We start from the raw sequence: 41,873 nt of genomic DNA, 5'->3' as shown, positions 1-41,873 counted from the left end.
GCGTGCGGGGGTGGGTGTCCGCGCCCCCTTTTTGTCTCGCGTCCGCGCCGTCGAGACTCGCGCCTGCGGCGCATGCGCTTCGACGACTCGGACGCGAGACGGGCCGCGGACGGTCGCTCGTAAGACTCGCTCCGTGGGGGTCGGCTCGAGCGGGAAGGTTCGGCATCGGATGTATGTCCGTCCAACTGCTGCGGCTTGTGCTTGCGGTGCATGCCCTTTCTATGGCGCGGACGCGAGACAGGGCGCGGACGGTCGCTCGTAAGACTCGCTCCGTGGGGGTCGGGGTGCGGCAGCGGTCCGATTCAAGCGGCGTGTGCCGACAACCAGTTTCGCCAGTCGGCGACCAGATCGGTGCGGCTGGTGCCGAGGACATCGCGCATGATGCGGTCCTCGCTGGCCGGGTCCTGTTTGCTTGCGGCGATGCGGCGGTAGAGCTCGACCAGGCGTGATCGGTCGAACTTGTCGGCGATGAATGCGCAGACCGACCAGCCCTGCTCATAGGCCGCGACGGCGCTGGTTCCGGCGAAATCGACGTCGGCCGGGAGATCGCGCGGGATATCCCCGGCGCGGACCCGGGTGGCCACCGTCGGCGCGATATCGGCGAAGCGGTGTCCGGTGCCGAGGTGGGCCACGAATTCGGCGAAGCCCTCGAGCATCCACTGCGGTGCGCCGTCGACGGTCTGGGCGCGGGCCGCGATGTGGGTGAGTTCGTGACGCAGCAGCGTGCGCATGCCGTCGCGGTCGAGGCGGCGTCCGGCGTCGGCGCTGAAGACGACGCGCTGCCCGGTCGGCTGGGTGCCCGGCACGAACGGGTCGGCGACCGAGGCCGCGGCGACATCGGCGGGCATATTGGTCGAACGCACCAGCGCGGCGAACTCCGACGGATTCGATGCGACCACCACCAGCGCGGACTGGGCCCACCCCGCACCCCAGACGTCGGTGACGGCCGTGGTCGCGGTGGCGAGTTCGCCGGCGAGGATATCGATTTCGGCCCGTTGCGCGGGATGACCGACGACCAGTGACTCCTGGTCGTTCCCGGTCGGCACCTGTTCGGTGACGAGCTGTCCGAACGGTTCGAGAGTCCGGCGGACTGCGGTCAGGCGCGCATCGTCATCGGCCGCGGCGCGCACACTGCCGATCGAAGTCGGCTGGGCCGCATGCAATTTCGGCAGTACCCAATTCGGCACCACCAGCAGTGCGCCACAGGTGCCGGTCAGCACGATCACCATCGCGACCGTGGCCACGAATTGGAAGCGTCGCCGCATGAACAACCACGTGCGGGCGCGCCGCAAGCTACTCATAGCCGATCAGTATCGCCGAGCCGAGTGATAAGGCGTCGACCCCAGGGGTGCGACGGCGACCGGAACGCCGAACGTCGACGCGTGCAGCATGAGTCCATTGCCCGCGTAGATGCCGACATGGGAGATATCGGAGTAGAAGAACACGACATCGCCGGGTTGCAGATCGTTCTTGTCCACCGGGGTGCCGTAGGAGGCCTGCTGGGAACTGGTCCGCGGCACATCCTTGCCGACCTGTTTGAAGGCCCATTGCACGAGGCCGGAGCAGTCGAACTGGTGCGGTCCGGTCGCGCCCCAGACGTACGGATCGCCGATGCGGGTGAGTCCGGCGGCCAGCGCGCTGGTGCCACTGCCGGGAACCAGGCCGTGCAACAGGGTGTCGGTATCGAATCCGGGCGGGAAGGGCGATCCGGCCAATGCCGATTTGTCCTTGGTGGACAACTGGCCCCAGGCCTCGACCACCTGCGCGATGGACCCCGACAGGACGGACCGCTTGCGCTCGAGATCGGCGCGCACCTGATCGGCCTTGTCGGAGGCGGCGCGGGCGGTGTCGGCGGCGGTGCGCGCGGACTTCTCCGCTTCGGTCGCGGCGGCGGTGGCCCGCTTATAGAGGTTGAGCTGCTCGGAGTTCTTCGCCGAGATCACGTCGATGGTGGACATCTGGTCGAGCAGCCGCTGCGGTGAATCGCTGAGCAGGACGGCGGAGAGCCGGTTGGTGCGTGCGCCCTGATAGGCGGCGATCACGGTGCGATCGATGATCGGCTGGAACTTGCGGACTTCGTCGCGCGCCGCATCGGCGGTCTGCGTGGCATCGGCGAGTTTGGCGTCGGCCTCGTGCAGGACGGCGAGTTTGGTGTCGAGATCGGCCTGTGCGCCGAGCGCCTGTTGATTGAGCTGTTCGGATTCGCGCGACAGGTCGATCATGCGCTGCACGGCCTCGCTGGCCGTGGTCGGTAGGGCGGCCGGATCGGCCCCGGCCGGACTGCCGCTGTAGAGCGCCGCGGCCAGGACTCCCGCCGCTAATGTCCCTCCCACCAGACGTTTCGTGCGATGTCTCCGGTGATGTGTCACAGCGCGCCAGGCCCGTTTCTCTCGTGAAGCGACTTCTCGCCTCCGTGAGCTGCGGCAACGTTTTCTGCGGACGCCGCAACCCGGGAAGGTCTCGATTAGGTTACGGAATGGCGTAGGTCCGTGTCCAGTAGGCCACAAAACGATCACCTATGCCATCCGGACGCCCGGCCGTCGGGACGGCCGGGCGCGGAGATCGGAAGGGTCGCTCAGAAGCGGCGAGCACCCGCGACCGGCATCGAGGAGATCGGCGCGAGCTTCACCGGGGTACCGGAGGTGGAGGCGTGGACGACATTGCCGTCCCCGGCGTACAGGCCGGAGTGGCTGCCGCCGTAGAACGACACCAAGTCGCCGGGCTGCAGATTGTCGAGGGAGACCGGGGTACCAGCGGCGAGCTGCTCACCGCTGGTGCGCGGCAGCTCCAGGCCGGCCTGCTCGTAGGACCACTTGACCAGGCCGGAGCAATCGAAGGCGTTCGGGCCCGCGGCGCCGTAGACGTACGGGGCGCCGAGCTTGCTCATCGCGGCGTCGAGGGCGACATCGCCGAGGGACTTCTTGGGAGCCAGGAAGGGCAGCGGCGCCGGGGCGCCGGGCACCTCGATGCCGGGGATACCCTGCGGGATCGGGATCTCGTTCGGAATGTCGAACGTGCCGACGCCGGGGATGGTGACCGGCTGGGCCGATGCGGGCGCGGCGGGCAGCAGGAGGGCGCCGAGCGTGGCAGCTCCGACGGCTCCGGCCGCGACGGCACGCTGTGCATGTCGCTTGACGGTGTTGGTCGCCATGGTGCGGTCCTCCCAATCTGCCCCACGACGCCGCACCCGGTGGTGCAGCGGACTTCTGTTCGGACACCGTCGGGTGGTGCGCCGGACTCCGTGAGGTCTCGAAAAGGTTACGAACGCATCACGGTGGTTTGTAAAGTCGAAGAGATCCGAAATGGCGATGCTCAACAAATTTGCCGCGGATTATGTGCGAGATATGTCACAGCAATCACGAAACAATAACGACCGGCAATTATCCGAGGGCGTTGTCGTTGCCGCCGAGCGTGGGGCCAAGTGACGGCAGTGCGTCCCAGACGCGGTGTTTCTCGGGATTTGCCCAGGTCGGAATGGTATATCGAACTGCTATCGATCGGGTGGGTCGAACCGATCGGTCTTTGCCGGCGCGTCGGTGGCAGCGCGCCGAGGGGTCGACTCCGGACCTCCGGGCGTGTCCGGCAGATTGATGCAATTTTTAAAATGATGTGACCTGCATCACTTTTTGGTGTTCTAGATCATTTTGTGGGAATCGGAGCGAAATCCTCGTCGCGCAATTCGGTATTTCCGTCGCGAAATCCGAGGTGGCGTTCCCGGGCGTTCCTGTCGTACCGAGGCCCTACGCTGCACGCCGTGCCAGATCCGACGCCGCGCCAGGCCACCGCACGGCAGCTGGCCTTCGACGAGCTCGAGACACCGCTCTACGACACCACCTTCGTGATCGTCGACCTGGAAACCACGGGCACCAGCCCGGACGGCGATGCCATCACCGAGATCGGCGCGGTGAAGGTGCGCGGCGGCGAGGTGCTCGGGGAGTTCGCGACGCTGGTGAATCCGGGGCGGGCCATCCCGCCCGCGATCGTCCAGATCACCGGGATAACCACCGCGATGGTCTACGAGGCGCCCCGGATCGAGGCGGTGCTGCCGGGTTTTCTCGAGTTCGCCAAGGGCGCGGTGCTCGTCGCGCACAACGCTCGCTTCGATATGGCATTCCTGCGCGCCGCCGCGGCTCGCATGGATACGCCATGGCCGAGCGGACCCGTGGTGTGCACGGTGAAGCTGGCACGACGCGTGCTCGCTCGCGACGAGGCACCCTCGGTCCGGCTCGGCGTGCTCGCGCCGCTGCTGGGTGCGACCACGCAGCCGAACCACCGTGCCCTCGACGATGCGCGGGCCACCGTGGACGTGCTGCACGCCCTCATCGGCCGGGTCGGCAATCTGGGCGTGCACAGCTTGACCGAACTGCTCGACTATCTGCCGAATGTCACACCGCGCCAACGTGCCAAACGGGTCCTCGCCAATGATCTGCCATCGAGTCCCGGCGTATATCTCTTCCGCGGGCCCTCGGATGAAGTCCTATATATAGGGACAGCGGTGAATCTGCGTCGCCGGGTGCGCAACTACTTCACCGGATCCGAGACCAGGGGCCGGATGAAAGAGATGGTGTCGCTTGCCATTCGGGTCGACCATGTGGTGTGCGCGCACGGCCTGGAGGCCGGGGTGCGCGAACTGCGACTCATCGTCGCGCATACCCCGCCCTATAACCGGCGCTCGAAATTTCCCAAACGCGGTTGGTGGATCACGCTGACCGAGGAACCGTTCCCCAGATTCGCGATCGCGCGCACACCGACCGCGGATGCGTTGGGACCCTTCCCTTCTCGGGCCGATGCCAACGATGTCGCACTCACCATCGCCGAGCACAGCGGCCTGCGCACCTGCACGACGCGACTGCCACGCGACGGTCGCCACGAGTGCCCGCCCGCCGTGGTCGGCGGGTGTCCGGCGGCCGTCGATGGCAGCCCTATATATAGAGAGGAATACGAACCCACTGCGGCGGCCGTTCGGGCGCTGTTCGCCGGGCATGCGGATGCGCCGCTGCGCGCCATGTTCGACCGCATCGAAACCCACTCGCACGCCGAACATTTCGAGGCCGCCGCCCGATTGCGCGACCGGACCGTCGCGGTAGTTCGCGCCCTGCAGCGCACGCAACGACTGTCCGCGGTAGCGCGGATCGCCGAATTGATCGCGGCGCATCCGGACGGTGTGGGCGGCTGGGAGTACGCGGTGATCCGGTACGGGCGGCTGGCGGGGGCGGGGACCTCGGTGCGGGGTGTGCCGCCGATGCCGGTGATCGAACGCATTGTCGCGGCGGCGGAGACCGTGCTGCCAGAGCTTGCGCCGCCGCTGCGCGGCGCGTCGCCGGAGGAGGTCGGACTGGTCATGCGGTGGCTGGGGCGGCCGGGCGTCCGGATCGTGCGCACCAGTGACGGATACGGCGAACCGATCTGCGGGGCCGGGCGCTGGGCGGGGTGGGCGGAGCTCGCCGATGCGGCTCGCGCCCAACTCCCGGAGCAGGACGCCGAACTCGCGGAGTACCGGCGCGGCGACCGCCTAGGCTGACAGCCATGATTACCGCGATCGTGATGATCCAGGCCGAGAACGCCCGCATTCCCGAGACCGCGCAGGCGGTCGCCGACACCGAGGGCGTTACCGAGGTCTATTCGTGCGCGGGCGATGTCGACCTGATCGCGATCGTGCGGGTGCGCGACCACGAGCAGATCGCCGAGGTGGTGACCGGCCGCATCGACAAAACCCCCGGCGTCGCACGGACCACCACCCACATCGCCTTCAAGTCCTACTCCAGTGCCGACATCGAAGCGGGCTTCTCACTGGGCGAATGAGCACAGCGGCCGAGGTCGGGGACCGCACTTCTCATGGGCTGGTCGCAGGGGACGGATCCGAGGAGTCCGCGCATGAGCAGGCGCGGGGCTCAGGGGACCAGGATGGAGGAGCCGGAGAAGGTCCCGGAAGCGCCGGAGAGGAGTACGGCGCTCGCTTCGCCCTTGCATCCGACCAAGGGGTAAACGGTGACGGCGGCGTCGGTGTGGTTCTCGATGGCCAAGGGGGCGGCGCTGCCGCCGATCTGCATACACCCGGACGGCGTGTGGTACACGGTGCCGTTGACGACCAGGCTGCCCTGCGCCGCGTGCGCAACGGGTCCGGTGGCAACCGCCGCCGCGATCGCCAGCACGCCTAGTGCCGCGTAAACGCCCCGCTTCATGTCTGTGCTCCTAGCCGCTAGAGACCGGCGGTGTAGGCCCGACGTCGAGCACGGGGCAACGCCGGATGCCGTCGTCACTGTAACCGCTTCGGCCGGGCGGTGCTGACCTGCGGCGCACGATATGCGTCGGGCGCGGTGCAGGTCAGTTGTCGGCGAGGGTATTGGTGAGTTTGGCCCAGCGGTCGAGGAGGGCGGCGGATTTGCCCGCGTCGATGGCCTCGGCGGCGCGTTCGATGCCCGCCGCCAGTACGTCGTGCACATCGGCGTCGGGATCGCCGATGCCACGTGACAGCTCGTAGGCGACGATGGCGGCGGCGGAGTTGAGCAGTACCGCATCGCGCACCGGGCCCGCGGTACCCGCGAATACGCTGCGCGCGACGCCCGCATTGACCTCGGCATCGCCGCCGCGCAGCGCGTCCAGATCCACCCGGGCGATGCCGATGCGGGTCGGGTCGATGGTCGTCTGCCGCAGTTTTCCACCCGATACCACCCATGCGTCGGTGGTATCGGAGGTGGTGATCTCGTCGAGGCCGTCGTTACCGCGCACCACGATGGCACTGGCGCCACGTTCGGCGAAGACCCCGGCGATCACCGGAAGCAGATCGGGAAACGCGCAGCCGACCAGCCCGGCCCGTGGTTGCGCGGGGTTGGTGAGCGGGCCGAGCACATTGAAAACGGTGGGGATGCCGATTTCCTTGCGGGCGGGACCGGCGAAGCGCAGTGCGGGGTGGAACAGCGGCGCGAAACAGAAGCCGATGCCGACCTCGCGCACGCAGCGAGCCACGGACTCGGGTCCGAGCGCCAGCTTCACGCCCAACGCCTCGAGCACATCGGCGCCGCCGCTCTTCGAGGAGGCCGCGCGGTTGCCGTGCTTGACCACCGGAACCCCGGTCGAGGCCACCACGATCGAGGACATGGTCGAGATGTTCACCGAACCGGATCGGTCGCCCCCGGTCCCAACGATGTCCACCGCATCACCGTCGACATGGACCAGACGGGCGTGGCCGAGCATGCCAGCGGCCATTCCGGACAGTTCCGTGGGAGTCGGGCCCTTGATCTTCATCGCGACACCGAATGCGGCGATCTGAGCCTGCGTGGCATTGTCGGTGAAGATCTCATTGATCACCCATGCCGTATCGTCCGCCGCCAGATCGCCACCTTCGGCAATGGTCCCGAGCACCTGGGGCCAGCTGCGCGCGCTCATGCCTGCGCCTCGCCAGCGCTCGGCTCCGGCATGACCGTGCCGGGCACGGCTGTGCCGATCGTTCGGTCGCTGCGCTCCCTCATATCCGCTTCTCCCGTCACCACCGGTTCGCGCACCAGTTTGTCGCGCTAGAGCCTAGTTGGCGAGACGTTATTACCGCTGCGAGGTCGCCGAACCGGGCTGCAGCGCATCCCAGCCATCCGCGACGCCGTCGTGGCGCTGTGCGAGACCGGCCATCCTGGAACGTTCCTGCGAACAATGCAGCGCATCGAGCAACTGGACCCGTTGCAGGATCAGCGATTCCAGTTCGTGCGGACTCGGATCCGCGGTGCGCGGGGCCGCGGCGTACCCCTCCTGGGCTGCGATGCCGCACACCTGAGCCACCTCTTCGGGCGGCAGCCGCAGGTGATGGCGCAGCAGTGCGGGTGCGTCGGGATCGAGAGCCGAGGCGCGCGCGAGTGTCGTCGAACACGCCTCGGCATCATCGAAGCATTCCGCGACGACTACCAGATCGGAACGGGTCGGATCGAGCGATTCGGGTTCGTTCCCGCCGAATAGTCGTCGCAACCACCGCGTCACATCTGCCTCCTGATCTCAGCTTTTACTTACCAACGTCTGTCATGCTCGCGCACGGCGCAATGCAGTTCGGCCGACTCTCACCACGCAGCGCGCCCCTACCGCTCGGACGTGGACCTTCGGGGCCGCCGACACGCTGTGTCGCGGGCCCGGCAAATCGAACACGAGACCCCCTCTGTCCGTGCGTTTTCCGACACGGGAGGACAAGTTTCGCACCCGGGTACTTGTGTCGTACTACGACGAGTCATACTTACCCCCGTGACGACCGCAGTAGGGACCCCAGGATCGGCCATTACTCAGCGTGTGCATTCGCTGAACCGGCCCAACATGGTGAGCGTCGGTACCATCATCTGGCTGTCCAGCGAGCTGATGTTCTTTGCCGGGCTCTTCGCGATGTACTTCGTCGCGCGCGCCCAGGCCCACGGCAACTGGCCGCCGGAACCGACCGAGCTGAACCTGAAGCTTGCCGTGCCGGTCACCACCGTGCTGGTCGCCTCCTCGTTCACCTGCCAGATGGGTGTGTTCGCGGCGGAGAAGGGTGACGTGTTCGGCCTGCGCCGCTGGTACGTCGTCACCCTGATCATGGGCGCGTTGTTCGTCGCCGGTCAGGGCTACGAGTACACCAACCTGGTCAAGGAAGGCACCTCGATCTCGAGCAGCGCCTACGGCTCGGTGTTCTACATCACCACCGGCTTCCACGGTATGCACGTCATCGGCGGTCTGATCGCCTTCGTGTTCCTGCTGATCCGCACCAAGGTCAGTAAGTTCACCCCCGCACAGGCCACCGCCGCGATCGTCGTCTCGTACTACTGGCACTTCGTCGACATCGTCTGGATCGGGCTGTTCGCCACGATCTACTTCGTCCGCTGAGCGGGCCAGTACCCCCAAATCTTTTGCACAAGTCGGTTCCGTCTACTCCAAAGGGACACAGATGAGTTCATCTCCCCCGTCAGCGCCAGAGCCCGCCAGCCCCCGCGCGGCGATCAGCCGCCAAGACGTCGCGGCCGGCCAGGCCAGCAGGACGCGTAAGCAGCGCCGCATGCGGCGTCGCATTGCGGGCGGGCTTGCACTGCTGGTGGGCCTCGTCGGAGCCGGATTCCTTGCCACCGCGATCACGCCGGACCCGCAGGTCGCGACCGCACACGAGGACCAGTCCGCGCTGATCCGCGACGGCAAGCAGCTCTACGAGACCTCCTGCATCACCTGCCACGGCGCCAACCTGCAGGGTGTGCCCGATCGCGGTCCGAGCCTGATCGGCGTCGGCGAGGCCGCCGTCTACTTCCAGGTCTCCTCCGGTCGCATGCCGATGGCGCGCAACGAGGCCCAGGCCCAGCGCAAGCCACCGAAGTTCGACGCCCACCAGATCGACGCGCTCAGCGCGTACGTCGCCTCCAACGGCGGCGGCCCGAGCGTGGTGCGCGACGCCAACGGCGAGATCGCCCAGGAATCGCTGCGCGGTCCCGATATCGCCCGCGGTTCGGAGCTGTTCCGGATGAACTGCGCGTCCTGCCACAACTTCACCGGCCGCGGCGGTGCGCTGTCCTCCGGTAAGTTCGCCCCGCCGCTGGAACCGGCGAGCGAGCAGCAGATCTACGACGCGATGCTCACCGGCCCGCAGAACATGCCGAAGTTCTCCGACCGGCAGCTGAGCCCGGAAGAGAAGCGCGACATCGTCGCCTACGTCAAGAACGCGACCGAGGAGAAGAGCCCCGGTGGCTGGGACCTCGGCGGGTTCGGTCCCGCGACCGAGGGTCTGGCCATGTGGGTGGTCGGCATCACGCTCGTCGTGGGTGCCGCGATGTGGATCGGATCCCGTTCATGAGCGAAAACAAGGAGCCAAACGACATGGGTCGGCCGGATGAGGGCCACGACGGCGCGGAGCCGTCGAACGAGCAGGTGAATTCCACACCGGCTGAGCCCACCGAGGAAGAACTCGACGCGATGTCTCGCGACGAGCTGGTCAAGCTCGGCACCGAGCGCGATGGTGTCGATGTCGCCTACCGGCGGGAGCGGTTCCCGGTGCCGGGCACCCGCGCCGAGAAGCGCGCCGAGCGCCAGGTCTCGTTCTGGTTCGCGGTCTCCGGTATCGCCGCCGCGGTCCTGGTCGGGGTGTTCCTGTTCTGGCCCTGGGAGTTCAAGGGCACGAACGAGGAGGGCCACGCCGCCTACTCGCTGTTCACCCCGCTGGTCGGCCTCAGCTTCGGTATCTCGGTGCTGGTCATCGGCGTCGCGGTGGTACTGATCCGCAAGAAGTTCATCCCCGCCGAGCTGTCCATTCAGGTGCGCCACGACGGGCCATCGCCCGAGGTCGAGCGCCGCACCCTGGTCGCCGAGTTGCAGGATGCGCTCGACACGTCCACGCTGGGTCGCCGCAAGATGATCACCCGGACCGCGGGCGCCGGTGTCGGCGTGCTCGGTATCGGTGCGCTGCTGGTCTTCGTCGGCGGCATGATCAAGAACCCGTGGGCCAAGGGCGACAAGTCGCCGCTGTGGGTCTCGGGCTGGACCCCGGACTTCCCGGGCGAGACGGTCTACATCCGTCGCGATACCGGTCGTCCGGAGGACGTGATGCTGGTGCGTCCGGAGGATCTGGACGCGGGCGCCATGGAGACGGTGTTCCCGTGGAAGGAGAAGTGGCGCGGCGATGAGCATGCGACGCTGCAGTCCCTGCGCGGTATCCGCAACGCTGTCATGCTGATTCGGCTGCGCACCCAAGACGCGCAGTCGGCCATCAAGCGCAAGGGCCAGGAGAGCTTCAACTACGGCGACTACTTCGCCTACTCGAAGATCTGCACCCACCTCGGTTGTCCGACGTCGCTGTTCGAGTCGCAGACCAATAAGATCCTGTGCCCCTGCCACCAGTCGCAGTTCCTGGCGACCGAATGGGCTAAGCCGGTCTTCGGTCCCGCCGCTCGCGCACTGCCGCAGCTGCCGATCACCGTCAACTCCGAGGGCTACCTGGTCGCCGCCGGCGACTTCATCGAGCCGCTCGGACCGGCCTACTGGGAGCGTCGTTCATGAGTCGGGTTGCAGCCCAAGCCCACGCCGCGGACGAGCGGTACCGCGCCGCCGCGTTCATGAAGCGGTCGATCAACAAGGTCTTCCCGACCCACTGGTCGTTCCTGCTCGGCGAGATCGCGCTCTACAGCTTCATCATTCTGCTGCTGTCGGGTGTGTATCTGACCCTGTTCTTCGATCCGTCGATGAGCGAGGTCGTCTACAACGGCGCCTACCAGCCGCTGCGTGGTGTGACCATGTCGCGGGCCTACGAGACGGCGCTGAACATCACCTTCGAGGTGCGCGGCGGTCTGTTCGTGCGCCAGGTGCACCACTGGGCCGCACTGCTGTTCGCGGCGTCGATCATCGTGCACCTGTTCCGCATCTTCTTCACCGGTGCGTTCCGCAAGCCGCGTGAGGCGAACTGGGTCATCGGCTGCCTGCTGCTGATCCTGGCGATGTTCGAGGGCTTCTTCGGTTACTCGCTGCCCGACGACCTGCTCTCGGGTACCGGTCTGCGGGCCGCGTTCGGCGGTATCACGATGAGTATCCCGATCATCGGCACCTGGATGCACTGGCTGATCTTCGGCGGTGACTTCCCGGGCGACATCATCATTCCGCGCCTGTACATCGCGCACGTGCTGCTGTTCCCCGGCATCATCCTGGCGCTGATCGCCGCGCACGTCGCGCTGGTCTGGTACCAGAAGCACACGCAGTTCCCCGGTCCCGGCCGCACCGAGAACAATGTCGTCGGCGCGCGCATCGTGCCGGTGTTCGCCTCCGACCAGGGCGCGTTCTTCGCCTTCACCCTCGGCATCGTGGCGATGCTGGCCGGTGTGCTGCAGATCAACCCGATCTGGAACCTGGGTCCGTACAACCCCTCGCAGGTGTCGGCGGGTTCGCAGCCCGACTTCTACATGATGTGGACCGACGGTCTGGCCCGTCTGATGCCGCCATGGGAGCTGTACCTGGGCCGCTACACGGTGCCCGCCGTGTTCTGGGTCGCGCTGATCATGGGCCTGGTGTTCACGGTGCTGATCCTGTACCCGTGGATCGAGCAGCGCCTCACCGGCGACAAAGTGCACCACAACCTCCTGCAGCGTCCGCGCGACGTGCCGGTGCGCACGGCGATCGGTGCGATGTCGATCGGTTTCTACGTGGTGCTGACGCTGTCGTGCGTCAACGACATCCTGGCGCTGAAGTTCGACATCTCGTTGAACGCCACCACCTGGATGGGCCGCATCGGCCTGCTGGTCGTGCCGCCGGTCGCGTACTTCATCGCCTACCGGTTCTGCATCGGTCTGCAGCGCAGTGACCGCGCGGTGCTCGAGCACGGCATCGAGACCGGTGTGATCAAGCGACTGCCGCACGGTGAGTACATCGAGGTGCACCAGCCGCTCGGCCCGGTCGACGACCACGGCCACCCGATCCCGCTGGAGTACCAGGGTGCGACGGTGCCCAAGAAGATGAACAAGCTGGGTTCGGCCGGTCAGCCGGGCACCGGTAGCTTCCTGCGCGCCGACCCTGCCCACGAGATCGAGCAGGCCTTCGAGACCGAGCACGCGGAAGAGCACAAGCAGCTCGCCGTGCTGCAGCGGGTGCAGGAGCAGGCGAACGGTCGGAACGGCAACCACGGCCACTGATCGGTAGCTCGAAAGCAGCAGGCCCCGAGTCGAATGTATCGGCTCGGGGCCTTTTGCTTTCCCGTTCGTCAGCGGCGGCGGGCGGCCTCGATGGCCTCGAATTTCGCGAGGTTGTGGCGGGCGTCGGCGAGGGCGTCGTGGGCGTCCGGAGGAACCGGGGGGAGTTCGGGACGGCCGTGCGCCTCCCAGTGCTGGCGCAACTCGTTGGTGTAACGGGGCAGGGCGTTGGGGAGTTCGACCATGGAACCCCAGAGTTGGCACAGGGCGACGTGATCGTAGGCGGCGACCCAGGCCCACAGTTCCGGGGTGACGCTGGGGCGCGGAACCAGGAATTCGTAGAGATCTTTGCGGATCTGCTCGCGGGTGCGCCACAGCGGCGAGGACGGTGACGGAAGCTGCGGCAGCACGTAGCGGCGCACCCAGGGGCCCGCCCGCTCGGGATCGAATTCGGTTGAGACGGCATAGTATTCGCGGCCGTCCTCGCAGACGACACCGATCGATATCAGGTCGATCGTCGAACCGTCCTCGATGAATTCGCAGTCATAAAAATATCGAAGCGAGATCGGTCTCTCCTCCAAAGATCGGTACGGTGCGGCGCTAGTGCCCGGCTATTCACCCTAGGTGGGCAGAATCCACCCCTGAGACCGGGTACCTGCGCAGGCCCGAGGGTCCGTATTCTGTACGGGTGAACTGGACCGTCGACGTACCGATCGATCGCCTGCCGGAGCTGCCGCCGCTGCCCGCAGAGCTGCGTAGGCGGCTGGACGATGCGCTGGCGCGTCCGGCGCTGCAGCAGCCATCGTGGGATTCGGAGCAGGCGGCGATTATGCGCACCGTACTCGAGAGCGTGCCGCCGATCTGCGTGCCCGCCGAGGTGGAGGAGTTGCGCGGGCAGCTCGCGGAGGTTGCCCGCGGCGAGGCTTTCCTGATGCAGGGCGGTGACTGCGCGGAGACGTTCGCCGACAACACCGAACCGCATATCCGTGGCAATATCCGGACCCTGCTGCAGATGGCGGTTGTACTCACCTACGGCGCCAGCCTGCCGGTGGTCAAGGTCGCGCGCATCGCCGGACAGTACGCGAAGCCGCGTTCCTCCGATACCGATGCGCTCGGCCTCAAGTCCTATCGCGGCGACATGGTGAACTCGCTGGTCGCCGATGCCAAGGTGCGTGAGCACGATCCGTCGCGGCTGGTGCGTGCCTACGCCAACGCCAGTGCGGCGATGAATTTGGTGCGCGCGCTGACCGGTGCGGGCATGGCCGATCTGCATCGGGTACACGACTGGAACCGCGATTTCGTGGCCAAATCGCCCGCGGGCGCACGCTATGAGGCGCTGGCCGAGGAGATCGACCGCGGCCTGGCCTTCATGACCGCCTGCCGGGTGAACGACCCCAGCCTGCAATCGGCCCGCATCTACGCCAGCCACGAGGCGCTGGTGCTCGACTACGAGCGCGCCATGTTGCGCCTCGGCGAGAACCCGGCGGGCGAGCCGGTGCTCTACGACCTGTCCGCGCACTTCCTGTGGATCGGCGAGCGCACCCGGCAACTCGACGGCGCGCATATCGCCTTCGCGGAACTGCTCGCCAATCCGATCGGCCTGAAGATCGGCCCGACCACCACACCGGATCAGGCCGTGGAGTACGTCGAGCGTCTCGATCCCAATAATGAGCCGGGCCGGTTGACCATCGTCTCCCGCATGGGCAACACCAAGGTCCGCGATGTGCTGCCGCCCATTATCGAGAAGGTGCAGGCGACCGGGCACCAGGTGATCTGGCAGTGCGACCCCATGCACGGCAACACCCACGAGGCCTCCACCGGCTACAAGACCCGGCACTTCGACCGGATCATCGATGAGGTGCAGGGCTTCTTCGAGGTGCACCATGCGCTGGGCACCCACCCCGGCGGTCTGCACATCGAGCTGACCGGCGAGGACGTCACCGAATGCCTCGGCGGCGCGCAGGACATCTCCGATCTGGATCTGTCCGGTCGCTACGAGACGGCGTGTGATCCGCGGCTGAATACTCAGCAGTCGCTGGAGCTGGCCTTCCTTGTCGCCGAAATGCTGCGCTGAACAAGGTCTTTCGATCGAGGGGCAGGAGCGCCGCACCGGGTGTGCGGCGCTCCTGTCGTCTTCGGGGTATCGGCTGGCCGGATCAGGGTAGTGCGGTGAGGGCGACCGTTGTGCCCGCCTCGACATTGCTGCCCCCGCCGGGGTTCTGGCCGATCACGACGGAGCTGTCGGACGGGGTGAGCTGGCGCACCGTCACCTGCAGGCCGAGGGCCTGCAGCTTCGAGCGGGCATCGCCGACGCTCTCGCCGATCAGCAGGGGCACCTTGACGGCACTGGAGACGATCAGCGTGACGCCGTCACCGGACTGGAGCGTGGTGCCCGCGGCGGGATCGGTGCCGATCACCTTATCCGCCTCGATGGTGCGATCGAACTGAGTTCTGGTCTCGCGCACCGTGATTCCGGCCGCGGTGAGCACCTTATTGGCTTCCTCGGTGGTCTTGCCGCGCACATCGGGCATCTTGACCGGCTGAGATCCCTTGCTGCGGTACACCTTCACCTGCGCGGACAGCGGAAGTACCGTTCCCGGAGCGGGGTCCACCTTGGCCAAGGTGCCCTTGGGCGCCGAACTGCCGGTTTCGCCCGAATCCACCGGTTGCAGTCCGGCATCGCGGATGAGCTGGTTGACCTTGGAAATCTCGTCGCCCGCTTTGATATCGGGCACCCGCGGTTTGCCACTCGAGATCAGCACGGCCACCGTCGACCCCTTGGTGACCTTGGAGCCCGCCGAGGGATCGGTGCCGACCACGCCGCCGACCGGAATGGTGTCGGAGGTCTTCTGTCGGAGTTCGGTGGAGAAGCCCGCGTTCTCCAGTGCCGTGACCGCGCTGGCCTGATCCTTCCCGGCCACCGACGGAACCGCCGAATAGCGACCGAAGCCCAGGTACCAGCCACCGATCCCGACCAGCAGGGTCAGGGCCGCGACGATGGCGACCCACAGCAGTACCGTGCGGCGCGATTTCATGCGGTCGTCCGCGAACGGCGACGGCTGCGGCGATTGCGACGGCGGGTACTGATCGCGCGGGCCGTAGGTGTTCGGCGGCCCATAATTGTCGGGCGGGCCGTAATCGGGGACCCGGGGCCGTGGCGCGGTGACCACCTTGGTGTGCTGCATCGACTGCGGTACGGGCGGCGCCGCGGCCCTGGCCTGCTGCTGATTCGGCGCCGCGACCTGGTAGCTGGCGCTGAGATGTTCGGCCGAATCCTGCGGTGCTGGGACCCGATACGGCGGCAGACTCAGTGCGACGCCGATCGAATGCAGTTCGGCCGCCATCTCGCTCGCGTCGGCGAAGCGGTGTCCGGGTTCGCGGTTGGTGGCGCGCGCGATCAGTTCGTCGAACTCCGGCGGCACCCCGGAGATGAATTCGCTCGGGCTCGGCACATCGTTCTCGATCCGCTGATATGCCACCGACAGCGAGGTGTCGCCGGTGAACGGGACCTGCCCGGTGAGCAGTTCGAAGATCAGGATGCCGAAGGAGTAGACGTCACTGCGGGAGTCCGCGGTGCCCGTCGTCACCTGCTCGGGGGCCAGGTAGGCCGCGGTACCGAGTATCACGCTCGCCGAGGTCGTCTTCGCGGCCGCGACGGCGCGCACCAGGCCGAAGTCGGCGATTTTGACCTCACCGGAATCGGAGATCAGCACATTCTCCGGTTTGATATCGCGATGGATCAGTCCCGCCGAATGCGCGACACCGATCGCGGCCAGCAACGGCTCGGCGACCGCGCGCACCGCGTGCGGGGGCATCGGACCGCGCTCGCGCAAGAGTTCACGCAGCGTGCCGCCCTCGACCAATTCCATGATCAGGAATGGGTGTTCGCCGTCCACGCCCTGGTCGTAGACGGCAACCAGGGATGGGTGCTTGAGCTTGGCGACCGCGCGCGCCTCGAATTCGAACCGGGACAGGAACTGCGGATCGGCGGCGAACTTCGGATCCATCACCTTGATGGCGACCGGGCGGTCCAGCCGGGTATCCACGCCTCGGAAGACCATCGACATCCCGCCCCGCGCGATCGGCGCGTCGATGCGGTAGCGCCCCTCCAGGATTTGCCCGATCAAGTGATGTCCTCCGGCTTTCACAAAGTTCGCACCCCTCGCTCAGTGCGAGACGGGCGATCGACCGCTTCGTGCGGCTCGCCCACGATGGTATCGGCGATCGCCGCCCGGGTGTCTGACGCCGTGCGGCGCGGGACCGTCTACCGTTATCCGCGTGAGTGCATTTCCTTGCAGTGATGATGTTCTTCCTGAGTCGGTGGCGGTGATCCCGCTGCCCGAGGTGGCCGACAAACTCGGGCTCGTGGTGACCCGGGTGCATCAGATGCTGCGCGACCATCAGCTGCTCGCGGTGCGCCGCGACGGCGTAGCGGGCGTGCCCGAGCGATTCTTCGACGATACCGGTGCGATCGTGAAGTCGCTGCCGGGCCTGATCACCGTCATGAAAGACGCCAAGTACACCGACGAGGAGATCCTGGAGTGGATCTTCACCGACGATGCCAGCCTGCCGGGTAAGCCCGTCGACGCCTTGCACGGCCCGCTGGCGCGCGAGGTAGTGCGCCGCGCCGCGGCGGAGCCCTTCTGATTTTTCGGCCGCGCGGGCGCGGTCGCTGCTAAGGCTCGCCCCGTGGCGGTTGCAAGGACGGTAATGCTGCGGGGTCAGAGCCGAGCGCGGTGCAGCGTTGCGGTGGCGAACTCGGCTGCGGCAATCCGCAGCCTGCGGTGGCGGGGGACCACCGCACGCCCCGCGAAAACCGCGTAGTCGGCGTCCTCGATGCGTTCGAGGATGCCAGCGTAGAGAGTGCTGGCGGTGCGGATGGCGGGGCGGACTCGGAGGTCGAGCAGGTCGATGCCCGGGTTGGCGATGCGGTAGAGGTCGCGGTTTATCGCGATCAGATGTGCCAGCGCGCGGCGGACCCGTTGATCGGTGTGTCCGGTGCGGCGGCAGTGGGCCAGTAGGTCCGCGTGCACGCCGAAGGCGGCCAGTTCGTCGGCGGGGAGGTAGATACGGCCGCGGTCCAGGTCTTCGGCGATATCGCGCAGGAAGTTGGTGAGCTGGAATGCCTCGCCGAGCGCCGCAGCGGCGGGTTCGGCCTCGGCCACCGGTACCACCGTGCCGAGTACCGGCAGCAGCTGCAATCCGATTGCGGCCGCGGAACCGCGCATGTATTCGCGCAGGTCGGTCATGGTGGCATAGCTGGCGTGGAAGTGTGCGGTGCCGGGCACATCCATCCGCATGGAGTCCAGGAAGGTCCAGAAGTGCTGGGGCGCAATATCATAGCGTCGAATGGTGTCGGCCAGCGCGATCAGTACATTGGTGCGTTCGGCGGGTCCGTGCACCGCTCGCACGCCTTGCTCGAGTGCCACGCGCAACTGTTTCTCGACCAGATCCAGTTCACCCGCCGGGCCGTGCTCGGCGTCGAGCGTCGGGTGATCGACGATATCGTCGACGATCCGCGCGAACGCGTACAGCGCGTGCACGGCGGGTCTTCGTGGCGCGGCGAGCAGTCGGGTGGCCAGGAAGTATGTGCGGCCGTGCGCGGCGGCGATTTCGCGGCAGACGCGGTACGCCGCGGCCAGTTCGGCATCGCGCGCGATACCGGCGGATAGCTCGACCTCGGTCATGACCGGGTGACGGCGACCGGATCGCTCTCCGGTGGGGTGGCGCGCAATCGCAGTGGGTCCACGGTCCGCAGCGACAGCGCCGCCACCACGGCAGCGAAGGTGGCCGCGGTGACATGCCAGAAGCTGTAGAGCCCGATCGAGCCGTCCGGCTGGAAGACCAGCATCAACCAGGTGCACAGTCCGACCAGCACCATCAGCGTTGTGGTCGACAGCGCGAATCCCGCCGCCAGCGCCAGCGGCCAGGAGTAATACCAGGGCAGTGCGGCGGGCGAGAGGATGACGATGGCGACGAAGGCGATCAGGATGCCGAAGACCGCTTCGCGCTCGCTGTGCCGGAATCGCCACCAGGTCCAGGCCAGCACGGCGACGAGGGCCACCGCACATAGCGCACGGGTCACCACCAGCACCGGATCCATTGCGAACGGCGTCACCCAGCGCACCATATGCGCCATGATCGTGGGCAGCGAGAGCCAGTTGATGATCTTCTTCGAGCCCGAGAGCGCGGTCAGCCAGCCGATGCCGACACCGGCGATGGCCGAGGCGGCCACGAACACCGCCGCGAAGACGCTCAATCCGAGTCCGGCGATCTTGGCGAACATCAGCGCCGGATGCGGCACTTCCACGCTCGGTCGCGCGGGTTCGGCGGCGTCCTCGACGTGCTGGGTCGCACCCGGTGATTGCGCGGCGCGTTGCAGCGCGCGGCGTTCGCGTTCGTGCAGCATCCAGATCCACACCAGGAACGGCAGCGCGACGCCAGCGGTCGCCTTGATGGCGACGCCGATCGCGACGACCACGATGCCTGCCACATGATGGCGCTCGAGCACCAGCGCGATACCGGCGCACATCAGCCCGACCATGAGCATTTCGTTGTGCACGCCGCCGATGAGGTGGATCAGCACCAGCGGATTGAGCACCGCCAGCCACAGCGCGACGGTCGGTTTACCACCGAGATGTTTGGTCAGATATGGCACCGCCCACATCATCAGCGCCAGACCGGGCAGCATGACCAACCGCAGCGCGATGGTGCCCGCGACCACGTTATCGCCGGTGATCGCGGTGATGGCGCGGCCGAGCAGCAGGAAGATCGGGCCGTAGGGTGCGGTCGTCGCGGTCCAGACCGGGCTCACATTGTCCAGCAGCACACCGGGATTGGCGACCGGCGGGGCTACATAGGGATCGAAGCCGTCGCGCAGCAGCGCGCCCTGTGCCAGATACGAATACGCGTCGCGGCTGAACATCGGCACCGCGAACAACAGCGGGAAGATCCAGATGCCGACGATCGCGCGCAGTTCGTTCAGCGTGACTCCGGCATCGGGCCGGTCGCCGAATCCGATCGTGGTGCGGCCCAACCGCACCCATGCGGTGATCATCAGCAGCACCCCGACCCAGATGACCATGGTCGACAGCACATAGCCGTGCCCGAAGCGCAGCCAGGACAGATGCATCGACTCGAGCAGCGGATCGCGTTTGCGGACGCTGCCGGCCCCGAATCCACCGAAGGTGATCATCAGCGCGCCGAAGAAGCCGAGCAGCGCCGAATGGCCCTCGGGGCTGCGGGCGAAATCCGCGGAGGTCCGCATCCAGGTGCGGAATCCGGGCTCGGCTACGGGCGGGGTGGCACGGCGCGCCGGAGTGCTCGATGGGCGCGCCTCGGCTTCGGTCGCGGTGCTCGCGTTGTCGGTGGGCACGGGAGCCGTCGTCTCAGGGGGATGCATGTGGTGTCGGTCCCCCCGGGGTGTGGTCGGCGGTCGCAACCGCTGGTGATCAGGTCGGCCGTTAGTTTATCGGCTTGCCGGGAACACTATCCCGCTGGTGCTCGGGGATTCATCCCGAGCGGGCCGCGCGGCACCGGTGATCCGGTTTGCCGCCAGTTTTCCGGATAGCAGCGTGGTCGGCACGCCGACACCCGGAGTGGTGCCACAACCAGCGATAACCACATTGTCGCTGTCGCCGGAGAAATTGCGCGGCCGAAACGGTCCGGTCTGCCGGAACAGATGTGCGGCGGAGAAGGGTGTGCCCGCCAGCATGCCTTGGTCGCGCCAGGTGCCGGGTGTGTCGAGATGGTCGACGGTGAAATGTTCGGCGATACCGTGATAGCCACGCGCTTCCAGGACGCCGAGGAGTTCGCGCAGGTAGGAGGGGCCGAGCCGGTTCCAGTCCAGCGGTGCGGCATCGAGGTTCGGGCAGGGGGCGAGCAGGGAGAACGGTTCGTATCTGCCGTCTGCGCGGTCGATGTAGAGGGTCGGATCGGTGAGTGCGGGCCGGGTGAGCAGCAGCGATGGGTCGCTCATCAGACGGCCCCGACCCGGCCGCGCCGCAATCTCGTCGAAGGTGCGAGCCCAGGCGTCGCCGAAATCGATGGTGTGGTGGGCCTGGATCGGCCAGGTCTGCGCGATTGCCACCGGGATGGTGCCGTGTGCGACGACGGCCGACGGGGCGGCGCGCAGTCGGCGGCGACGGCGCACGCCGAATTGTTCGAATGAGCCGAGGTCGGCGGTGAGAACCACGGCGTCGCAGTCGAAACCGCGGCCGTCGGCGGCATGGACCTTGCTGGCCCGGTGGTTCACGTACTCGATACCGGTGACCTCGGTGTTCAGCTCCAATGTGCCGCCTGCCGCGGTAAAGGCGTCGGCGAGCGCGGCGGTGACGGCGCGCATACCGCCTTCGGGGAAGTAGACACCGAGCGAGGTGTCCATATGTGGGATCGCGCCGTAGACGGCGAGCGCCTTCGCGGGGGCCATGCCCGCGTACAGGGCCTGGAAGGTGAACAGCCGGGCCAGCCGTGGATCGCGCAGGAACCGGCCGACGCGCGGGCCGAGTCTGCCGAATCCGCCCAGGCGAACGAGTGTCGCGAGTGCTCGGCGTTTGGCCGGGTAGCGGACCATATCGAGCGGCGAATCGAAGTTCGTATCCATGAACTCGCCGAATTCGGCCTGGTAGATCCGCGCCAGCCAGGCCCGCAGCCGTCGGTAGCGCAGCGCCTCGGCATCGCCGCACCCGCGGGCCACCTCGATGGCCATCGCCTCGGGGTCGGCGAAGACCCGCAGCGTGGAGTCGTCGGCGAAGCGGGCGTGATAGCTCGGGGTGAGTTGGTGGATGCGCAGCGGCGGGGTGCAGCTTTCGCGGGTCTTGCCCACGGCCGCGAGTGCGTCGTCGATCAGCTCCGGCAAAGTGAGTACCGTTGCGCCGGAGTCGATTTCGTAGTCGGGGCCGCGATACAGCCCGACTCGGCCGCCCGGATGGTCGGCGCGCTCGAGCAGGGTGACGGTGCGACCCGCGCCGGTCAGATACAGCGCCGCGGCGAGCCCGGAGAGGCCGGCGCCCACCACCACGACGCGATCGGTCGGTCCCACAACGGTTTTCATGAAGATCTCCTCGCGATTCGTCGCTAGTGCGTGCGACTCGTCGCGGCCAGGGCCATGGCGCGCAACCGCTCCTTGGCGGCAGGCGTCGCGGTACTGGATGCCAGTGCGGCCAGACCCTGTTCGGTGAGTTCGGTGATGCGGCGCTCCACCTCATCGACCGCGCCGAGGTCGGTGATCACCCTGCGTAGGTGTTCGACCTGGTCCGCGGTCAGATCGGTACCGATGCTGGTGCGCAGCAGGGCGGCGGCGGCCGGGTCGGTGACGTCCGCCCGCTGTAGCGCCTCGGCGACCAGCACGGTGCGCTTGCCCTCGCGCAGGTCGTCGCCGGACGGTTTGCCGGTGACCGCGGGATCGCCGAAGACGCCGAGCAGATCGTCGCGCAACTGGAAGGCGATACCGATATCGGTGCCGAAGGTGCGGTATGCCTCGATCAGCCGCGGATCGGCGTCCGCGAGTGCGGCACCCAAGTGCAGGGGGCGTTCCACGGTGTAGGCGGCCGTCTTGTACCGGTTGATGCGCAGTGCTGCCGTGACCGATTCGTCGCCCGCCGATTCGCCGTGGATATCGAGCAGTTGCCCGCCCAACACCTCGGTGCGCATCAGCGCCCAGACCGGTGCGAACCGGGCGATGGCTGCGGCGTCGAGTCCGGCGGCGTGCACCAGGTCATCGGCCCAGGCCAGCGCCAGATCGCCGATCAGGATGGCGACGCTGGTGCCGAAGTGTTCGGAATCACCGGCCCAGCCGCGGTCGCGATGGCGCTGTTCGAAGTCGACGTGCACGGTGGGGAAGCGGCGGCGGGTTCGCGATGAGTCGATGATGTCGTCGTGGATCAGCGCGCAGGCCTGTACCAATTCGAGTGCGGCACAGGCGTTCAGGACCGCGGCGGCGGCCGGGCCGGTGGGGTCGCCGCCCGCGCCGAGCCAGCCGGTCCACGCGAAGGCGGGTCTGGTCCGTTTGCCGCCGCGCAGTACGAATTGCTCCAGCGCGTCGGCGGCCTGGACGAAGACCGGACCGAGCGGTTCGACCGCGGGGCGCCGGGTGCGGAAGAAGGCTTTGAGGGCGTCCTCGACCGCCGCGACGAATCCGGGGGTGCCCGGCGTCGGCAGTAGGTTTGCGGGCGGGGTGCTCCGAGGCGTCTGGATACCGGTTCCGGCGGACAGGGGAGCCTCCAAGGTCGTGCGGGTGTGGGGCGCGGTGGATCATGGCGCCATAGGTGCTTCGGTGCCGGGCGCGGACGGTCGCGCGTGTCTCCCGGCGATGGCGAACGTGTCGCCTGGTCGCAGAATACGCGTCCGGTCACGACGACCCGAAAGGGCCGTGACCGGCCACCACTACACTGGACCGGTGACTTTCGATAACGTGCGGGGACGTTCGACCCCTGGCCGACCGTCCCCGACGCCACCGATCGTCTCTGGAACACCCTCGGTCGTACAGAGTCTGCGGACCCATTCAGGGGGTTCCGTGCCCTTCTCGGTGGAGTTCAATCCGCCGCGTGACGCCGCGGGCGAGGCGCGGCTGTGGCGGGCCGCGCGCACCTTCGAGCGCATGCATCCGGCCTTCGTCTCGATGACCTACGGTGCGGGCGGCAGCACCCGCGACCGCACCGTGCGGATCACCGGCGCACTGGCCCAGGAGACCACCCTGCTGCCGGTGGCGCATCTGACCGCCGTCGAGCACAGCGTCGCCGAACTGCGCTCGCTGGTCGGCGCGTATGCCGATTCGGGTATCCGCAATATCCTGGTGCTGCGCGGCGACCCGCCCGGCGATCCGCTCGGCGAATGGCGCAAACATCCCGAGGGTGTCGCCTATGCCGAGGAACTGGTCCGCATCGTCCGTGATCTCGGCGACTTCCATGTCGGCGTCGCCTCGTTCCCGCAGGGGCACCACCGCTCGCCGGATCTGGAACACGACACCGCGTATCTGGCCGCGAAACTGCGTGCGGGCGCGGAGTATTCGATCACCCAGATGTTCTTCGACGTCGAACACTACCTGCGCCTGCGCGATCGCCTCGCGGCCTTCGATCCGATCGAGGGCGCGAAGCCGATCATCCCGGAGCTGATGCCCATCACGTCCCTGCGCACCGTCGCGCGCGCCGAGGAGCTGTGCGGTCGTCCGCTTCCCGCCGCGGTCGTGGAGCGTTTGCGCAAGGCCGCGGGCAATGGCCCGGAGGAGAACGCGGCCGCGGTCCGTGCGGTCGGCATCGAAATCGCCACGGAGATGGGCCAGCGGCTCATCGATGAGGGTGCGCCGTGCCTGCACTTCATCACACTGAACTTCGCCAAGGCCACCGGTGAGGTCCTCACGAACCTCGGCTATGGCGTAACCGCCGCCCCGGGGCTTTTGCCGGTCGTTGGTGCCGCACCTGTGGCGTCGCGGACCGACAGCTAGCTAGGTAGTCGGGTGCTGGGCGCGCCCGACGAGTTGGTTTACTCATCCCGCAGCCCCGGTGCTCGAGGACCGGGGCTGCGGCATGGGGTCAGGCGGCCCGCGCCGACCGTAGACCCCAGGCGTCGGCGAGGAGCCGATGGGATTCGAGACGGTCCTCATGGCGGTGGGTGACGCTGGTGACGAGGAGTTCGTTGGCGCCGGTGACTCGTTGCAGGGCCTGTAGGCGTTCCACGACGGTGCGCGGGCTGCCGACGAACTGGGTGGCGATGCGGTCGTCGACCAGTCGGCGCTGTTGCGGGGTCAGCGGGGTGGCGGTGTCCGGGTCGAGGAAGTCGGCCGCGCCGGTGCCGCTGCGGATGCTGTGCACCCAGTGGCCGTAGGTGGCGGCCAGATGCTGGGCGCGGGCGTCATCGGGCGCGACGACCACATCCGCGGAGATCACCACATAGGGCTCGGCGAGATCGACCGAGGGCCGGAAGGCCGCTCGGTAGGCAGCCACCGCGTCCAGGGCGGTGCCGGGGGAGACGTGGTAGGCCGCGGCGAACGGGAGGCCGAGTTTGCCCGCCAGTTCGGCGCTCTCGCTGGCCGAACTGCCGAACAGCCACAGCTCGACCTGTGCGCCCTCACCCGGAACCGCGTGCAGCGCAATGCCTTCGGTGCTCCGGTAGGTGCCGTTGAGTAGCGCCCGCACCTCATCGACCTGGTCCGGGAAGTCCAGCGCCTGTGCGCCCTGCTGTTGCAGTGCGCCGAGCGCGGCGATGAACCTCGACTTATCGGTGATCCGTCCCGGATCGAATGGCGGCGGAACCACCACGCCGTCCCGGACCTCGGTGCGGCCGGTAACGGCATCGACGACCGGGTGACCGCCCTTCTGCTGGGCGGGCTGTGCGCCGAATTGGGTGCGGCGATGTCCGGATCGGCCGAGGCCGAGGTCGAGTCGGCCCGGATAGATGGCATCGATGGTGCCGAATGCCTCCACGATCGATGCCGAGGTGTGATGGCCGACCTGGACCGCCGCCGAGCCGACCCGAATGCGCGTGGTGGCCGCGGCGACCAGACCGATCAGCGTAATCGAGGACGAACTCGCCACCGAGACGAAATGATGTTCGGCCAGCCAATAGCGGTGGTAGCCCCACTGTTCGGCGTGCTGGGCCAGATCGATGGTGTTGCGCAGCGCCTGCTGTGCGGTCGATCCGACGCTGATCGGGGCGAGGTCGAGGATGGAAAGGGGGATCGTCATGCGGACCGTCCTGGACGCGGATGCTGTTCTCCCGCTTCGATGGCGACCCGCAGCCGGTTCTCGGCGGGTGCCAGCGGGCAGGTGGCGAAATCGGTGAAGGCGCACGGCAGATTGGCCGCTCGGTTGAAGTCGAGGCGCACGGTGCCGTCCGCATCGGGGGCCGGTACGGCAAGCGAGCGGGCCGCCGGATAGGTGGTGACGCCGCTGGTGGCGTCGGTGAACAGCACCCGCAGGCTGGTCGGCTCGCCGAAGGCGATGACGCGCTCGGTGGCCTCGCCGATGGTGAATTCGATGGTGCCCGAGGCGGTGTGGTGATGTTCGAGACCGTCGACGACGGCGCCGGTGGTGATCGTGCGCGACTCGTCGAACGGTTCGAAGCGCCCTTCGACCACCCAGCGCGGATCGGGGGCGTACGCGGGAATGCCCTCGAAGCTCAGCAGCGTCGGCGCGGCCGGATCGTGCACGCGCACGGCGTACCGGCCGGTGCGGCGGATCACCTCGAGTACCCGATTCTCGTGCAGCACACTGAGTCCCGGCGCGCCCTCGGCCGGTGCGACGATCTGCACGCCCGCGATACCGCTGCCATCGAACTCCAGCCGGTCGGCGGGTTGGGCGGTGATGAACACCTTGTCATCGGTGACCCACCAGGTGCCGGGTACGTCCGGAAGGTGCTCGGGTTGGTCGGTGAGCCAATGCAATCCGGTCAGGCTCAGGAAGCCGAGCGGATCGCGCAGCTGATCCTCCCTGGCGGTGTGCCAATGCGCCCACTCGGTTTCGAAAAGACTGGTGATACTGGTCGTCATGACGCGCTGGCTCCTTCGAGTATGCGATTGCGATGGGGGTGGCGTAGGCCGAGGTCAAATGGAAGGGGACCGGTTCCTGGGGGAGTAGACCAATGCGATGCGTCGCGATGCGTAGCGCGACCGCGGCTTCGGCGCACGTCATCGGGCCGCCTCCGATGCGGTGGCGTGCGGTGTGGGAATGGCCGACAGCAGTTCGCGGGTGTACTCGTGCTGCGGGTTGTCGAAAATGTCGGCGGTGGAACCGGATTCGACGATGCGGCCGTGGCGCATCACCGCGACACGGTCGCTGATGCGGCGCACCACGGCGAGGTCGTGGGAGATGAACAGGTAGCTCAGTCCGAGTTCGGTTTGCAGACGGTCCAGCAGTTCCAGGATCTGGGCCTGCACCGAGGCGTCGAGCGCGGACACCGGTTCGTCGAGCACCAGCAGGTCGGGGTGCAGGGCGAGGGCGCGGGCGATGGCGATGCGTTGGCGTTGTCCGCCGGATAATTCCGCGGGGCGGCGCTGCGCGAAGTGCTCCGGCAGCGCGACCTGGTCGAGCAGTTCGCGGACCCGCGCCTGCCTGGCCTTGCGGTCACCGACCGCGTAGGCCCGCAGTGGTTCCTCGATGATCGAGCCGATCCGCCAACGCGGATCCAGTGAGCCGTAGGGATTCTGGTAGACCACCTGGAAGCGTTGGCGCAGCGCGCGCAGCCGTCCGCCCGGCACCGTGGTCAGATCGTGTCCGTCGAAGGTGACCACACCGCTGTCGGGTTCGGTGAGCCGCAGGGCGATTCGCGCGGTGGTCGACTTGCCGGAGCCGGATTCGCCGACCAGCGAGAGGGTTTCGCCACGCCCGAGTTCGAATCCGACGCCCGCGACCGCGGTCACCGCAGCACCGGCCTGTGCGCGAAAGCGCTTGTGCACATCGCGAACCGTCAGCAGCGGTGGACCGGCGCTGACCCGCGGTGCACGGAAACCGTCGAATGGGGCCAGGCTGGGCGAGGCTGCGAGCAGTCGCTTCGTATACGGATGCCGGGGCTCGGCGAGCACCGTGGCCGTCGGACCGGTTTCGACGATCTCCCCGCCGCTGAGCACCACGAGGCGATCGGCCCGTTCGGCGGCGATCGCGAGATCGTGGGTGATCAGTAGCACCGCAGTGCCCCTTGCCGCGGTCTGGGCGGCGAGTTTGTCCAGCACCCGCCGTGCCACCGTGGCGTCGAGCGCGCTGGTCGGCTCATCGGCGATGACCAACTCCGGTCCGGCGATCAGCGCTGCCGCGATCAATACCCGTTGCCGCTGGCCACCGGATAATTCGTGCGGATACTGTGCGGCCCGCAATTCCGGTCGGTCCAGTCCGGCCTCGGCGAGCAGTTCGACTGCCCGCGCGGCCGCGTCGCGCCGATCGGCCAGCCCGTGGACCAGCAGCGCTTCGGCGACCTGAGCACCGACGCGGCGCACCGGATTGAGTGACAACCCGGGATCCTGGGGCACGAATCCGATGCGCGCACCGCGAATACGCCGCAGCGCACGCTCGGATGCGGTGTCCACCTTTGCTCCGTCGAAAGTGACGGTCCCGCCGGTGATCTCGGCATTCGGTCCGAGCAGGCCGATCACCGATTGGGCGAGCGTCGACTTGCCGGAACCGGATTCGCCGACAAGTGCCACGACTTCGCCGCGGGCGACGGTGAGGGAAACGTCTGCCAGGGCGGTGACGGTGCCGCTGTCGGAGCGATAGCGAACGTACAGGCCCTCGATGCCGAGCAAATCCGACCGTGAGTCCGCGGTGGTATCGGCTCGGTCGGCGACCTCGGCGGCCGTGCTGCGCTCACTCATGCGCGGTGACTCCTTCCTACGGCCCGGCCGAGGCGTTGGGCCGAGAGAACGACGGCAATGATGACCAGGCCGGGCAGGGTGGTCAGCCACCAGGCGGTGGCGAGGAAGTTGCGGCCCTCGGAGATCAGCGAACCCCATTCGGGTGTCGGCGGTTTCGCGCCGTAGCCGAGGAAGCTCAGTGCGGAGACCGCCAGCACCGCCATGCCGAATTCGACCGCGGCCAGGGCGAGAACGGGCTGATAGGAGTTCGGCAGGACGTGGCGGGCGAGCACCGTGTACCAGCGAACGCCGGACGCGTGTGCGGCCTCTACATAGGGCGCCTGGCGCACGCGCAGCACCTCCGAGCGCATTACCCTGGCGAAGTTGGCGATGAGCGAAACACCCACCGCGACGGCCACATTCCGGGTGCCGAAGCCGAGCGCGGTGACCAGGGCCAGTGATAGCAACAGCGACGGAATCGATAGCAGCACATCGACGAATCGCATGATGACGGTGTCGACGATGCCGCCGATCGACCCGGACAGCAGCCCGAGAATCGAACCGGCGACCAGTGCGATGGCGACCGCCGAGAGGGTGGCGGTGAGCGAGAGCCCCGCGCCGTGCACCGTCCGGGTGTACAGATCGCGCCCGAGATTGTCGGTGCCGAACCAGTGCTCGGTGCTCGGCCCCTGGAACTTCTGTGCGGGTACGCCGGTCAGCGGGTCACCGCTGGCGAATACCGAAGGGAACAGCGCCCAGCCGAGTGCCAGCGCGGCCACGGCACCCGACAGCACGACTACGGCATTGCCGCGCAGCGCCTTCCACCCCAGCAAAGGCCGCCGTAGCCGCGGTAGCGCGACACGCCTCGGCTCATCGATGACGTCAACCATGATCGGCCACCTGCGGTCGAAGGTCGGCGGGCAGCCGCGAGCCGAGAGCGAGGAGTCCGGCGCTGTCGCGCACTGCGGTGGTTCGGTCGCGTAGCACATGGCGAACGAATGCCTCAGGCATGCACGACCACCTCCTGTGTGGTATCGGTATCGGCGGTCGCGGAATCGGTTGTTCTACTGCGGGAGCGTCCGGCTATGCGCGGATCGAGCAGCGGATACAGCAGGTCCACCGCCAGATTCACGGTGACGAATACGGTCGAGGTCAGCAGTACGATGCCCTGTACGACCGGAATGTCCTGGGCGAGTACGGAGGTCTGGGTGAGCCGCCCGACACCCTGACGGGCGAAGACGGTCTCGACCACTACCGAACCGGCGAGCATATTGCCGACCAGCACTCCGGCGATGGTGAAGGTGGGCACGCTGGCGGGCCGCAGCACATGTTTGCGCAGCACCCAGGCGCGCGAACCGCCCTTGGCCAGTGCCACATCGACGAAGGGCTGCCGCCAGGTCGATTCGAGTCCGGCCGTCAGCACCTGCGCGATGACCGCGCCGATCGGGATCGCGAGGGTCAGCGCGGGCAGCACCGTGCCCTCGAGGCCGTGACCGCCGAATGCCGGGGCCAGGTGCCAGCGGAACGAGAACAGCTGCAGCAATAGCAGTCCCGTCCAGAAGGTCGGAACCGAAACCCCGAGCGAGGGCACCGAGCTCAGCGCGTTGCGCAACCACGGACGACGGGTGTAGGTGGCCGCGAACGCCACGCCGACCCCGCCGATCACGGCGAAGAGCAGGGCGAGCCCGGCCAATCCCAGGGTATTGGGCACCGCGTCACCGAGCGCGCGGGTGACCGGCTGGCCGGTGCTGATGGAGTGGCCGAGGTCGCCGGTCGCTGCATTCATCAGCGCGGTCCAATACTGCTCCCATAGTGGGCGATCCAGTCCATAGCGCGCCTGCAGTTCGGCGATCGCGGCCTTATCGATCGGGGTGCCAGCACCCGCACCGTCGGCTGCGATGGAGACCGGATCGGCGGGCAGCAGGTACAGCACCACGAACGAGATGGTGAAGGCCGCCCACAGCACCCATATCGCCTGCAGTACCCGAACAACCACATACCGAGCCATGACTACCGCCCGCTCAACCAGGCATCGAAGAACTGCAGCCGGGCCGAGGCCTCGAACTTCAGATCCCGCACGCTCTGCGCCGCGCCGATGGCCTGGGATAGTTCGACCGTCGGAATCCACAGCCCCGCGTCGAGTACCGCCTGTTGGGCGGTGCGGATCAGCGCGGTGCGTGCTGCGGCATCGGAAGCGCTGAGCTGACCGTCGAGCACGTCATCCAGCGCCGGAATGCGTTCGCGGGCATTGAGATTGCGACCGTCGATGCTGAAGGAGGTGCGCAGGATGTCACCGTCGGCGCGGGTGGTGTTGTAGTAGGTGGTGTCGAAATCCTTGACGTTCTGTCGGGCCGTGCTCTCCGGGCCCGACACCAGATCCAGCTTCAGCTCGACACCGATCTGGCGCAGCTGCTGCTGTACCAGCTCCAGAATTGCCTGGTTGCCCGCGAACGCCTGACTGAAGAGCACCGAGAAGGACAGGCGCTCACCATTCTTCGTGCGAATGCCGTCACCGCCGGGCGTCCAGCCCGCCTGGTCGAGGATGCCGCTCGCCTTGGTCGGGTCGTAGGCCAGCCGCGCCGAAAGATCCTGGTAGCCGGGCGTGCTGCTGGCCAGTGTGCTGGTGGCGGGTTTGAACTGCGGGCCGAGTACGGTGTCCACCAGTTGTTTCCGGTCGATCGCTGGCAGCAGCGCCTGGCGCACCGCGGCATCGCGCAGCGGGCCCCGGGTCACATTGGTCTGGAAGCCGAATGGCACACCGGGATTCGCGGTGCTCAGTACCCGACCGCTCGCCGCCTCGATCTGCGGCGCGTCCTGCGGCAGCGCGTCGCTGACCGCATCGAGCTGGCCGGAGATGAGACTGCCGGTGCGTACACCGGATTCGGGCACGACCGTGAATTCGATCTTGTCGAGGTAGGCCTCGCCCTGATGGGCGAAGACCGCCGAACCCCAGTTGTACCCGGCGCGTTTGGCCAGGGTCGCCGAGGCGTCCTGCCGCCAGGACGCATAGGTGAACGGGCCGCTGCCGACATTGTCGCCCAGGCAGCGCTGATCGGCGGGTGCGGCCGTGGTGGCGTCGCCTTGAATGCCGAGTTGAGCTGTCGAGGATGCCTGCAGGAACTGGGCATTGGGCTTGCTGAATTCGACCCGTGCGGTCAGCTTGTCGACCGCGGTCGTTGCGACATAGTTGGTGAGATAGCTGGAGCCGAGCGGGGTTTTGGCCGCGCCCAGTTTGATCACCGAATCGAAGGTGCTCCGTACCGAATCCGCGGTGAGCGGTGTGCCATCGCTGAAGGTGACGCCATCGGCCAGGTGGAAGGTGAATACCTTGGCGTCGGGTGAGATCTCCCAGCTCTTGGCCAGCCAGGGCTTGATCTCACCGGTCTTGGGATCCTGATCGGTCAGCGAATCCACGATCTGACGGGTCACATACAGCGTCTGGTTGGTGCCGGCTTGCGCCGGATCCGAGCAGGTCGGGGCCTGGGAGAGGCCGTAACGCAAGGTCCCGCCCGGCTTCGGCGGTCCCGCGTCGGCGCCGCCCGAGGCCGAATCGCTGCTGCAGGCAGCCAGACTCGCGGCCGCGGTGACGGCGGCGGCCACGGCCGCGATGCGATGGTGGGGACGGATCACTGTGGTACTCCAGATGCTTCGGTGCGGACGAGTTCGCCGCGGGAATCGATGTCGTATTCGGTGCTGGGACGCCCACCACCACCGCCGTTGCTGGCCAGCGGCCTACTCGGAATGCGGCGGCGCAGTTCGGGCGCCACCTCGGCCTGGAAGAGTTCGAGGCTGTCGCGATGTTCGGCCTCGGTGCGGCCGTCGCGTTCGGCGGACAGATGGATCACCTCATGCCCGAAGGCCTCGTGCTGGCGGCCCACCTTGTCGATCACCTGCTCCGGACTGCCGACCAATGCCGAACTGCGCGCGACGAAATCGTCGAGGGCCTCGAAGACGATCGGCAGGCCGAGCTTGCGCGCCAGCGCCAGTCGCGCCTCGAAGATCGGGCGGTATCCATCGAGGGCCTGCTGCGACGTGCGTGCCACGTGGAATCCGGCGGTACCCGCGCCGACCAGGGCGTCGGCCGGATCGTGCCCGTAGTGCTCCCAGCGCTCCCGATAGTGGCGCACCAGTTCGGCATACGGCTCGATCGGATTGGTGACGTTGGCCGAGAACAGTGGGTCACCATGGCGCGCCGCGAGTTCCACCGAATCGAGACTGGTCGCACTGCCGTGCCAGATCCGGATGCGCGGCTGCCACGGCCGCGGCAGGGCCTTGGCCTCGACCAAGTCCGGACGGAATCGACCGGACCAGGTCACGCTGTCGCTGTCCCATAGCGCCCGAAACAGTTCGTAGCCTTCGCGATTGCGATCCCACTGATCCTCGGTGGTGACGTGGTACAGCTTTGCCTGCGCCGCGCCATTGCCCTTGCCGATGATCAGTTCGAGGCGACCGCCGGAGAGGTTGTCCAGAGTCGAGTAGTCCTCGAACGCGCGCACCGGATCCAGCAGACTCAGCGTGGTGACCGCGGTGAACAGGCTGATCCGGGAGGTGACCGCGGCAATGTGGGACAGGATCACCGGCGGCGCGGCCGAAAGGAATGGATCCTCGTGCCGCTCACCGACGGCGAACCCGTCGTAGCCGAGTTCCTCGGCGAGACGAGCCTGCTCGATGACATCGGTGAGTCTTTCCCCGGTCTCCGGCAGTCGTCCGGTGCTCGGGTCGGGTACTCGGGTGACGAGGGTGAACAGCAGGAATTTCATGCGCGATCACGACTTCTTCGGTAGGCCGGGCGGGTTGATCCGCGAGCTCGGCACGGTTTCGGTCTTCAGCCCCCATCGGTCGATGACCTGCTGGTAGGTGCCGGTCTGGATGGCGTTGTTGATGGCCTTGTTGATGGGGCCGATCAGACCGTTGTCCTTCTTGGTGAGCACACCGATCTCGCCCTGCAGCGTGTCACCGGCGCCGGAGAAGGTCGCGACGATCTTGGTCTGATTCGCGGTGGTGCTGTGGTAGATCGCGGACGGATCGGGCCCGATGTAGCCGTCCAGGCGCTGCGAGGCCAGCGCCAGGTAGTAGTCGGTGACCTGCTGGAAGTAGGCGATATCGATCGCGGGCAGGCCCTCGGCGATGTTCTGCTCGTTCCACTTCACCAGCAGCTGTTCCTGATTGGTGCCGCTGCCGACGCCGATCCGCTTGCCCGCCAGGCTCTTGCGATCCCGGTAGTCGAGCGTGCTCTGCTCGGGGATCTCCAGCGCGACGGTGTCATTGCGGTAGGTGGCGAAGTCGTATTTCTCCTTGCGCTCCTCGGTCACGGTGACGTTGGAGATGAACACATCCGCCTCGCCGGAGTCGACCCGCACGAAGTTCTGCGACCAATCGGCCACCTGCGCAACGAGTTTCAGTCCGAGGATGTCGGCGATGAGGGAGGCGAAATCGACTTCGGACCCGACGATGGTCTTATCGTCGGTGGCGTAGAACCGCAGCGGTGGTGCCGCGCCACCCGAACCGGTGACCACCAGCGTGCCGCGGTCGCGAATGGCCTGCGGCAGTTCGGCGGCGATGGCGTCGACCTTGGGCGGGTGGATCCGGCCGGACTGGCCGGGGGACAGGTCGAAGGTGATGGAACCGGCGGGCTGCGCGGAGTTTTCCGCATCGGGGTCGGTGCCGCAGCCGGTGGCCAGCAACGCGACCGTGGCGGTCAGGCCGACCAGGGCGGTGAGCTTCATTGAATACCTGTTCATCGGGGAGCGCGCACCGCGCTCAACGGACTCGGGATAGAAATGCGCGGGTGCGCGGGTGCCGGGGGTTGTCGAGTACGGCAGCGGGCGGGCCCTGTTCGACGATCACGCCGCCGTCGAGAAAGACCACGGTGTCGGCCACCTCACGGGCGAACCCGATTTCGTGGGTGACGATCACCAGCGCGGTGCCACCGTCGGCGAGATCGCGGATCACGTCGAGAACTTCGCCGACGAGTTCCGGATCCAGTGCCGAGGTCGGTTCGTCGAACAGGATCACCGGCGGTCGCAGCGCCAACGCCCTGGCAATGGCCACCCGCTGCTGCTGTCCGCCGGACAGCCGCCGCGGATAGGCGTCGGCCAGTTCGCCGATGCCGACCCGGTCCAGCAGTTCCTCGGCCTCGCGCTCGATCTCCTTGCGCGGGCGACCCTGCGCGGAAATCGGTGCGAGCGTGACATTGTCGAGCACCGTCAGGTGCGGGAAGAGATTGAACTGCTGGAAGACGAAGCCGATATGCGAGCGCTGCTTGCGCACCTCGCGATCCGATAGCGCGTGCAACCTATTGCGGCGCAGCCGATATCCGATCAGCTCGCCGTCGATGTGCACGGTGCCCGCGTCCAGGGACTCCAGGTGGTTGATCACCCGCAGCAGTGTCGACTTGCCGGAGCCGGACGGGCCGATCACGGTGACCACCTCACCCGCCCGCACCGTCAGGTCGATACCGCGCAGTACTTCGGTGGTGCCGTAGGACTTTCGCACGCCGCGAACTGCGACGGCGGGGGCTTTGTCGACGGTGGTGTCGTTCGTTGCAGTGACCGGTGCGCTCATCGGGTGGCTCCGCGCGGTGCGGCGGACCCGCTTTCGGCGATTTCGCGCAGCTTGTGCCACACCTGCTGGATCGGCGTCGGTGGCGGTGTCCGGTGCGCGCCCTTGGCATAGTGCCGTTCGATGTAGTACTGCGCCACCGAGAGAATCGTGGTCAGCACGATGTACCAGACCGTCGCGACCATGAGCAGTGGCACCACCCGGCCGTTGCGTCCGTAGATGACCTGGACCTGGTAGAAGAGTTCCGCGATCGCCATTACCGAAACGATCGAGGTGCCCTTGAACAGGCTGATCACCTCATTGGTCGCATTCGGCAGGATCGAGCGCATCGCCTGCGGGACGACGACGGTGCGGAACTGTCGCAGCCGCGGAATCCCGAGTGCCGCGGCGGCTTCCAACTGTCCGGGATCGACCGAGATGAATCCGGCCCGGATGATCTCGGCCGAATATGCGGCCTGATGCAACGCGAGGCCGATGACCGCCGCGGTGAACCCGCTGATCACCCCGTTCACCTCGAAGGTGAGGAATTCGGGGCCGAACGGGATGCCGAGCGAAAGCGTGTTGTAGAGGTAGGCGATGTTGAACCAGAACAGCAGCTGCACGATCAACGGAATCGAGCGGAACGCCCAGATATAGACCCACGAGATCACCCGCAGCACCGGATTATTCGACAACCGGGCGATTGCCAGTGCGGTGCCGATCAGGAATCCGAGTGCGGTACCCCACAGGGTCAGCTCCAAGGTGACCTTCAGCGCCGATAACACCGACTTCGCGGTGAAGTATTTGGCGAAGGTCGACCAATCCCAGCCCGGATTGGTGACCAGTCCATGGATGAACTGCGCGAGCAGTACCAGCGCGATGGCGCTGATCACCCAGCGCCACGGATGCCAGGCCCTGGCGATCGGCGGTGCGTAGGCGATGGTTACGGCAGTGCCGGGTGCACCCGGTATCGGAACATCCGATCGGGCATCGGATGCAACGGACGCGCTCATGATTTCGGTTCCTCCATCGTTCCCGGCGGAAGCACCCGCACCCGATGACCGGGGGGTTGCTGCGACGTCGACGAGCCAGGTCTCTCGGTCGCTCTGGATGGTGTGTCCGACGCCGAGCACGGGTCGGTCGGTCTAGCCGAAACATCATGCGAAGCAGGCGAACTCCGGCACAAGGGTACGAATCAGTGTGAGCGCAGATCTTGTCCGAACGGTCGTGAACAGGGATTATCGACCGGGTCGTGCGGTGGATCGCGACGCTTCGGGTGCGGTCCGTCCGGCGTATTTCGCCTGGAGGGTGCAACCGGCGTTTCGTCGCGACGGTCCGGTACGGTGCGCGACGCGATGGCGTTGCCAGTCGAAATCAGCGCAGTTCCGGTGGTTTGCTGGAGTACTCTCTGACCTCGTTCGTGCCCGACGCTGAGGAGGTTCACGTGACCCTGCTGCGCCGTCTGACCACGCTTACCGCCATCGCGACCGGTGCGGCCGCGCTGACGCTCGCCGCCCCCGGCCTCGCCGTCGCGGTACCTGCGCCGATACCCGGAGCCGCAATCCCGGCGGCGCCGGCGCCGTCCGTCCAAGCCGCACCCGGAGATGCGTTCGGTGCTTACCAAGCCACCGTCGAGGCGCTGCGCGCCTTGGGCATCGACCCGTTCCTGTACCCGGCGGCTGCGGCGTTCTGCTCCAGCAGCAACTCCCTCGGCCTGGTCCCCGCCGTCGCGGGTGCTGTGCCCGGGCCGTGGCCCAAGACCACCGTGGCCATTCCGGGACTAGACCTGTCCGCGGTCAAAACGGGCCAAACCCTGTTCACCTTCATGCCCTACGGCGTAGCCCCGGACAGCACGAACATCTCCGGCATGAACGTCGCCTGGCTGAACCTGGCCAATGGCCGCAGCGGCGTCACCGCCATGGGCCCGATCTCCGACGTCGTCCGAACCATGGTGCCCGCGGAAATCCCTGCCGAAATGCGACCACTCGCCGAACGCGCCTTCCAGAACTTCTTCGCCACATTCCCCACCGGAGGCATCCGCGCCGTCCCCGTCGAGACCGGTTCCGGCACCGTCCTGGCCGCGGTGTTCGGCACCATGGACAACGGCGGCAAGCCCTGCTTCTTCCTCCCGACGGTCGGCATCACCTCGGTGCGCTGAGACCGGCCGACGTCTGAGGTCGCCATGCCGTTTGGGGAGCGGGTGCCGGGCCCGGCCTGGATATGGCGCCAGCTGGCGTGCGCTGAGCCGGTCGACGTCCGGGGTCGCCATGCCGTTTGGGGAGCGGGCTGCCAGGCCCGGCCTGGGATATGGCGTCAGCTGGTTTCGGGCGTGCGACTGCCCGATTGATCAAGATCTGGTGGCGGGTCGGTCGGGCATTGCCGCCATGGATTCGGCCTGGTCTCGGTCAGTGGGCGGTGTCGAGGTGGCGGGATTTCCAGGTCAACGTGTTCGCGCGGTGGGCGCGGCGCGAGCGGGACCACAGGCGTAGATAGGCGGCGATGGAGACCGGGTGGGCCAGGGCGGCAAGGATATCGGCGCGGGTCAGTGAGCCGCTTTCGAGTGAGCGGGCGAGTAAGCGGCCGGTGACCGCGGCGCTGTAGCCGAGGAGACCGGCGGCGCGCACCCGGCCGTGACCGGCGACGGCGGCCAGCGGAGGTACCCAATAGGCCAGTGCTGCAATAGCTCCCACGGCTGCGCCGCCGACGGTCGTGCCGCCGTAGGCCGACCACAGCCAGCGGGTGTAGCCCGCCTCGAGTTCGGTTGCGTCCCGGTACATTCGGGTCCGGGCGGCGCGACCCGCCGCGACCAGTGCGGTGCGGCGACCGGAACGGCGCAGGGCGCGAGCGATATCCAGATCCTCGGTGGGGCTGGCGGCCACCGCCGCGTGACCGCCGACGGCGTAATAGGCCGTGGCATCGAAGACGAGGAATTGGCCGCAGGCGACCACCGTCGAGGGTCTGCGGCCGCGATCGGCGATCTCGATCGGCAGGCTCGCCGCCCACGACCAGCACAGCAGCGGCTGAACCAGCGCCTCGGCGACCGATTCGGCCACCTGGTACGGCCACGGCGATAACAATGCGGCCCGGCTCCGGCGCAGTTCGGTGACTGCCGCGGCGATCGCGCGCGGGGCCAGCCGCACATCGGCATCGAGGAATATCAGCACCGTCGCATCCGCCAGCTCGGCCAGCCGAGCACAGGCCGCGGACTTCCCGGTCCAACCCGGTGCGGGTTCGACCTCGGATCGGATCACCGTGAATCGCGGATCACCCGCGATCGCCGCCACCGCGGCCGCTTCGGTCCCATCACTGGACGCGTCATCGAGGATCAACACCCGCAGCCGCGGCACCCCCACCTGGCCCCGCAGATCATCGATCAGCTCGGGCAGGCGCCGCGCCTCATCGCGCGCCGGAATACAGATCGTCACGGGTTCGAGAACCGCCGTCGGCACCACCGGCAGCCTGCGCACCGTCGCCCGATTGAACAGCGCGATCCCACAACCGATCAGCGCGATTGCCGCACCATACGGCGTCGCGATCGCCAAGCCCTCCTTCAGCGCCTCCGCCGCTGTCATGGCCTCGCCGCCAAGGTGCGTCGAATGACGCCGTCGTCGGGCCGATCAGGCGCGCGCGACGTACTCGCGTTTCGTATCGACGCGATCCACGCGTCCGGCGGCGTCATGATTCTCGCCTCGAGTGTCCTGGTCACGGTTGTGCCGTCGCGGTGTTCGGCATGGGGTATGCCATGGGCGGGGTGCTCGGTCGCGCGTTGCGTTTCACTGCGCCTTGATGGCATCGCAATGCCGGTTCGTGCCGAGATCGCTGCTGCCGACTGCGACGTCTTGATTGTCGTCACAATCGTGCCGTGGCGCTCAGCATCGACCGGGCGTTGGCGTTCGGTATCGAAACAACTGGGTGCGGGGTGCGGAATGTCAGCGGCGTACGAGCGAACGCCGGAGACTACTCAGGGAGAAGTTGAATTCGGGGGCGCCGGGGGGTGCGGGGTTCCGGTCCATGTAGGCGATGGCGGCGATGATGGCGGCGACGGCGAGGGTGATGCCGCCGACGATTCCGGCCCAGCCCGCGAAGGAACGGGTATTCGGGTCGGCGTAGCTGACCTCGGCGCGCAGCGTGGAGACATCGCCGGCCGGGAGCTTCCAGGAGACGGTGGAGTCATCCTCGCGGTTGCCGTTGGTTTTGGCGACGCGGGCCGGGAAGGCCACCGTGAACTGGACGTCCGACCCGTGTGGCGGAACGGCTTTCAGGTCGACCCGGCCGTTGAGGCTGACCAGGTCGCCGGTGCGCTGGAACGACAGATTGAACATGCCCTGGGTCTGATCGGAGAGTCCGCCGAGCTGGCCGACCTCGCCGAAGGACAGATCCTCGAAGAACACCTTGCTGCCGACATAACCGTCCTGGCTGTACGGCTCGACCCGCACCTTGGCGGCCAGCGAATCGGGCGCCTTCAGCTGCGGGCCCTTGTCATTGGCGTCCGCGGGCACGACCGCGGCCACGATCCGGCCGGAGACCCGGTCATTGGACGACACACCCATCGAAACCTGGACCCGCAAGCAGCCCGCGAGCATGGGCACCAGCATTGCGGCCAGCAGTACTGCCGCCGCTACCCGCACCCTAGGCCGGGGTGAACGTAGAACCGGGGCATCGGGGATCGCGGTGAGAGGACTCGGCTGCACGGCTCACATCGTGCCAGGCGGTCGACCCCGATTGCTACGCGACGGGCGGAACACGCGTCGGCCGAAGTTTCGGAGCTATCGCGTCCACACCGTTTCATTCCCCCGAGCCCTGATCAACCGCACCAGCAGCGGTACGCCGAGCACTCCCGACCCGACACACCCATACCACGCCGAATACGGCAGATCGAGGAACACCGCATGGGCCAGCGTCGACCCGAGCCACGTCCACAGAAATACCGCGACCGGCACCAGCGCCTGCGCCGGAATCGGAAACCTGCGCGCGGTGCTGGCCTCTCGCATTCCCACAGTGCCTGTCCCCGCCACCCGGTCCAAGACGGTCAGTAGCCCCGCCATCACCAGCGCCACCGCGAACCAACCCAGATAGTTCGTATACGGAATCTCATCGAGTCCGGGCAGACCTCGACCGGTGGCGCACCAACTCCATTGACCATCCGCCACCATCTGCGGGTCCAGGAACAGATCCCAACCCACCGCGCCGACCCCCGTCAGCACAATCCGCCCGGCCGTATGCCTTGTCAGCAGGCCAGCCACCACCCACACCGGGTACAGCCCGCCCGTCCAGGCCAGCGCGACCACCAATGGCACACCCGCCACCGCCGGTCCCAACCTACCGTCGGCGTAGTCATAACAACCGAATGGGAATCCCGTTGCGGTACCGATGATCTCGGCAAGCAGCCCGAGCCCGGAGACGATAACCAGGAATCCCGCGGCGTACCGAAACCCGCACGTCGCCGCCGCGTGCACCAATGCCGTCCCCGCGGAAAGCAGCACCACCACTACGGTCACCCGATCGCGAGCGACGCCCGAGGACAGCGGATAGCCGATCTGCACGAGCACGAGCAGCACCGCGAACCCCACCGGCACAAGCAATCGTGACGTCCATTGTGAGGACGCCCGCAAACGCGGAATCCGGAGCGCACTGGGGCGGCTCTCGTCACAGCGGCGCGCACCAGAATCCGCGCCGGACACCTGGTCGGTGATCTCCGAATTCGCCGGGCCGGGCACGTGCACCTCGGGGCGTTCGACCGGCTCCGGTTCGGTGGACTCGGTCATCGCCTGCGCAGCAGGGGAAACCGGCTGCGGCGTCGATCGTGCAGCACCAACCGCGCCGCACTGCGCCCACTGGCTCCGGACACTCCACCACCCGGATGCGTCGACGCCCCGGTCAGATACAACCCGGGCGCCCCCGGCACCCGCTGCCCGGACAGCTCCGGCAGTGGCCGCCACAGCATCATCTGATCCAGCGACATCTCCACATGCATCACATTCCCACCGCGCAGCCCCAGCTCGCGCTCCAGATCGACGGGTGTCTGCACATGCCGCCGCAGCACACTCGCCGCGAACCCCGGTGCGTAGGAATCGACTTCGGCGATGATCCGATCGGCCTCCGGCGCGGCGTGCGCGGCCCAGTCGCTTCCGTCGGCTAGCTGGTAGGGATGCCACTGCGCCCAGAGCGAGAGCTGATGTTCACCGGCCGGGGCGATGCTGGGGTCCAGCGCGCTGAAGCTCATCGCGAGCACCACCGGGCGCGGCGGTAGATCCCCGGCCGACGCCGCACCGTGCGCCCGGCGCAGCTGCCGCCGATCCGAGACGAGAAACTGCAGGCCATTGGCGGATTCGGCAGTCGAACTTCCGGGATAGCGCGGCAGCGCGCTGGTCGCGAGCCGCACCACCATGCCGATGCCGGGACCGACCCGGATCCGCCGCTGCCAGCCATCGAGCACCGCACCGTCGAATCCGCCGTCCCGCAGCAGATCCAGTGTGGTCAGCACGTGCGCGCCCGCGATTACGGTGTCCGCGTCCAGATTTCGGCCCGAGGCGGTCGAAACCTGCCACCCCGCACCGACCTGGCGCAGGGCCGTGACCGCATCGCCGGTCGATACGGTACCGCCGTCGGCACGCAACCGCGCGACCAATGCCGCTGTCAGCGCCCCACTTCCGCCCACGGCCCGGCCCGGCGGCAGCGTATGCATCAGTGCGGCGAATCCGACCATCGGCGCGGTCCCCGGTTCCGACATCGGCGGCCCGGACTGCGCCCCGAACCAGGCCAGCGACGCCTTGAGCCGCTCGTCGTCGAAATACGCGTCCAGCAGTGCATCCCCGGTCTGCAGGAACTCCCGCGACAGCGCGCTCCCGCCGTCGCGCGCGTCGAGCCCCCAGAACGAGCGCAGCAGCCTGCCCGGCGTCGGCGTGCCGCCGAATGCACGCATCACCCGCGCCGAGCGCGGTCCCCAGATCTCCACGAAGCGCCGATACGCCGCCGCATCCCGCGCACCGCAGACCTCCGCGATTCCCGCGCAGGTGCGATCGAGATCGCGATGGAATACGATCGGCGCGCCGCCATCCGGTCCCGCGGGCGTGAAACCCCAAGGATCACAGTCGATATAGCGCAGCCCGAAGCGCGATAGCTGCAATTCCTCGATGATCCCGGTATGGCGCACCATGATATGCGCCGACGAGCCGCGATCGACCAGATGGCCGGGAAAGCGTTCGACCGTCGACACCGCGCCGCCGAGCACCTCGTCGCGTTCGAGTACCGTCACACGCTCACCGGCGCGCGCCAGATAGCACGCGGCGACGAGTGCGTTGTGGCCCGAGCCGACGACCACGACCGTCACAGCTCCGCCTCGCTAGCGCTCGGCTCCGCTGCGACCGTTGGTGCAGTGTCATCGGTGCCCTCGCTACGCTCGGTCACAGCTCCGCCTCGCTAGCGCTCGGCTCCGCTGCGACCGTTGGTGCAGTGTC

The 41,873-nt window shown here is 67.5% G+C and carries 37 protein-coding genes and 1 riboswitch; of the genes, 10 read left to right on the top strand and 27 right to left on the bottom strand.

Annotated elements, in window-relative coordinates; genetic code table 11:
- Nucleotides 1-302: 302 nt before the first annotated feature.
- The 3 genes from ACWEO2_RS41550 to ACWEO2_RS41540 all read right to left on the bottom strand — a co-directional run bounded on the left by ACWEO2_RS41550 (nucleotide 303) and on the right by ACWEO2_RS41540 (nucleotide 3,151).
- Nucleotides 303-1,301, bottom strand: coding sequence for a hypothetical protein (locus tag ACWEO2_RS41550; RefSeq protein ID WP_452410405.1), 999 nt, complete (start codon nucleotides 1,299-1,301; stop codon nucleotides 303-305).
- 6 nt (nucleotides 1,302-1,307) lie between these two features.
- Nucleotides 1,308-2,333, bottom strand: coding sequence for an NlpC/P60 family protein (locus tag ACWEO2_RS41545; RefSeq protein WP_452410404.1), 1,026 nt, complete (start codon nucleotides 2,331-2,333; stop codon nucleotides 1,308-1,310).
- 242 nt (nucleotides 2,334-2,575) lie between these two features.
- A complete protein-coding gene (locus ACWEO2_RS41540; protein WP_452410403.1) occupies nucleotides 2,576-3,151 on the bottom strand; it encodes a C40 family peptidase in 576 nt (191 codons plus the stop codon).
- A 603-nt stretch (nucleotides 3,152-3,754) separates the two neighbouring features.
- Here ACWEO2_RS41540 and ACWEO2_RS41535 point away from each other — a divergent pair.
- On the top strand, nucleotides 3,755-5,521 hold the full coding sequence (locus ACWEO2_RS41535) for a DEDD exonuclease domain-containing protein (RefSeq protein ID WP_452410402.1): 1,767 nt from the start codon (nucleotides 3,755-3,757) through the stop codon (nucleotides 5,519-5,521).
- Between the two features lie 5 nt (nucleotides 5,522-5,526).
- Nucleotides 5,527-5,802, top strand: coding sequence for an Lrp/AsnC family transcriptional regulator (locus ACWEO2_RS41530; RefSeq protein WP_452410401.1), 276 nt, complete (start codon nucleotides 5,527-5,529; stop codon nucleotides 5,800-5,802).
- 89 nt (nucleotides 5,803-5,891) lie between these two features.
- Here the strand turns inward: ACWEO2_RS41530 and ACWEO2_RS41525 are convergent, their stop codons facing one another.
- The 3 genes from ACWEO2_RS41525 to ACWEO2_RS41515 form a co-directional block, all read right to left on the bottom strand.
- Complete coding sequence (locus ACWEO2_RS41525; protein ID WP_452410400.1) at nucleotides 5,892-6,182, bottom strand: hypothetical protein; 291 nt, start codon at nucleotides 6,180-6,182, stop codon at nucleotides 5,892-5,894.
- A 142-nt stretch (nucleotides 6,183-6,324) separates the two neighbouring features.
- The gene (trpD, locus tag ACWEO2_RS41520; protein WP_452410399.1) at nucleotides 6,325-7,386 is read right to left on the bottom strand and encodes an anthranilate phosphoribosyltransferase; all 1,062 of its coding nucleotides are present in this window, start codon (nucleotides 7,384-7,386) and stop codon (nucleotides 6,325-6,327) included.
- Between the two features lie 153 nt (nucleotides 7,387-7,539).
- Nucleotides 7,540-7,965, bottom strand: a complete 426-nt coding sequence (locus ACWEO2_RS41515; protein ID WP_452410398.1) for a ribonuclease E inhibitor RraB — start codon at nucleotides 7,963-7,965, stop codon at nucleotides 7,540-7,542.
- 255 nt (nucleotides 7,966-8,220) lie between these two features.
- Here ACWEO2_RS41515 and ctaE point away from each other — a divergent pair, with 255 nt between their 5' ends.
- The 4 genes from ctaE to qcrB all read left to right on the top strand — a co-directional run bounded on the left by ctaE (nucleotide 8,221) and on the right by qcrB (nucleotide 12,602).
- A complete protein-coding gene (ctaE, locus tag ACWEO2_RS41510) occupies nucleotides 8,221-8,832 on the top strand; it encodes an aa3-type cytochrome oxidase subunit III (protein WP_452410397.1) in 612 nt (203 codons plus the stop codon).
- A 61-nt stretch (nucleotides 8,833-8,893) separates the two neighbouring features.
- Nucleotides 8,894-9,784 (top strand): cytochrome bc1 complex diheme cytochrome c subunit, encoded by an 891-nt coding sequence (gene qcrC, locus ACWEO2_RS41505; RefSeq protein ID WP_452410396.1) that lies wholly within the window; start codon nucleotides 8,894-8,896, stop codon nucleotides 9,782-9,784.
- Between the two features lie 23 nt (nucleotides 9,785-9,807).
- Nucleotides 9,808-10,983: a cytochrome bc1 complex Rieske iron-sulfur subunit gene (gene qcrA / locus ACWEO2_RS41500; protein WP_354961033.1), complete on the top strand. Its 1,176-nt coding sequence runs from the start codon at nucleotides 9,808-9,810 to the stop codon at nucleotides 10,981-10,983.
- Entirely contained in the window at nucleotides 10,980-12,602 is a 1,623-nt protein-coding gene (gene qcrB / locus ACWEO2_RS41495) for a cytochrome bc1 complex cytochrome b subunit (protein WP_452410395.1), read from the top strand. Before qcrA ends, qcrB begins: the two co-directional genes overlap by 4 nt.
- Nucleotides 12,603-12,670: 68 nt before the next feature.
- Here qcrB and ACWEO2_RS41490 read toward each other — a convergent pair whose 3' ends face one another.
- Nucleotides 12,671-13,180 carry a polyadenylate-specific 3'-exoribonuclease AS gene (locus ACWEO2_RS41490; RefSeq protein ID WP_452410394.1) on the bottom strand — a complete coding sequence of 170 codons (510 nt, stop codon included), beginning with the start codon at nucleotides 13,178-13,180 and terminating at the stop codon, nucleotides 12,671-12,673.
- 107 nt (nucleotides 13,181-13,287) lie between these two features.
- On the opposite strand from ACWEO2_RS41490, the gene ACWEO2_RS41485 reads away from it, so the two are divergent.
- Complete coding sequence (locus ACWEO2_RS41485) at nucleotides 13,288-14,673, top strand: class II 3-deoxy-7-phosphoheptulonate synthase (RefSeq protein WP_452410393.1); 1,386 nt, start codon at nucleotides 13,288-13,290, stop codon at nucleotides 14,671-14,673.
- A gap of 82 nt (nucleotides 14,674-14,755) precedes the next feature.
- Here ACWEO2_RS41485 and pknB read toward each other — a convergent pair whose 3' ends face one another.
- On the bottom strand, nucleotides 14,756-16,726 hold the full coding sequence (gene pknB, locus ACWEO2_RS41480) for a Stk1 family PASTA domain-containing Ser/Thr kinase (protein ID WP_452410392.1): 1,971 nt from the start codon (nucleotides 16,724-16,726) through the stop codon (nucleotides 14,756-14,758).
- 151 nt (nucleotides 16,727-16,877) lie between these two features.
- Here pknB and ACWEO2_RS41475 point away from each other — a divergent pair, with 151 nt between their 5' ends.
- Entirely contained in the window at nucleotides 16,878-17,246 is a 369-nt protein-coding gene (locus ACWEO2_RS41475; protein WP_452410391.1) for an Rv2175c family DNA-binding protein, read from the top strand.
- A 74-nt stretch (nucleotides 17,247-17,320) separates the two neighbouring features.
- Here the strand turns inward: ACWEO2_RS41475 and ACWEO2_RS41470 are convergent, their stop codons facing one another.
- The 4 genes from ACWEO2_RS41470 to ACWEO2_RS41455 form a co-directional block, all read right to left on the bottom strand.
- Nucleotides 17,321-18,286: a phytoene/squalene synthase family protein gene (locus tag ACWEO2_RS41470; protein WP_452410390.1), complete on the bottom strand. Its 966-nt coding sequence runs from the start codon at nucleotides 18,284-18,286 to the stop codon at nucleotides 17,321-17,323.
- The gene (locus ACWEO2_RS41465; protein ID WP_452410406.1) at nucleotides 18,283-19,866 is read right to left on the bottom strand and encodes an alpha-(1->6)-mannopyranosyltransferase A; all 1,584 of its coding nucleotides are present in this window, start codon (nucleotides 19,864-19,866) and stop codon (nucleotides 18,283-18,285) included. Before ACWEO2_RS41465 ends, ACWEO2_RS41470 begins: the two co-directional genes overlap by 4 nt.
- 201 nt (nucleotides 19,867-20,067) lie before the next feature.
- Nucleotides 20,068-21,651, bottom strand: a complete 1,584-nt coding sequence (gene crtI, locus ACWEO2_RS41460) for a phytoene desaturase family protein (RefSeq protein WP_452410389.1) — start codon at nucleotides 21,649-21,651, stop codon at nucleotides 20,068-20,070.
- Nucleotides 21,652-21,674: 23 nt separating this feature from the next.
- Nucleotides 21,675-22,823 carry a polyprenyl synthetase family protein gene (locus ACWEO2_RS41455; RefSeq protein ID WP_452410388.1) on the bottom strand — a complete coding sequence of 383 codons (1,149 nt, stop codon included), beginning with the start codon at nucleotides 22,821-22,823 and terminating at the stop codon, nucleotides 21,675-21,677.
- A 172-nt stretch (nucleotides 22,824-22,995) separates the two neighbouring features.
- Between ACWEO2_RS41455 and ACWEO2_RS41450 the strand changes: the two genes are divergently transcribed.
- On the top strand, nucleotides 22,996-24,039 hold the full coding sequence (locus ACWEO2_RS41450) for a methylenetetrahydrofolate reductase (protein WP_452410387.1): 1,044 nt from the start codon (nucleotides 22,996-22,998) through the stop codon (nucleotides 24,037-24,039).
- An 88-nt stretch (nucleotides 24,040-24,127) separates the two neighbouring features.
- Here ACWEO2_RS41450 and ACWEO2_RS41445 read toward each other — a convergent pair whose 3' ends face one another.
- The 11 genes from ACWEO2_RS41445 to ACWEO2_RS41395 form a co-directional block, all read right to left on the bottom strand.
- Nucleotides 24,128-25,279, bottom strand: coding sequence for an LLM class flavin-dependent oxidoreductase (locus tag ACWEO2_RS41445; RefSeq protein WP_452410386.1), 1,152 nt, complete (start codon nucleotides 25,277-25,279; stop codon nucleotides 24,128-24,130).
- Nucleotides 25,276-26,082: a DUF1684 domain-containing protein gene (locus tag ACWEO2_RS41440; RefSeq protein WP_452410385.1), complete on the bottom strand. Its 807-nt coding sequence runs from the start codon at nucleotides 26,080-26,082 to the stop codon at nucleotides 25,276-25,278. The genes ACWEO2_RS41445 and ACWEO2_RS41440 overlap by 4 nt, the downstream gene beginning before the upstream one ends.
- Nucleotides 26,083-26,220: 138 nt before the next feature.
- Nucleotides 26,221-27,897, bottom strand: a complete 1,677-nt coding sequence (locus ACWEO2_RS41435; RefSeq protein ID WP_452410384.1) for a dipeptide ABC transporter ATP-binding protein — start codon at nucleotides 27,895-27,897, stop codon at nucleotides 26,221-26,223.
- Nucleotides 27,894-28,766: an ABC transporter permease gene (locus ACWEO2_RS41430; protein ID WP_452410383.1), complete on the bottom strand. Its 873-nt coding sequence runs from the start codon at nucleotides 28,764-28,766 to the stop codon at nucleotides 27,894-27,896. Before ACWEO2_RS41430 ends, ACWEO2_RS41435 begins: the two co-directional genes overlap by 4 nt.
- A complete protein-coding gene (locus ACWEO2_RS41425) occupies nucleotides 28,759-28,887 on the bottom strand; it encodes a hypothetical protein (RefSeq protein WP_452410382.1) in 129 nt (42 codons plus the stop codon). The genes ACWEO2_RS41430 and ACWEO2_RS41425 overlap by 8 nt, the downstream gene beginning before the upstream one ends.
- A complete protein-coding gene (locus ACWEO2_RS41420) occupies nucleotides 28,880-29,884 on the bottom strand; it encodes an ABC transporter permease (RefSeq protein WP_452410381.1) in 1,005 nt (334 codons plus the stop codon). Before ACWEO2_RS41420 ends, ACWEO2_RS41425 begins: the two co-directional genes overlap by 8 nt.
- Nucleotides 29,885-29,886: 2 nt before the next feature.
- On the bottom strand, nucleotides 29,887-31,506 hold the full coding sequence (locus ACWEO2_RS41415; RefSeq protein ID WP_452410380.1) for an ABC transporter substrate-binding protein: 1,620 nt from the start codon (nucleotides 31,504-31,506) through the stop codon (nucleotides 29,887-29,889).
- The gene (locus ACWEO2_RS41410) at nucleotides 31,503-32,636 is read right to left on the bottom strand and encodes an LLM class flavin-dependent oxidoreductase (RefSeq protein ID WP_452410379.1); all 1,134 of its coding nucleotides are present in this window, start codon (nucleotides 32,634-32,636) and stop codon (nucleotides 31,503-31,505) included. The genes ACWEO2_RS41415 and ACWEO2_RS41410 overlap by 4 nt, the downstream gene beginning before the upstream one ends.
- Before the next feature lie 6 nt (nucleotides 32,637-32,642).
- On the bottom strand, nucleotides 32,643-33,617 hold the full coding sequence (locus tag ACWEO2_RS41405) for an ABC transporter substrate-binding protein (protein WP_452410378.1): 975 nt from the start codon (nucleotides 33,615-33,617) through the stop codon (nucleotides 32,643-32,645).
- 19 nt (nucleotides 33,618-33,636) lie between these two features.
- Nucleotides 33,637-34,440, bottom strand: a complete 804-nt coding sequence (locus ACWEO2_RS41400; protein WP_452410377.1) for an amino acid ABC transporter ATP-binding protein — start codon at nucleotides 34,438-34,440, stop codon at nucleotides 33,637-33,639.
- Nucleotides 34,437-35,429, bottom strand: a complete 993-nt coding sequence (locus ACWEO2_RS41395; RefSeq protein ID WP_452410376.1) for an amino acid ABC transporter permease — start codon at nucleotides 35,427-35,429, stop codon at nucleotides 34,437-34,439. The genes ACWEO2_RS41400 and ACWEO2_RS41395 overlap by 4 nt, the downstream gene beginning before the upstream one ends.
- Before the next feature lie 10 nt (nucleotides 35,430-35,439).
- Nucleotides 35,440-35,533, bottom strand: a riboswitch (SAM riboswitch).
- Nucleotides 35,534-35,860: 327 nt separating this feature from the next.
- On the opposite strand from ACWEO2_RS41395, the gene ACWEO2_RS41390 reads away from it, so the two are divergent.
- Nucleotides 35,861-36,574, top strand: a complete 714-nt coding sequence (locus ACWEO2_RS41390) for a hypothetical protein (RefSeq protein ID WP_452410375.1) — start codon at nucleotides 35,861-35,863, stop codon at nucleotides 36,572-36,574.
- Between the two features lie 247 nt (nucleotides 36,575-36,821).
- On the opposite strand, the gene ACWEO2_RS41385 is transcribed toward ACWEO2_RS41390, so the two are convergent.
- The 4 genes from ACWEO2_RS41385 to ACWEO2_RS41370 all read right to left on the bottom strand — a co-directional run bounded on the left by ACWEO2_RS41385 (nucleotide 36,822) and on the right by ACWEO2_RS41370 (nucleotide 41,746).
- Nucleotides 36,822-37,988 carry a glycosyltransferase family 2 protein gene (locus ACWEO2_RS41385; RefSeq protein ID WP_452410374.1) on the bottom strand — a complete coding sequence of 389 codons (1,167 nt, stop codon included), beginning with the start codon at nucleotides 37,986-37,988 and terminating at the stop codon, nucleotides 36,822-36,824.
- A gap of 357 nt (nucleotides 37,989-38,345) precedes the next feature.
- On the bottom strand, nucleotides 38,346-39,011 hold the full coding sequence (locus tag ACWEO2_RS41380; protein ID WP_355187270.1) for an LppM family (lipo)protein: 666 nt from the start codon (nucleotides 39,009-39,011) through the stop codon (nucleotides 38,346-38,348).
- Between the two features lie 171 nt (nucleotides 39,012-39,182).
- A complete protein-coding gene (locus ACWEO2_RS41375; RefSeq protein ID WP_452410373.1) occupies nucleotides 39,183-40,181 on the bottom strand; it encodes a carotenoid biosynthesis protein in 999 nt (332 codons plus the stop codon).
- Nucleotides 40,178-41,746, bottom strand: a complete 1,569-nt coding sequence (locus ACWEO2_RS41370) for a phytoene desaturase family protein (protein WP_452410372.1) — start codon at nucleotides 41,744-41,746, stop codon at nucleotides 40,178-40,180. The genes ACWEO2_RS41375 and ACWEO2_RS41370 overlap by 4 nt, the downstream gene beginning before the upstream one ends.
- Nucleotides 41,747-41,873: the final 127 nt, after the last annotated feature.

The sequence above is a fragment of the Nocardia sp. NPDC004278 genome, assembly GCF_053602975.1.
Note: the sequence above shows the minus strand (reverse complement) of the source record. Positions and strands in the feature narration are given on the sequence as shown.

What these genes read in the sequence shown, in the direction of transcription:
- ACWEO2_RS41550 (WP_452410405.1), bottom strand. Translation starts at nt 1,301, where the DNA reads ATGAGTAGCTTGCGGCGCGCCCGCACGTGGTTGTTCATGCGGCGACGC.
- ACWEO2_RS41540 (WP_452410403.1), bottom strand. Translation starts at nt 3,151, where the DNA reads ATGGCGACCAACACCGTCAAGCGACATGCACAGCGTGCCGTCGCGGCC.
- ACWEO2_RS41530 (WP_452410401.1), top strand. Translation starts at nt 5,527, where the DNA reads ATGATTACCGCGATCGTGATGATCCAGGCCGAGAACGCCCGCATTCCC.
- ACWEO2_RS41525 (WP_452410400.1), bottom strand. Translation starts at nt 6,182, where the DNA reads ATGAAGCGGGGCGTTTACGCGGCACTAGGCGTGCTGGCGATCGCGGCG.
- trpD (WP_452410399.1), bottom strand. Translation starts at nt 7,386, where the DNA reads ATGAGCGCGCGCAGCTGGCCCCAGGTGCTCGGGACCATTGCCGAAGGT.
- qcrC (WP_452410396.1), top strand. Translation starts at nt 8,894, where the DNA reads ATGAGTTCATCTCCCCCGTCAGCGCCAGAGCCCGCCAGCCCCCGCGCG.
- qcrA (WP_354961033.1), top strand. Translation starts at nt 9,808, where the DNA reads ATGGGTCGGCCGGATGAGGGCCACGACGGCGCGGAGCCGTCGAACGAG.
- qcrB (WP_452410395.1), top strand. Translation starts at nt 10,980, where the DNA reads ATGAGTCGGGTTGCAGCCCAAGCCCACGCCGCGGACGAGCGGTACCGC.
- ACWEO2_RS41470 (WP_452410390.1), bottom strand. Translation starts at nt 18,286, where the DNA reads ATGACCGAGGTCGAGCTATCCGCCGGTATCGCGCGCGATGCCGAACTG.
- ACWEO2_RS41465 (WP_452410406.1), bottom strand. Translation starts at nt 19,866, where the DNA reads ATGCGGACCTCCGCGGATTTCGCCCGCAGCCCCGAGGGCCATTCGGCG.
- crtI (WP_452410389.1), bottom strand. Translation starts at nt 21,651, where the DNA reads ATGAAAACCGTTGTGGGACCGACCGATCGCGTCGTGGTGGTGGGCGCC.
- ACWEO2_RS41445 (WP_452410386.1), bottom strand. Translation starts at nt 25,279, where the DNA reads ATGACGATCCCCCTTTCCATCCTCGACCTCGCCCCGATCAGCGTCGGA.
- ACWEO2_RS41440 (WP_452410385.1), bottom strand. Translation starts at nt 26,082, where the DNA reads ATGACGACCAGTATCACCAGTCTTTTCGAAACCGAGTGGGCGCATTGG.
- ACWEO2_RS41435 (WP_452410384.1), bottom strand. Translation starts at nt 27,897, where the DNA reads ATGAGTGAGCGCAGCACGGCCGCCGAGGTCGCCGACCGAGCCGATACC.
- ACWEO2_RS41430 (WP_452410383.1), bottom strand. Translation starts at nt 28,766, where the DNA reads ATGGTTGACGTCATCGATGAGCCGAGGCGTGTCGCGCTACCGCGGCTA.
- ACWEO2_RS41425 (WP_452410382.1), bottom strand. Translation starts at nt 28,887, where the DNA reads ATGCCTGAGGCATTCGTTCGCCATGTGCTACGCGACCGAACCACCGCA.
- ACWEO2_RS41420 (WP_452410381.1), bottom strand. Translation starts at nt 29,884, where the DNA reads ATGGCTCGGTATGTGGTTGTTCGGGTACTGCAGGCGATATGGGTGCTG.
- ACWEO2_RS41410 (WP_452410379.1), bottom strand. Translation starts at nt 32,636, where the DNA reads ATGAAATTCCTGCTGTTCACCCTCGTCACCCGAGTACCCGACCCGAGC.
- ACWEO2_RS41405 (WP_452410378.1), bottom strand. Translation starts at nt 33,617, where the DNA reads ATGAACAGGTATTCAATGAAGCTCACCGCCCTGGTCGGCCTGACCGCC.
- ACWEO2_RS41400 (WP_452410377.1), bottom strand. Translation starts at nt 34,440, where the DNA reads ATGAGCGCACCGGTCACTGCAACGAACGACACCACCGTCGACAAAGCC.
- ACWEO2_RS41395 (WP_452410376.1), bottom strand. Translation starts at nt 35,429, where the DNA reads ATGAGCGCGTCCGTTGCATCCGATGCCCGATCGGATGTTCCGATACCG.
- ACWEO2_RS41385 (WP_452410374.1), bottom strand. Translation starts at nt 37,988, where the DNA reads ATGACAGCGGCGGAGGCGCTGAAGGAGGGCTTGGCGATCGCGACGCCG.
- ACWEO2_RS41380 (WP_355187270.1), bottom strand. Translation starts at nt 39,011, where the DNA reads ATGCTGGTGCCCATGCTCGCGGGCTGCTTGCGGGTCCAGGTTTCGATG.
- ACWEO2_RS41375 (WP_452410373.1), bottom strand. Translation starts at nt 40,181, where the DNA reads ATGACCGAGTCCACCGAACCGGAGCCGGTCGAACGCCCCGAGGTGCAC.